A 57,671-nucleotide genomic window follows, 5' to 3' on the forward strand; every position below is an offset into this window, starting at 1 on the left:
ACCCCCCCCCCCCCCCCCCCCCCCCCCCCCCCCCCCCCCCCCCCCCCCACCCCCCCGCCCCCCCCCCCCCCCCCCCCCCCCCCCCCCCCCCTCGTCCCCTCCCCCCCCCCCCCCCCCCCCCCCGCCCCCGACCCGGTCACCCCCGTGTCAGGGACAGCAGGTCACGGGCGGGTCCCGTGGGCCGGTGGCCCGCGGGCCACACCGCCCGCAGGTCGCGACGCAGGCGCACCCCCTCCACCGGAATGCCGACCAGCCGGCGCGAGGACAGCTCCTCCGCGATGGCGAGCTCGCTCAGGACCGCGGGACCCGCCCCGCTCACCGCGGCGGCCTTCACCGCGGTGGTGGAGGCGAGTTCCAGGAGGGGCTGGGCGAGGCCGCCGTGGGCGGCGAGGGCCGCGTCGAGGACCTGGCGGGTGCCGGAGCCGCGTTCGCGCAGGACGAGCGGGGTCGCGGCGAGTTCGGCCGGGTCGAGCGGGGCCCGGCGGCGGGCCCAGGGGTGGGAGGGCGCGACGACGAGGACGAGCCGGTCGTGGGCGACGACGACGCCGTCGAGGCCGTCGGGTACGGCGAGGCCTTCGACGAAGCCGACGTCGGCGTCGCCCGCGAAGAGGCGTTCGGCCACGGCCGCCGAGTTGCCGGCCTGGAGCGACACGGCGGTGTCCGGGCGCTGCGTGCGGAGCGCGATCAGCCAGCCGGGCAGCAGGTACTCGGCGATCGTCATGGACGCGGCCACCCGGAGCCGGGAGTCACGGCGCCCGCGCAGCGCCTGCGCGCCGACGTCGAAGGCCTCCGCGGCCTCCACGATCCGCCGGGCCCAGTCCGTCACGAGCGCGCCCGCGTCGGTGAGCCGCGAGCCGCGCGGCGAGCGGTCGACCAGGGCCACCCCGAGCTGCCGCTCCATGGAGCGGATCCGGCTGCTCGCGGCGGGCTGGGTGATCCCCACCTCGCGCGCGGCCGCACCGAGACTTCCGTGCCGGGCGACGGCGAGCAGCAGTTCGAGCGCCCCCAGATCGGGCACCCGATGCGAGAGCGGCGCCCGGACGTCCCCACCGGCCTCACCCCGCGCACCCGGCGGGCCCTGCTCCCCCACCGGCCCGCGCGCGCCCGTGCCCCCGTTCGCCCCTGCCGGCCCCCGCGTCTCCCTGCTCATAAGGCCAGCTTATGACGTCATAGCCGCATGATCCCTGGTGGGGGCGGCGGAAGAGGACGACGGTGGAGGCATGGCAAGCCTCGCAACACCCCGCTCGGCCCCCCGCCCGGTCCTCGGCACCACCACCCCCGGTGCACGGCCGGCCGCTCCGGCCCGTTCCGTCCGTCACCTCGGACCCAACTGGTACGCCTCCGTCATGGGGACGGCGATCATCGCCAACGCGGGCGCCACGCTCCCGGTGGACGTCCCCGGGCTCCGTACCCTCTGCACGGCCGTGTGGGCGCTGTCCCTCGCGATGCTGATCGTCCTGCTCTCCGCCCGGGCCCTGCACTGGGCCCACCACCGCGACCAGGCCCGCGCCCACCTCCTGGACCCCGCGATGGCGCCCTTCTACGGCTGCCTGTCGATGGCCCTGCTCGCCGTCGGCGGCGGCACGATGATCGTGGGCCAGGACTGGATCGGCCTCCCCGCCGCCGTCGCGATCGACACCGTCCTCTTCACCGCCGGAACCGTGATCGGCCTGGCTGCCGCCGTGGCGATCCCGTACCTGATGGTCGTGCACCACAAGATCGAGAGCGCCTCGCCCGTGTGGCTGCTGCCGGTCGTCGCCCCCATGGTCTCCGCCGCCCTCGGCCCCCTGCTCGTGCCCCACCTGCCCGCCGGCCAGGCCCAGCAGACCCTGCTCGTCGCCTGCTACGCGATGTTCGGGATCAGCCTCCTCGCCACCCTGGTGATGCTGCCCCTGGTCTTCGGCCGGCTGGTGACCGGGGGTCCGCTGCCCCTCGCGCTGACCCCCACCCTGTTCCTGGTCCTCGGGCCCCTGGGCCAGTCGACGACCGCCGCGAACAAGTTCGCCGACGCGGCCCAGGGCGTGCTGTCCGACACGTACGCCCATGGCTTCTCCGCCTTCGCGGTCCTCTACGGCGTGCCCGTCATGGGCTTCGCCCTGATGTGGCTGGCGCTGGCCGGGGCGATGGTGCTGCGGGCGCGGCGGCGGGGCATGGGCTTCGCGATGACGTTCTGGGCGTTCACCTTCCCCGTCGGGACCTGCGTGACCGGAGCCGAGGGACTGGCGCAGCACACCGGGCTCGCCGCCTTCCGGTGGCTGGCGATCGGGCTGTACGTGTTCCTCGTCGCGGCCTGGCTGGTGGCCGGGTTCCACACGGCGCGCGGGCTGGTCAGCGGAGCGCTGCTCGCAGCGCCCGGGTCAGCGCCCGCGGGGCCTCGGCCAGTGACGGCCCGTACCAGGTGAGCAGGCGTCCGTCGACGAGCGCCGCGGCGGTCCCGGGGAAGGCCTCGGGGCCGTCGTCGCGGGTGAAGCGGTAGGGCTCGTCGGGCAGGACGACGAGGTCGGGGGCGGCGGCGCGGAGTTCGTCGAGCGGCAGCCGGGGATAGCGCTCGGGATGGTCGGCGTACAGGTTCCGGACACCGAGCCGGGCCAGCAGGTCACCGGCGAAGGTGTCCTGTCCCAGGACCATCCACGGGCGGCGCCAGATGGGCACGACGGCGGTGAGCGGCACGCCGCCCGGTCCGGGTCCCACCGGTGTGACGGCCTCCCAGGCGGCTTCGGCCTCGTCGAGCCAGCGGGGCCGCCGGGGCGCGCCGCAGGCGGCGAGGACCCGTTCCAGTTCCCGCAGACCCTGGTCGAGGGTGCGGATGGTGGTGACGAGGACGTCGACGCCGGCGGCCCGGAGCGCGGCGATGTCGGGTGCGCGGTTCTCCTCCTCGTTGGCGAGGACGAGGTCGGGGCGGAGTGCGGTGATCGCGGTGACGTCGGGGTTCTTGGTGCCGCCGACGCGGGCGACGGCGAGGCCCGCCGGGTGGGTGCACCAGTCCGTCGCGCCGACGAGGGAGCCGGGCAGGGTCACGGCGACCGCCTCGGTGAGCGACGGCACGAGGGAGACGACCCTCGGGAGTGCCCTCGTACCTGCGGTCACTCCTCCTCGGCCTCGACGTGCTCGGCGACGGCGACGACGAGCAGCCGGGTGCCGGGCTCGGTGGCCCGCCAGCGGTGCCGTACCCCGCCGGAGAGGTAGAGGGTGTCGCCGCGGCCGAGCCGGTAGGCGCGTCCCTCGGCCTCGACCTCGGCGGCGCCGTCGACGACGTAGAGCAGTTCGTCGTTGCGGTGCTGGAACTCGCGTCCGGCGTCCTGTTCGCCGGTGAACTCCAGGGCGTGCAGCTGGTGTCGGCCCCGGACGAGCTGCCGGATGCCGGCGGGCATGGCCGGGTCGGGGGCGCGCTCGCCGGACCGTACGACGTCGACGGTGCGGGAGGCCTCGGCTGCGGCGAGGAGTTCGCCGGCCGTCGTCTCCAGCGCCTCGGCGACGAGTTCGAGGGAGCGGCGGCTCGGGCGGGCCCGGTCGTTCTCGACCTGGCTGAGGAAGGGCACGGAGAGGCCGCTGCGGGCGGAGACGACGGCCAGGGTGAGCTGGAGCGCTCTCCGGCGCCTCTTGACGGCCGCGCCCACGCGGGGTGCTTCCTTCTCGTCCATGTCGGCTCCCTCCCTCGTACTGGTCGGTCTCTCGCACCGGTGTACCGGTCGGTTACCTGAACCTTACGCAGCTTTGGGGCAGGGTTTCTCGTCGTGTGCGAAAGGTGTGGTCGCCGAGCACACTCGGCGACCACACCTTTTCGGACAGCAGTCACGCACCGCCCGTCGGGCGGTCTCCGGCCGCTACCGCGGGGCGAGCTTCTCCGCGAGGCCGGGGGTGCGGTCCAGCCAGGTGCGGACCGCCTGCTGCTCCTTGCCCTTACCGGTCTCCTGGATGACCGCTTCGAGGTCCGTGAGCTGCTTCTCGGTCAGCTCGAAGTCCTTCAGCCAGGCGCCGACCTCCGGGTTCTCGGCGGCGAAGCCCTTGCGGGCGAGGGTGTGGACACCGTCCCCCTTACCCCAGGAGCCCTTCGGGTCGGCGAGCTTCCTCAGGTCGTGCGCGGAGTAGGCCCAGTGCGGCGACCAGAGGGTCACGACGACCGGTTCCTTGCGGTCGTACGCGCGCTTCAGCTCGGCGAGCATGCCCGGCGTGGAGCCGTCGACGACCTGGTACTCGCCGTCGAGGCCGTACTCCTTGAGGACCTTGTCCTTCAGGATGCCCATCATCCCGGCGCTCGGCTCGATGCCGACGATCCGGCCCTTGAACTGCCCCGCCTTGCCCTTGAGGTCGGCGAGCGAGTCGACGCCCTTCACGTACGAGGGGACGGAGAGCTCCAGGGAGGTGGGCCCGTACCAGGAGCCGAGGTCCTCCAGCTTGTTCTGGTACTTCTTCCAGTACTGCTCGTGCGTCACGGGCAGCCAGGCGTCGGTCTGGAAGTCGAGCTGCCCGCCGGCCAGGCCGGTGTAGAGGGCGCCCGCCTCCAGCTGCTTGGTCTCGACCTCGTAGCCGCGCCGCTCCAGGAGTTCCTTCCACAGGTACGTGGAGGCGATGCCCTCGTCCCACGGGATGTAGCCGATGCTGACCTTCTTGCCGTGGCCGCCGTTCGGCCCCGAAGCGCTCGCGCTGGTCGCGCCGGAGCCGCCGAGGAAGCCCGTGCCTCCTGCGACGAGGGCGAGGACGACGACGCCGACCAGAGCCGTGACGGGCTGCGGGCGGTGGGCCCACAGCTTGGCACCGGGCCGCTTGGCGCTCAGCGCGGCGCGCGCCTTGGCGGCGGCGCGGCGGCCCAGCGGGGAGACCTGCCGGCCCAGCGCGCCCGTCATCCGGTCCAGGTACATGGCGAGGACGACGATGGAGAGGCCGGCCTCGAAGCCGAGGCCGATGTCGACGTTGCCGATGGCCCGGTAGACCGCGCCGCCGAGCCCGCCGCCGCCGACCATGCCCGCGATGACGACCATCGAGAGGCCGAGCATGATGACCTGGTTGACGCCCGCCATGATCGTCGGCAGCGCGAGCGGCAGCTGGACCCGCAGCAGGGTGTTGCGCGGCGTGGTGCCGAACGCCTCGGCCGCCTCGACCAGTTCGCCGTCGACCTGCCGGATCCCGAGCTCGGTCATCCGGACGCCCGGAGGCAGGGCGAAGACGATGGTGGCGATGATGCCGGGGACGACACCGACGCCGAAGAAGATGATGCCGGGGATCAGATAGACCATCGCCGGCATGGTCTGCATGAAGTCGAGGACCGGCCGCAGCACCGCCGACACGGACTTCGAGCGGGCCGCCCAGATCCCGAGCGGTACGGCGATCAGCAGCGTGACGAGGGTCGACACCAGCACCAGCGACAGCGTCGCCATCGCCTCGTCCCACAGCTGCACCGAATCCACCACGGCGAACCCGGCGAAGGCCAGGACCGCGGCGGAAAGACCGCGCAACCACCAGGCGACGACGGCGAGGATGCCCGCGAAAAGCAGCGGCTGAGGTGCCGAGAGAACCGCGTCGATCCCGTCGTACAGCCCGGTGACACCCGAGCTGACCGCGTCGAACAGCCACGAGAGATGCACCTGGAGCCAGTCGACGGAGCCGTCGACCCACTCACCGAGGGGAAGCCTAGGCACCGGCGGTCACCTCCTCCTTCGCCAGCCCGCCCATGACTTCCAGCAGCCTGTCCCTCGGTACGACTCCGAGCACCGTGCCGTCCACGTCCTCCACGGTCACCGGATGCGGAGCCAAGGCCGCCACGGCACACAGCTCGGCCACGAGCGTGTCGGGCCCGACGGCCCGGCACGCGCAGTCCGCGGCACAGCCCTCCGCCGGGACGCCCTCCGTCATGACAGCGGAGGCGGTGAGCACCCGAGAGCGGTCGACGTCCTGTATGAAGGAGGCGACGTAGTCGTCCGCAGGACGGACGAGGATGTCCTCCGCCGTGCCGAGCTGCACGATCCGCCCGTCGCGCATGACAGCGATCCGGTCGCCGATCCGCATCGCCTCATTGAGGTCATGCGTGATGAAGACGATCGTCTTCTTCAGCCGCTGCTGAAGCACCAGCAGCTGATCCTGCATGTCCCGGCGGATCAGCGGGTCCAACGCGCTGAACGACTCGTCCATGAGCAACAGATCCGCGTCCGTCGCAAGCGCCCGAGCAAGCCCCACGCGCTGCTGCATCCCGCCGGACAGCTCATCCGGCCACGACTCCTCCCACCCCCCGAGCCCACACAGCTCCAGTGCCTCGGCCGCCCGCGCCTCCCGCTCGGCACGCGCGACCCCCTGCACCTCAAGCCCGTACGCCGCGTTCTCCAGCACATTCCGGTGCGGAAACAGCGCGAAGTGCTGGAACACCATGCTGATCTTGCGCGCACGAACGTCCCTCAGCTCGCGCGGAGAAAGCGCCGTGAGATCACGACCATCGAAGAGCACCCGGCCCGCCGTCGGTTCGAGCAGACCGTTCAACATGCGCAGCAGGGTCGACTTCCCCGAACCCGACAAACCCATCACCACGAAGATCTGCCCCGCCTCGACCGTGAACCCCGCGTCCACGACCGCCGCCGTCGCCCCCTCCCCCCGCAGTTCCTCCCGGTCAGCGCCATCCACCAACCTGCGGACCGCTTCCTCGGGTCGTCTTCCGAACACCTTGTACAGATGATCGGCCTGAAGCCTGGACACATACACCTCACGGGTAGCAACGAAAAACGGCCCCACCACCCCCGCGCGGCCCGGCCGTGGAGCGAGCGGGATCTGCCCGCACCCCGTCACACACACAAGATTCCTTCTCGAATCCCGCACCGGGTCCGCTCCGGCCCCCCGCCTGCCCGCCTTCACTGGGTGCAAACGCAAAGGTGACACGGGTCACTGGGGGGGGGTGGGGGTGGTTGGTGGTTGGGGGCTTCGGGGTGGGGGCTCTGGGGTGCTTGGGGGGCGCTTCGGGGCGGGGTGCGCTCTTGGGCTTCGAGGTCGCGAGGGGCTCGGGGGGGGGCGGGAGCCCGGGGGCTGGGGGTCTCGGGGGCGAGGTCCATGGGGCGGGGTCCGAGGTCCGGCCCGGGTCCGGGTCCGGGTCCGGGGCCGGGGCCGGGGCCGGGGCCGGGGCCGGGGCCGGGGTCCAGGGAAGGCCGGGGTTCCAGAGGTCTGGGGCACTCGGGCCCCGGGGGCACTGGAGCTCCGCGGCGCCGAGGCGCCGGATCTCCGGGGCACCGGGGCACCGGGGCACCGGGGCACCGAGACACCGGGGCACCGGGGCACCGAGGCACCGAGGCACCGAGCAGTCGATGGGGCACCGAACGGTCGGGGGCGGCTCCGGCCTGGGCCGGAGGGTCCGGTCTGTCGGTGACGGGGCTCTGTCGGTGACGGGGCTCTGTCGGTGTCGTGCGGCATGATCGGGCGGGTGACCCGACGTTTGATGCTCCTCGACACCGCCAGCCTGTACTTCCGCGCCTACTTCGGCGTCCCGGACTCGGTCCGCGCGCCGGACGGCACCCCGGTGAACGCCGTCCGCGGGCTGCTCGACTTCATCACCCGGCTCGTCCAGGACCACCGCCCCGACGACCTGGTGGCCTGCTGGGACGAGGACTGGCGGCCGCAGTGGCGGGTGGACCTCATCCCCTCGTACAAGGCCCACCGGGTGGCCGTCGAGACGGAGACCGGCCCGGACGAGGAGGAGATCCCGGACACCCTCTCCCCGCAGGTCCCGGTGATCGAGGAGGTGCTCGCCGCGCTGGGCATCGCCCGGGTCGGCGCCGCGGGATACGAGGCGGACGACGTCATCGGCACCCTGGCCAGGCGCGCCACCGGCCCGGTGGACATCGTCACCGGCGACCGCGACCTCTTCCAGCTGGTCGACGACGCCCGCGCGGTGCGCGTCCTGTACCCGCGGAAGGGCGTCGGGGACTGCGACCTGGTGGACGCCCAGCTCATCACCGACAAATACGGCGTACGCCCCGACCAGTACGCGGACTTCGCGGCGCTCCGCGGCGACGCGAGCGACGGGCTGCCCGGCGTCAAGGGCATCGGCGAGAAGACGGCCGCCCAGCTGATCACCGAGTACGGCGACCTCTCCGGCGTACGCGCCGCAGCCGAGGACCGTACGTCCAAGCTGACGCCCGCCAAGCGCCGGGGAATCGTCGAGGCCGCCGCCTACCTGAACGTGGCCCCCACCGTGGTCCGCGTCGCCGGAAACGTCCCCCTCCCCGACTTCGACCCGTCGCTGCCCTCGGCCCCCCGCGACCCGGCCGCCCTCGACGCCCTGGTGAAGCGCTGGAACCTCGGCGGGGCGGTGAGCCGACTGCTGCCGGTGCTTGAGCGGCGCTGAGGGGCATCCACCGGCGCCCGTGCGCCAAGGTGGGACGGGGGCCTGCGGTGCGTCACGCCGAGGTGCTAGCTTAGGCATACCTAAGTACGCAGAGTCAGGAGAGCCCCTCGTGGCAGAGCAGCCGGCCCGCAAGGCACCGAAGGCCACCGAAGCGCGTGTGGTGCGCACCGAGCGGATCACGCCGCACATGGTGCGACTGGTCCTGGGCGGCCCCGGCCTCGAAGCCTTCGAGGCCGGCGACTACACCGACCACTACGTCAAGCTGCTCTTCGCCCCGGAGGGCGTCGCCTACCCGGAGCCGTTCGACATGGAGCAGATCCGCGCGGAGTTCCCCCGGGAGCAGTGGCCCACGACCCGCACCTACACCGTGCGGGCCTGGGACGCCGTGCACCACGAACTCACCGTCGACTTCGTCGTCCACGGCGACGAGGGCCTCGCCGGCCCCTGGGCCGCGCGCGCCCAGCCCGGCGACACCGTGCGCTTCCTCGGCCCCGGCGGCGGCTACACGCCCGACCCGGCCGCCGACTGGCACCTCCTCGTGGGCGACGAGAGCGCACTCCCCGCCATCGCCGTCGCCCTGGAGCGCCTGCCCGCCGGCTCCCAGGTCCACGCCTTCATCGAAGTGCCGGACAGCACCGAAGAGCAGAAGTTCGCCACCGCGTCCGGCATCGACGTCACCTGGCTCCACCGCGGCGACCGCCCGGTCGGCGAATCCCTCGTCGAAGCCGTCCGCGCCCTCCCCTTCCCCCCCGGCGCCGTCCACGCCTTCGTCCACGGCGAAGCCGGCTTCGTCAAGGACCTCCGCCGCCACCTCCGCCTCGACCGCGACATCCCCCGCGACCGCCTCTCCATCTCCGGCTACTGGCGCCTCGGCAAGTCCGACGAAGCCTGGCGCGCCATCAAGCGCGAATGGAACGAACAGGTAGAACGCGAACAGGAAAACTGACACCTCCCACCAAGGGGCGGGCCGGACGCCACCACGGCGCCCACCCCGCCCCTTCACCATTCCCTGACGGGCTCCCCCAGCACCCCAGGGCACCTACCCCTGAAGGGGTTTCTCCCCTGGGGCCGGGAGGACCTCGGGGCTGGGAGGGCCGGAGGCCGGGACTGAGGCCAGGGGCCGGGCCAGGGGCCAGGCCAGGGGCCCGGAGAGGCCGGGAGCCCGGGCCCTCGGAGGCTGAGGCCGGTAGCCGGTGGCCAGCAGACAGGGCCAGGAGCCCCAGGGTCGGGGCCAGAGGCTCGAGGCCGGGAGCCGGGGCGCCCCCAGAGGCTGGGGCCGGAGGTCCCGAGGCTGGGCCGGGGCCGGCAGCCGCAGACAGGGCCAGAGGCTCCCCGGGGGGCAGGGCCGGAGCCGAGGGCCGGTGGCCGGGGCCAGTGGCCCGCGCCGGACCAGGGCCAAGGAACAAGGACCGGAGGCCGAGTCCGGGAGCCGGGGCCCGGCGGCCCGGCGGCCAGCGACAAGGTCAGAGGCTCCGCCGGGGGCCAGAGCCAAGGGCCAGGGGCCGGAAGCCGGGAGCCGGAGGCCGGGAGCCGGGGCCGGAGGGCCAAGGGCCGGAGGCCGGGAGGCCGGCGCCAAGAGCCGGGGCACGGAGGCTGAGAGCCGGGGCCAATGGCCGGAGGCCAGGAGCCGGGGCACGCAGGCACGGAAGCCCGGCGGCCGACGACAGGGTCAGAGCCTCCGCCGGGGTCAGGGCCACGAGCCAAGAGCCGGCGGCCGGAAGCCGGTGCCAAGAGCCGGGGCACGGAGGCCGGAAGCCGGGGCCCGAGGCCAGGCCCGAGGGCCGGAGGCCGGGAGGCCGGCGCCAAGAGCCGTGGCACGGAGGCCGGGAGCCGGGGCAGGGAGTTCCGGCGGCCGACAACAGGGTCAGAGGCTCCGCCGGGAGTCAGGGCCACGAGCCAAGGGCCGGAAGCCGGCACCAAGAGCCGGGGCACGGAGGCCGGAAGCCGGAGCCGGAGGCCGGGGCCAGGGGCCAGCGGCCAACAACAGGGCCGGAGGCCCCCCGGGGATCAGGACCAAGGCCAGAAGCCAAGGCCTGGGGCCGGGCCAGGGGCCAGGGCCGGGCCAGGGGCCAGGGCCGGGCCAGGGCCAGGGGCCGGGGCCGGGCCAGGGGCCGGGGCCAGCGGCCGGAGGCCCGGGGGCGTCAGGGCCAGCGGCCGGAGGTTAGGGCCGGGGGCCGCGGCCCCCGGACCGGGCCCCCTACCGGGCCTCGCCGAAGAGGCGGTCTGAGGCGTCGACCTGGGCCATGCGGCGGAGGGCGGAGAAGATGGCGTCGCCGAGGACGGTGCCGACGACGGTGCTTTCGACGAGTTGTTCGCGGGCGACGTGGCGGGCGACGTATTCGAGGTCGGCGCGGGCGACGAGTTGGGCGGCGTCGGCGTAGACGTCGAGGACTTCGGCGAAGGCGCCGTGGCCGACTTCTTCGAGGGCGGCGAGGGCTGTCGCGAGTGCCTCGGAGGCGAGGCTGTTGGCTCCGGTGTGCCAGCCGCGTTCGGCGAGCAGGGCCTGGACCTTGCGCCGTGCTTCGTCGAGGCCGTCGCCCGGTTCTCGGTCGTAGCGGGGGACCATGCGGCTGGCGGCTGTGCCGAGTACGTGGTGGACGGGGCGGTCGGGGTCGTCGACGGCCTCGATGACGCTTCGGATTCCGGCGACGGAGAGGCCGCCCACGTCGAGGAGGGCCCGGATCAGGCGGAGGCGCTGTACGTGCGTCTCGGCGTACGAGGCCTGGTTGGGGCTCGTCAACTCCCCGGCCGGGAGCAGACCTTCCCGTACGTAGAACTTGATCGTCGGTACGGACACCCCGGTCCTGCGGCTCAACTCTCCGATGCGCAACGCGTGTTCACCTTCCCGATCCTTCTCCGGCCTTGCCGACCGACGTACCCATCATAGATAGTGGCGCTATCAGATAGTGGCTAGTGCCACTATCCATAGCCCAACTATCCATGTAGTCACGGCTTTCCACGGGGGATCACATGTCCTTAACGCACCCGCTCGCCCGTCTGCACCGCCCGCTGGTCTGGTTCGCCGCCTCGATGGGGGTCCTCGCGGTCGTCTCCGCGGTCGGCCTGGTCGTGGACGACCGGATACTGGTCGGCGTCCCGATCTGGACCAAGCCGCTCAAGTTCTCGCTGTCGTTCATCGCGTACGGGCTGTCGCTCGCGTGGATGCTCTCACTGCTCGCGCCGCTGCCGCGGGCGCACCGGATCGGCTGGTGGGCCGGCACGGTGGTGGCCGTGGCCAGCGTGATCGAGATGGTGCTGATCACCCTTCAGGTGGTCCGCGGCACGCAGAGCCACTTCAACCAGGCGACTCCCTTCGACGCGGCCGTCTTCCAGGTCATGGGCGCCACGGTCGCCGTCCTCTGGCTCGGCGCGCTCACGATCGCGGTGCTCCTGCTCCGTGCCAGGATCCTCGACCGCGCCACCGCCTGGGCGGTCCGCCTCTCCTCGCTGATCGCCCTCGCGGGCGCCGCCGTTGGCTTCCTGATGGTCCGCCCGACGCCGGAGCAGCTCACGACCGACGAGCCCCCGATCAACGGCGCCCACAGCGTGGGCGTCCCCGACGGCGGTCCGTCCATGCCCCTGACCGGCTGGTCCACCACGGGCGGCGACCTCCGCGTCCCCCACTTCTTCGGCATGCACGCCCTCCAGCTCCTCCCCCTCCTCCTGCTCCTCCTCGCCGCCCTGGCCCCCCGCTTCACCCGCCTCGCCGACGACCGCGTCCGCCTCCGCCTCACCCTCACCGCCGCCGGCGCCTACACCGCGGTCTTCACCCTCCTCACCTGGCAGGCCCTCCGCGGCCAGGCCCTCCTCTCCCCCGACAGCGCCACCCTCACCACCCTCGCCGTCATCACCCTCCTCACCACCACAGCCACCGCCCTCTCCCTCCGCACCACCCCCACCTCTCCCACCTCCTCCACCCCGCCCCCGAAGCGCACCGAGGAGGTCTCGGCATGACCGGCTTCCTCTTCGAGCTGGCCTTTCTCCTGGCGGCGCCCGTCTGGCTGCTCATGATCTTCGCCCCGCACAGGCGGATCACCGAGCGCGTCGCCGCCTCCCCCCTCACCGTCCTTCCGTTGCTCGCCCTCTGGGCCGTACTCGCCGTCCCCGTCCTGCCCCAACTCTGGACCGCGGTCAGCAGCCCCGACATCGACACCTTCCGCGACCTGACCGCCCTCGCGAACGGCGCCGCCGCCCTCTGGGCCCAGGTCCTCGCCTGGGACCTGCTCCTCGGCCAGTGGATGTACCGGGAGTCCCGCCGACTGGCCGTCTCTCCGCTCCTCATGTCCCCCTTGCTCGTCCTGACCATCCTCCTGTCCCCCGTTGCCCTCCCCCTCTTCCTCGTCCTCCGGGCCGTGTACGGCCGCCGCGCCGGACGCCCCGGAGCGCTCTCCGCCACGGTTCCCGCATGACCTGATGCCGGGCCGCCCGGCTGACGGGCCACCCCGTCAGCCAGTGGCGCGCGTGCGGCCCGTGAGTTGGAAGAGGCGGGCGGTGTGGGTGTATGGGGGGAGGGCGGTGGTGGCCAGTTCGAGGCGTTCGAGGTGGGAGTAGTAGGTGGGGTCGGATTTGAGGGCGTCGTCGGTGAGGTAGTCGCAGAAGGTGCGGATGCCGTAGTGGTGGATGTCGTGGCAGCCGAGGGAGGTGAGGACGGGGGTGATCTCCTCGGCGGTGTGGAGGGTGAGGTCGGAGTCGAACATGTCGTTGCGGAGGCGGTCGGTGGTGAGGGCGGCGAGGGCGGCGGCGGGGTCGAGGCGGCGGACGGCGGTCACCAGGGGGGCGGAGTGGCGGTTGATCGCCATGACGGAGAAGAGGCCGCCGGGTTTGAGCGGGGTGAGGGCGGCGGCGAGGGTGCCGGGGACGTCGTCGACGTACTGGAGGAGGTTGTGGCAGAGCACGACGTCGAAGGCGCCGGCGGCGAGGTCCGCGGGCAGGGCGTGGACGTCGGCGCGGACGCAGGTGACCCGTTCGGTCAGGCCGCTGTCGGCGGCCCGGGTCTCGGCGGCGGCCAGCATGGCGGGGGCGAGGTCGACGATGGTGACGTGGTGGCCGCGGGCGGCGAGCCGGAGGGCGTCACCGCCGTCGCCGCCCGCGAGGTCGAGGACGCGGAGGGGCGGGCCGTCGTCGAGGTGGCGGAGCAGGTTGGTCTCGGCGAGCGTGTAGCGGAGGCGGCCCCACGGGGCCTCCTGCCATTCCTGCCAGGTGGCCATCGCGGTGTCGAACTTGTCGTGATCTTGTGCCATTCGGAGACGATAGCCAGGCGTCTCCGTCGCGTCAGCCCCGGGCCCGGACCGTGGCGTGGACCTCGCGGTCCGGCTGGAGGGTGAGGCTGGGGACGGGGCGTATCTCGTCGGCGGTGACGTCCAGGTGGTAGCGGCGGGCGAGGACGGCGAGGACGAGGACGGCTTCGACGAGGGCGAAGCGGGTGCCGAGGCAGACGCGGGGGCCGCCGCCGAAGGGGAACCAGGCGTACTCGGGTATCTGCTCGGCGGGTTCGCCGTCGTCCCCGGTGAGCCAGCGCTCGGGCCGGAAGGTGTCGGCGTCGCCGTACCAGCGGGGGTCGCGGTGGGTGGCCCACTGGCTGGACCAGACGCGGGTGCCGGCGGGGACGGGGGTGCCGCCGAGGGTGGCGCCTTCCTTGGCGATGCCGGTGATGAGCCAGATCGTGGGGTAGAGGCGGAGGGTCTCCTTGATGACCGCCTGGGTGTAGGGCAGGGCGGCGTAGTCGTCGTAGCCGGGTTCGTGGTCGGTGAGGACCCGGTCGAGTTCCTCGGTGAGGGCCTCGCGGACCCGGGGGTTGTGGGAGAGCAGGTACCAGGCCCAGACGAGGGTGGAGCTGGTGGTCTCGTGGCCGCCGATGTAGAGGGTGACGGTCTCGTCGCGGATCTCCTGGTCGGAGAGGCTGGCGCCGGTCTCGTCGCGGGCGGCGAGGAGGCGGCTGAGGAGGTCGGGGCGTTCGGTGTCGCCGTCGCGGTGGCGGGAGACGACCCGGGAGACCTCGGCGTCGATGACGGCGGTGGCGCGCTTGATGCGGGCGCGGCCGGGGGTGGGGATCCAGTCGGGGAGGATGGCGCCGATGCCGCTGAACTCGGCGCCGATCTCCTGCTGCGCGATGTCCATGGCCCGGCCGATGGACTCGGCGTCCGCGGCGGTGTCGACGCCGAAGATGGTGCGGACGGCGACGAGTTGGGTGAGGGCGGCCATCTCCTTCTTGATGTCGATGTGCTGTCCGTCGGCCCAGCGGTCGGCGAGGGCGACGGCGCACTCGGTCATCGTCGCGGCGTAGGAGCGGACCTGCTTGGGCCGGACGGAGGGCTGCACCAGGGAGCGCTTGCGCCGCCAGTCGGCGCCCTTGGCGACGACGACGCCGTTCCCGAGGAGGGTGCGGAAGGCGATGCCGAGGTCGGGCTGGTCGAAGGTGCGCTCGACCTCGGTGAGGAGTTCGCCGATGGTGTCGGGGTGGGCGATGAAGAGGGCGGGGCCGCGGCCGAAGCGCCAGCGGACGAAGTCCCCTCGGCTCCTGAGCTGTTCGAAGAAGGCGAGGGGGTCCCTGCCGAACGCGGGCAGGTTCCCGAGGAGCGGCACTCCCCGGGGGCCTTCGGCGATCGTCGCGGTCGGCTGCGTCGCGCGTGTCCCGGCGTCGGGACCGGCTTGCGTGGTCACGTACGTCCCCTCCCCAACTCACAGTCCTCGTGTACGAGTCCATGCAAGCGGAAGGGTCCGCCCGGGCGCCAGCCCTGTGGACGACGGCCTGTGGACAACTCGCCCCGAAGAGCGCCGGAGAGCCCCGAAGCACGCCGGAAAGCGCCAGAGAACGCCGGAGAAGGCCGAGGGGCCCGCCGCGCACCAGCGCCGCGGGCCCCTCACACGTACCGACGAACCGTCAGCCCACCGAGCTGTAGGCGACGACGCCGCGGAGCAGCGAGTCGACGGCCTTGCGGGCGTTCTTGGCGACCGTGCTGTTCTCCTTGGGGGCGGCGGCGGCGATCTGTCCGAGGACGTCGATGACCTGCTTGCACCAGCGGACGAAGTCGCCCGCGGGCATCTCGGCCTCGCGGAGGACCTCGTCGAGGCTCTTGTCGGAGGCCCACTGGTAGGCGGCCCAGGCGAAGCCGAGGTCGGGTTCGCGCTGGCCGACGCCCTCGGCCTGGTTGATCTTGAATTCCTCTTCGAGGGCGTCGAGGCGGCCCCAGATGCGGACCATCTCGCCGAGCGCCGCCTTGGCGTTGCCGGTGGGCAGCTTGGGCGCGACGGCGTCGTCGGCCTGGCGGGACTCGAAGACCAGCGCGGAGACGCAGGCGGCGAGTTCGGGCGGGGTGAGGCCCTCCCAGACGCGGTCGCGGAGGCATTCGCTGGCCAGCAGGTCGAGTTCGCCGTAGAGCCGGGCGAGCCGCTTGCCGTTGTCGGTGACGTCGTCGCCGCGCAGGTAGTCGAGCTCGGTGAGGAGCGCGACGATCCGGTCGAAGGTGCGGGCGATCGTGTTGGTCCGGCCTTCGATGCGCCGCTCCAGCTGCTGGGTGTCGCGCTGGAGGCGGTGGTAGCGCTCGGCCCAGCGGGCGTGGTCCTCGCGCTCGTCGCAGCCGTGGCAGGGGTGGGCACGGATCGCGGTGCGCAGCCGGGCGATCTCGCGGTCGTCGGCGGCGGCGGAACGCTGCCGGTGGTGGCGGTCCGGGTTGATGTGCCCGGCCTTGCTGCGCAGGGCGGAGGCGAGGTCGCGGCGGGACTGCGGGGAGCGGGGGTTGAAGGACTTGGGGATCCTCATGCGCTCGAGCGCCTCGACGGGGACGGGGAAGTCGATGGAGGCGAGCCTCTTGACCTGCCGCTCGGCGGTGAGGACGAGGGGGCGCGGGCCGTCGTGGTGCTCGAAGCCGCGGTGGCCGTTGGTGCGGCCGGCCGGGATGCCGGGGTCGAGGACGAGGGCGAGGCCGGCGAACTTGCCGGTGGGGACGTGGATGACGTCGCCGGGCTTGAGCTTCTCCAGGGAGCTCGCGGCCTGGGCGCGGCGCTGGGCGGCGCCCTGGCGGGCCAGTTCGGTCTCGCGGTCCTTGAGGTCGCGGCGGAGCAGCGCGTACTCCTCGAAGTCGCCGAGGTGGCAGGTCATGCCCTCGCGGTAGCCCTGGAGTCCCTCTTCGTTCTTCTGGACCTGGCGCGAGATGCCCACGACGGAGCGGTCGGCCTGGAACTGGGCGAAGGAGGTCTCGAGGAGCTCGCGGGAGCGGTGCCGGCCGAACTGGTCGACGAGGTTGACCGCCATGTTGTACGAGGGCCGGAAGCTGGAGCGCAGGGGGTACGTGCGCGTGCCGGCGAGTCCGGCGAGGTGGTCGGGGTCGAGGCCGCGCTGCCAGAGGACGACGGCGTGGCCCTCGACGTCGATGCCGCGGCGTCCGGCGCGGCCGGTGAGCTGGGTGTACTCGCCGGGGGTGATGTCGGCGTGCTGCTCGCCGTTCCACTTGACGAGCTTCTCGAGGACGACGGAGCGCGCGGGCATGTTGATGCCGAGGGCGAGGGTCTCGGTCGCGAAGACGGCCTTGACGAGGCCGCGGACGAAGAGCTCCTCGACGACCTCCTTGAAGGTGGGGAGCATGCCCGCGTGGTGGGCGGCGATGCCCCGCTCCAGGGCTTCGAGCCACTCGTAGTAGCCGAGGACGTGGAGGTCCTCGGCGGGGATGGCGGCGGTGCGCTCCTCGACGATCTCGCGGACCCGCAGCCGGCCCTCGTCGTTGTTGAGGCGGAGTCCGGCGTACAGGCACTGCTGGACGGCGGCCTCGCAGCCGGCGCGGCTGAAGATGAAGGTGATGGCGGGCAGGAGCCCCTCGGCGTCGAGGCGCTCGATGACCTCGGGGCGGCCGGGGGTCCAGATGCGGGAGCGCTGGCGGCGCTCGCGCTCGCGGTCGGCCTCGCGGACCATCTTGCCGCGGCGCCGGTCGCGCGGGTTGTAGGTCGTGTTCTCGGTGCGGGCGAGGCGCATGAGGTCGGGGTTGACCTCGCGGCGGGCGGAGCCGCGGCCGCCGTGGTCGGTCTCCTCCTCGAAGAGGTCGTACATCCGGCGTCCGGCGAGGACGTGCTGCCAGAGCGGCACGGGGCGGCTCTCGGAGACGATGACCTCGGTGTCGCCGCGGACCGTGTCGAGCCAGTCGCCGAACTCCTCGGCGTTGGAGACGGTCGCGGAGAGTGAGACGAGGGTGACGGATTCGGGGAGGTGGATGATCACTTCCTCCCAGACCGCGCCGCGGAAGCGGTCGGAGAGGTAGTGGACCTCGTCCATGACCACGTATCCGAGGCCGGAGAGGGCCTGGGATCCCGCGTACAGCATGTTGCGGAGGACTTCGGTGGTCATGACCACGATCGGCGCGTCGCCGTTGACGCTGTTGTCGCCGGTGAGGAGGCCGACCTTGTCGGGGCCGTACCGCTTGACCAGGTCGGCGTACTTCTGGTTCGACAGCGCCTTGATCGGGGTCGTGTAGAAGCACTTGCGGCCCTGGGTGAGGGCGAGGTGGACGGCGAACTCGCCGACGATGGTCTTGCCGGAGCCCGTGGGCGCGGCGACCAGTACCCCCTTGCCCCCTTCGAGGGCACGGCAGGCCTCGATCTGGAACGGGTCCAGGTCGAAGTCGTACAGCTCGCGGAAGGGGGCCAGCGCGGTGGCCTGCTCGGCGTTGCGCGCGAGGGCGGCCGCGTATGCCTGGGCTGGTGTGAGGTCCTCTGTCATCTTGTCGTCGAGCCTACCCGCCACCTGTGACAGTGACGCGATCTTTATCGAGGGGATACGGGTCCCCCCGGGAGGCGCGCCCGGGGACAACGGCGAGGTCCCCCCGGAAGAACTTCCGAGGGGACCGGGCGGTGACGGGATCAGGTGATGTCGTCGTAGCCGTTGAGCCGGTGCGCGCTCGATCCGCCGGGCTCGCCGGTGGCCTGCTCGGGCAGGGCGCGGGCGGCGGTGACGGGTTCGACGGCGCCCACGGCGGCCGGCGTGAGGTCGAGCGAGGAGGCCTCGTCGTCGTCGAGTTCGGCGTCCGGGTTGGAGCGCCTGCGCCGCCGGTCGTTGAGGAGCGAGAAGCCGACGGCCCCGAAGTACAGGATCGTGATCGGCCCGGCGAGGGCGATCATGCCGACGGGGTCGGTGGTCGGGGTGATGACGGCGCCGAAGATGAAGACGCCCATGATCACGCCGCGCCACCAGCCGGCCATGCGGCGTCCGGTGAGGACGCCGGTGAGGTTCAGCATCACCAGGACGAGGGGGAGCTCGAAGGCGAGGCCGAAGACGAGCACCATGCGCAGGGTGAAGTCGAGGACGTCGTTCAGCGACAGGATGTTCGCGGAGCCGCTGGGCGTGAGGCTGATGAGGACCTTCACGCTGACGGGGAGGATGAGGTACGCGAGGTACGCGCCCGCGGCGAAGAGCGGCACGGCCGCGCCGACGAAGGCGTACGTGTACTTCTTCTCGTTCTTGTGCAGCCCGGGCGCGACGAACGCCCACAGCTGGTAGAGCCAGACCGGGCTCGCGACGACGAGGCCCGCGGTCAGCGACAGCTGGATCGTCGTGCTGAAGGGGGCCATCAGCGTGTTGAAGGAGACGATCGCGCAGTTGCCGCCGTCACTGGTGACGCCCGGTGCGCAGGTGGGCACCGACTTCGTCAGGAACTGCATCAGCTCCTCGCTGTAGGCGAGGGCGACGATCGTCACCGCTGCGATGGCGAGGAGACCCTTCGCCAGTCGGTTGCGGAGTTCACGCAGGTGCTCCACGAGGGGCATCCGGCCCTCGGGATCCTTCTCCTGCTTGCGGGCAGACTTGGGCAACCCACGTCCTCATCTCGTGCGGCAGGCCGCCGCCCGGTGCGGCGGCCGCGGCGGACCGGGTCAGCGCTTGGTGGTGTCCGAGGGCTCGGCCACGGGACGCGAGCTGGTCACGTCGCCGGGGGCCGCCTGGATGGTGCGCGGCGCGGACTCCTGCGTCGCCGTGCCGGCCTGCGGCGGGTCGGCGGGGGCGCTCTGCTGGTCGTCCGACTTCATCGCCTTGGCCTCGCTCTTGAGGATGCGGGCCGACTTGCCCAGCGAGCGGGCCATGTCCGGGAGCTTCTTGGCGCCGAACAGAAGGATGATCACGACGAGGATCAGAATGATCTCGGTGGGGCCGAGCCTACCCATAGCTGTTTACCTTCTTCACCGAGGCGACATTGGAGTGCGTGCCCGGCGGGTCGGACGTGTGTCCGGCCACCGCGCTGCCAGCGATCGTAACCCGCAGGAGTAAACGCAGGGCAATGCCCTTGCATACTCCCGATTGCGTAGCCCGAGCCCGGTTGGAGACCCGTTCCTGCAGGGTACGGCACGCTGTCAACGCAGTGACTCGCCCGTTCTGGCCAAGTCGACGGCAGCGGTCTCCAGGTCCTCGGCCGCCCGGTTGATCCGCTCTGTGGTGTGCGCCACTTGGCGGCCGAGGCGCCGGACTTCGAGGAAGACCTTGACGGCGAGGACGCCGAGGACGGCGATGCCGAGGAAACCGAGGGCGATCGCGAGCATGGGCCAGAACATGTGCCGAGCCTACTCAGACGCTCGTGTGGAGCCGCAGGGTGCGCACCCCGCCGCCGGTGAGGAGTTCGACGATGCGCTCGCCCGCGGGCTTGCGGACCGCGCTCCCGCACTCGGGGCAGGTGAAGGAGTAGAAGGTGGTACGGCGGCTGCCGCCGATGGCCAGCCGCAGGGCGCCCGCGGCGAGTTCGAAGCGGGAGCGGCAGTCGGGGCAGGCCGCCTTGAAGAGGACCGGGGCCATCGTGGCCGTAAGACCGTGCGTCGCGGACACTTCCCTCATCTCTCTGACTGTGGGTACGTCGGTGACGGCGTCTCGGGCGCGAGAGCCGTCACACTCCCTCGTACGCGGCGAGCGCGGCGGCGGCCGCCGTCCTGGCGCTGTCGGCGAGGTCGGCCGGGGCGACGATCCGTCCGTCGCTGCCGAGCCGGAGCGCGAGCCGGCGCAGCGAGGCGGGGTCCGGGGTGCGCAGGGTGATCCGCAGTCCGCCGTCGGGCTGCTCGTCGGCCCGGTCGTGCGGGTAGTACTCGGCGACCCAGCGGCCGCCGGGCCCGACCTCGACCACGACCTCCGGGTCGTCGGCGGACGGCTGGACGAGCCCCTCGGAGAGGTCGCGCAGCTCCAGCTCGGGCGGGGCGGCGTGCTCGTCGAGGATGCGGATCTCGACCACGCGGTCGAGCCGGAAGGTGCGGCGCGCCTCGGAGAGCCGGCACCACGCCTCCATGTACGTGTGGCCGACGGCGAAGAGCCGGATGGGGTCGACCTCGCGCTCGGTGAGCTCGTCGCGCGCGGGCGAGTAGTAGCGCACCCAGAGGCGGCGGCGCTCGGAGATGGCCCGGTCGACCTCGGCGAAGACGCCGCCTTCGGACTCGAAGGTGACCGAGAGCCGGGAGCTGGCGCCGGCGGCCTCGCCGGCCGCGGCCTCCAGCTTCGCGGTGGCGCGCAGCAGGGCCTCGCGGTCGCTCTCGCGGAGTCCCGGCAGGGTGGCGACGGCGCGGGCGGCGACGAGGAGCGCGGTGGCCTCGTCGGCGGCGAGCCGCAGCGGGGCGGCGACGTCATCCGGGTTGTGCCACCAGATCCGGTCGCCGTCGGTGTCGATGTCGAGGAGGTCGCCGCCGCGGAAGCTGGTGCCGCACATGGGCAGCACGTCCAGGTCGGAGATCAGCTCGTCCTCGGTGATCCCGAAGGCGCGGGCGACGTCGGCGACGTGGGCGCCGGGGCGCTCGCGGAGGTAGGTGACGAGGGAGAGCATCCGCCTCGTCTGGTCGATCGCGTTGGCAGCCATGCGGTTCGTCTCCCCCTCAGCCCTTGGCCACGGCGCGCAGCCGCTCGATCACATCGGCCCGCAGATCCGCGGGTTCCCGTACGAGGACGTCCGGGCCGAACTCGACGAGCCAGGCGTCGAGACCGTGTCCGTACGGGATCTCCAGCTCGTCCCACCCGTCGGTGCCCTCCTGTACGGAGAGGGCTCGGGCGCGCAGCGGGTAGCCGCAGCCGGCGCGCAGCCGGATCCGGGCGGTGCGGGTCGCGGTCTCGCCGGCCCAGGTCTCGACGGTCTCGCGGACGGTGACGACGTCCGGCACGGGCGCGGTGAAGGCGCCGGCGCGGGAGCGGACCTTGCCGGTGATCCGGGAGAGGCGGAAGACGCGCTCGGCGCCGCGGTCGCGGTCCCAGCCGGCGAGGTACCAGTGGCCGCGCCAGCATTCGAGGGTCCAGGGTTCGACCTGGCGGGTCTCGGGGCGGGCGGCGTTGGCCTTGCGGTAGTCGAAGACGACGGGGCGGCGGTCGCGGCAGGCCAGCATGAGCGGCTCGAAGGCGGCCTCGTGGACCGGGATGCGCGGTTCGAGGGCGCTGGGCTGGTTCTCGTACGAGTCCTCGGCCTCGGGCATGCCGGCGGCGCGGAGCTTCTGGAGGGCGCCGCTGGCGGCGCCGGCGAGGCGGGCCTGCTGCCAGACCTTGGCGGCGAGGCCGAGCGCTGCGGCCTCCTCGGCGTCCAGGGTGATGGGCGGCAGCCGGTTGGAGTCGCGGCGGGCGAGGTAGCCGGTCTCGCCTTCGAGGTTCTCGACGGTCTCGATGACCAGGCCGAGCTCGCGCAGGTCGTCCTTGTCGCGCTCGAACATGCGGTTGAAGGCGTCGTCACCGGAGGCTTCGAGGTAGGCCTCGATGGAGCCGCGGAGTTCGCGCTTGCTCAGCGGTCGGCGCGTCCCGAGCAGGCACAGCGCGAGATTCATCAGCCGCTCGGACTTGGCAATCGCCATCGACGCCCTGCACCTCTTCCGCGGGTTCACTTCTCGGACGTCCGACCGTACCGCTCCGGAGTGTCGCGGCCAAAGCCGAGGGCCCCCGCCGTGGACGGCGGGGGCCCCTGAGGCGGCCCTGGGGCCGCGGTGGCGCCGGTGTCAGCGCTTCTTCACGCCCACGAGGTCGCAGACGAAGATCAGCGTCTCGCCCGGGGCGATGGCGCCGCCGGCACCACGGTCGCCGTAGGCGAGGTGCGCGGGGATGATCAGCTCGCGGCGGCCGCCGACCTTCATGCCCTGGACACCCTGGTCCCAGCCCTGGATGACCTGGCCGACGCCGAGCTGGAACTCGAGCGCGCTGCCGCGGTTCCAGGAGGCGTCGAACTCCTCGCCGGTGGAGAAGGCGACACCCACGTAGTGGACCTGGACGAAGTCCTTGGCGGCGGCTACCTCGCCGTCGCCCTCCCAGATGTCCCTGATCTCCAGGTCCTTCGGCGGCTCGCCACCCGGGAAGTCGATCTCGGGCTTCTCGATGCTCACTGAACTGCTCCTCATACTGATGTACTGCGCGATCGGGACAGTCTTACATCTTCGTCAGGATGTCCACGGCAAAGACCAGCGTGGAGTTCTTCGGGATGCCCTGCTTCTCCTCGTTCCCGAAGGCCTCGGACGGCGGGGCGACGATGAGGACGCGGCTACCGATCTTCTTGCCGACGAGACCGTCCTTGAGGCCCTTCAGCGTGAGCTGCGCGAGCGGGAAGTTCGCGGGCTTGCCGGTGGTGTAGGTCGAGTCGAAGACCTTGCCGTCCTTCCAGAGGGAGGCGACGTAGTTCACGACGACCGTGTCGGTGGCCTTGACGGCCTCGCCGCTGCCCTCGAGGACGTAGTTCGAGACGAGCTTGGTCGGCGGGTCGACCTTGGGGACCGTCAGCGAGGGGGCCTTGCCGTCGGTGTTGGTGCCGACCTTGGGCAGGTCCTTGTTGTCCTGGGCGACCGGGGTGCCGGTGGCGGACTTCGGGATCGTGACGGCCTTCAGGATGTCGACGACGAAGACAAGCGTGGCGTTGGGCTTGATGTCGCCCTGGCCCTGCGCGCCGTAGCCGAGCTCCGGCGGGATGCCGATCTCGATGCGGCTGCCGACCTTCTGGCCTTCGAGACCCTGGTCCCAGCCCTTGATGACCTGGCCGGCACCCAGCGTGAGGTCGAACGGCTGGCCGCGGTCGAAGCTGTTGTCGAAGGGGGTGGTGGAGTCCCAGGCCTGGCCCAGGTAGTTCACCTGGAGCGCGTCGCCCTTCTTCGTCACCGCGCCCTTGCCCTCGCTGATGACGTTGACCTTCAGTTCCTTGGGCGGGTCGCCCTCGCCCTTGGAGAGGGTCGGCTTCTCCCCGAACTTGGCGCCCGCGGTGATGGCGGGCAGTCCGTTCTTCATCGAGGCGGAATCGGAGCCCTTGTCGTCGCTGCCGCACGCCGCTGTGGAGAGCAGCAGCAGCGGGACGACGAGAAGGCCGGCAAGTCGGCGCACGTGTTCCTCAGATCTCAGACGGCACAGTAGTTGTGCCGACACTCTAGGGGACCCTCCTGTCACGGGGAGGGCCCCGCACGGGAAAGGTGCGGGGCCCTGGGGTGCGTACGACCTGGTCTTACATTCCGGCGATCAGCTTTTCGACCCGGTCGTCGACGGAGCGGAACGGGTCCTTGCACAACACGGTGCGCTGCGCCTGGTCGTTGAGCTTGAGGTGCACCCAGTCGACGGTGAAGTCCCTGCGCTGCTCCTGGGCACGGCGGATGAAGTCGCCGCGGAGCCGGGCCCGAGTGGTCTGCGGGGGCACCGACTTGCCCTCGAAGATCTTCAGGTCGTTGCAGATCCGCGCCGCCTGCCCGTTCTTCTGGAGCAGGTAGTAGAGCCCACGACGGCGGTGGATGTCGTGGTAGGCGAGGTCTATCTGAGCGACCCTCGGGTTCGACATGGTCATGTTGTGCTTGGCCCGGTAGCGCTCGATGAGCCGGTGCTTCATGACCCAGTCGATCTCGGTCTCGATGCGGTCGAGCTGCTCGCTCTCGATCGCGTCGAGCGTACGGCCCCACAGTTCGAGGACCTGGGCGACGGTGCCGGTGCGGATGCCGCGCCGGTCGACGAAGTCCACGGCCTTGTCGTAGTACTCGCGCTGGACCTCCAGGGCGGAGGCCTCGCGGCCGCTGGCGAGCCGGACCTTGCGCTGGCCGGTGATGTCGTGGCTGACCTCGCGGATCGCCCGGATGGGGTTCTCCAGGGTCAGGTCGCGCATCACGGTGCCGGCCTCGATCATGCGGAGCACCAGGTCGGTGGCGCCGACCTTGAGCAGCATGGTCGTCTCCGACATGTTGGAGTCGCCGACGATGACGTGGAGCCGGCGGTAGCGCTCGGCGTCGGCGTGCGGCTCGTCCCTGGTGTTGATGATGGGCCGCGAGCGGGTGGTCGCGGAGCTGACGCCCTCCCAGATGTGCTCGGCACGCTGGGAGACGCAGAAGACCGCGCCGCGCGGGGTCTGGAGGACCTTGCCCGCACCGCAGATGAGCTGCCGGGTGACGAGGAAGGGAATGAGGATGTCCGCGAGCCGGGAGAACTCTCCGTGGCGGGCGACGAGATAGTTCTCGTGGCAGCCGTAGGAGTTTCCGGCCGAGTCGGTGTTGTTCTTGAAGAGGTAGACGTCGCCGGCGATTCCCTCCTCGTGCAGGCGGCGTTCGGCGTCGACGAGAAGGCCTTCGAGAATGCGCTCGCCGGCCTTGTCGTGGGTGACCAGTTCGGTCACGTTGTCGCATTCCGGTGTGGCGTATTCCGGATGCGAACCCACGTCGAGGTACAGGCGGGCGCCGTTCCGCAGGAAGACATTGCTGCTGCGGCCCCATGACACGACACGGCGGAAGAGGTAGCGCGCCACTTCGTCAGGAGACAGTCGGCGCTGTCCCCTGAACGTGCACGTGACGCCGTACTCGTTCTCCAGCCCGAAAATGCGGCGGTCCATGTCTGAACATTACGCCTGACGGCCTGTGCTGAAACCGGGTTGGACGTTCCCGTTTCGATCATTTTCCGATCAGTGCGCGTTCTTTTCGGCGTGTACGGGGGCGGGGCCGCCCGCGGCGACGGCGTGTCGCGCGTCCGGTGCGGCCGGGGCGAGCGGGGCCCGCAGGACCCGGCCCGTGGCGAGGAGGACGAGGAAGGCGACCAGGCCGCCCGCGCCGGCGACGGCGAAACCGGTCGGGGTCCCGGCGAGTTCGACGGCGGGTCCGGCGACCGCGGAGCCCAGGGCCGCGCCGACGCCGAAGGTCGTGACGAGCCAGGAGAAGGCCTCGGTGACGGTGCCGGTCGGGGCGTGCCGGTCGACGACGATGAACGCGCAGGCGAGGGCGGGGGCCAGGAAGACGCCGGAGAGGACCGAGAGGCCGGTCATGGCGACGGGTCCGGGGGTGAGGGTGAGCGGGAGGTAGCAGACCGCGAGGAGCAGCACGAGGACCCGCAGGCGCTTCTCGGGCGCGCCGGCCCACGGGCGGGCGCCGTAGGCGACGCCGCCGAGGAGGGCGCCGAGGCCGAGCGCGGCCATCAGCCAGCCGTAGACGGACGGGTTGCCCCGGTCGTCGGCGTAGGCGACGGCGGCGACGGTGATGGAGCCGAGCGCGAGCCCGACGAAGAAGAAGGAGCCGAGCAGCGCGAGGAGTCCGGGCGAGCGCAGGGCGCCCAGCCAGTGCGCCTCGCGGGGCGCGGAGCGCCAGGCGCGGGAGGGCTGGGAGAGGACGACGCTGAGGGCGCCGAGGACGCCGAGGGCGTTGACGACGAGGAGCGCGGCGGCGGGCGACCAGAGGGCGACGAGCAGCGTGAGCAGCAGGGGCCCGACGGTGAACATGACCTCCTGGGCGACGGCGTCCAGGGCGTAGGCGCGGTGGACCCGGTCCTCGCGGCCGAGGACGCTGGGCCACAGGGCCCGCAGGCCGCCTTCCAGGGGCGGGGTGAAGAGTCCGGCGAGGACGACGGCCACGTAGGCGAGGGGGAGGTTCCCGATGCCGACGAGGGCGAGCAGGGCCATGCCGAGGGCGGAGAGGACCGCGGCGGGCAGCTGGACGCGGAGCTGGCCCTTGAGGTCGACGGCGCGGCCGAGGAGCGGCTGGCCGATGGCGGTGGCGACGCCGTAGGCGGCGATGAGGCCGCCGGCGAGCGTGTAGCTGCCGCCCTGGTCGCGGACGAAGAGGGTCACGGCGATGGGGCCGATGCCGTTGGGCAGGCGCCCCACGAGGGTGCCGGTGAGCAGCCGGGCCGCGTGCGGCGCCCGGAGTATGTCGAGATAGCCGCCGTGTGCCGTGGCCTCGGTGGCCATGTCGGTCTCCCCTCACCTCGGAACCCGGCCGAGGTTTTACGTATAACGTGCGAGGTCATACGTACCATGTCGGCAGCACGCGGGTCCACCCCGCGTCCAGGGACCGTCCGACGCGGAGGCTTGTGTGCAGACCCCGGAGCCGCTCGGCGGCACGCGCCCGACCAGCCGGGACGTCGCCCGGACCGCGGGGGTCTCGCAGGCCACCGTCTCCCTCGTGCTCGGCGACAAATGGCGCGGCCGGGTCTCCGAGCGCACCGCCGACACCGTGCGGGAGGCCGCCCGCGAGCTCGGCTACCGGCCCAACCTCGCCGCCCGCAACCTCCGCCTCGGCCACACCCGTACCGCGCTGCTCGTCGTCCCGGCGCTCACCAACGAGTTCTTCGCCCGGGTCTACACCGGCGCGGCGACCGTCGCGGCCCGGCACGGCTTCGGCGTCGTCCTGTACCCCTCCCCCGACGGCGTCGGGCCCGCCAGGGACCCCTTCGCCTCCGCCCGGGCGGCCCTCGACGGGGTCATCGCCTCCTCGATGGCCTCGGACGCCCTGACCGCCTTCCGGGGCACCGACCTGCCGCTCGTCATGCTCGACAGCGATCCCGCGGACCCCGGCGCCGCCGCCCATGTGAACCTCGACATCGCCGACGGCATGCGCCAGGTCACCGGCCACCTGCTCGCCCTCGGCCACCGGCGCTTCGTCCACCTCGCCTCGGCCGTGCCCTCCTGGACCTTCGACGTCCGGGCCGCCGCGCTCGCCGAGTCCCTCGCCGGCGTGTCCGTACGGACCGTCCGCGCGCCCCTGGACGTGCACGGCGCGATGGCCGCCACCGAGCACGCCCTCAGGGCGCCGGGTCCGCGCCCCACCGCCCTCGTCTGCGACGACGACATCCTCGCGGCCGGTGCCTGCAAGGCCCTGCGGCGCCTGGGGCTCCGGGTCCCGGAGGACGTCTCGGTCACCGGCTTCGACGACCTCGCGCTCGCGACCGCCGTCGAGCCCGAGCTGACCACCGTCTCGCTGCCCGCCGAGCGCATCGGCGAGCGCGGCATGGCGGCCCTCCTCGCCGTCCTCGCGGGCGAACCGCCGCGCCCGGACGACCTCCCCGTCACCCTGGCCGTCCGCGGCTCCTCCGGGCCCGCACCGGCCGTCTGAGGCCGTCACGGCCCTCCGTGGCCGTCACGTGCCGGAGGGGCCCCGGTCCTCGTGGACCGGGGCCCCTCCGGGCCGGAACCGCTGTTCCTCGGGAGCCCCTACTCCTCGGGAGCCTCGTCCGAGGGCTCGTCCGTCTTCGTCAGGGCCGCGTTGTCCGCCTCCAGGAGACGGGACAGCTGACGGCCGACGACCCGCTTGAACTTGCGCTGCTGCGGGCGCGTACGGTCCAGGACCGCCACCTCCAGACGCTCCGCGGGGATCTCCCGCTCGGTGCCGTTGGTGTCCCGCGAGAGGGCCTGTACGGCCAGCTTCAGGGCCTCGGCCAGGGACATGCCGTCCCGGTGCCGCTGGTCCAGGAAGGAGCTGATCTGCTCCGCGTTGCCGCCGACCGCGACCGAGCCGTGCTCGTCGACGATCGAGCCGTCGTGCGGCAGCCGGTAGATCTGGTCGCCCTCCGGATCGGTGCCGACCTCGGCGACGACGAGCTCCACCTCGTAGGGCTTCTCCCCCGCGCTGGAGAAGATCGTGCCGAGCGTCTGGGCGTAGACGTTGGCCAGGCCGCGCGCGGTGACGTCGTCCCGGTCGTAGGTGTAGCCCCGCAGGTCGGCGTAGCGCACACCGCCGATGCGGAGGTTCTCGTACTCGTTGTACTTGCCGGCGGCGGCGAAGCCGATCCGGTCGTAGATCTCGCTGAACTTGTGGAGTGCGCGCGACGGGTTCTCGCCGACGAAGACGATGCCGTCGGTGTACTGGAGGACGACGAGGCTGCGGCCCCGGGCGATGCCCTTGCGGGCGTACTCGGCCCGGTCGGCCATGGCCTGCTGGGGTGAGACATAGAACGGCGTGGACACCGGCTACCGTCCCTTTCTTCCGGTCTGAAGGGCTTCTGCGGGCGACGAACGGTCAGAGCAGGGCGGCGCGCGGCCCGTCGGGCTGCTCGAGTCGCCGCTCGGTGACCGATCGGGCCAGCGCGGAGGACTCGGCCTCGCTGAGCCTGCGGAAGCCCTCGTCGGTGATGACGGTGACGATCGGGAAGATCCTGCGCGCCATGTCGGGCCCGCCGGTCGCCGAGTCGTCGTCCGCCGCGTCGTACAGCGCCTGCACGACCAGGGTGGTGGCCTGCTCCTCGGTCAGGTCGGCGCGGTACAGCTTCTTCATCGAACCGCGCGCGAAGATCGAGCCGGAGCCCGTGGCGGCGAAGCCGTGCTCCTCGGAGCGGCCGCCGGTCACGTCGTACGAGAAGATCCGGCCCTTCTCCTTGCCCTCGTCCCAGCCCGCGAAGAGCGGCACGACGGCCAGTCCCTGCATCGCCATGCCGAGGTTGCCGCGGATCATGGTGGAGAGACGGTTCGCCTTGCCCTCCAGGGAGAGCGTCGCGCCCTCCACCTTCTCGAAGTGCTCCAGCTCCAGCTGGAACAGCTTGACCATCTCCACGGCGAGGCCGGCGGTGCCGGCGATGCCGACCGCGGAGTACTCGTCCGCGGGGAACACCTTCTCGATGTCCCGCTGCGCGATCATGTTGCCCATGGTGGCCCGCCGGTCACCGGCGAGGACGACCCCGCCGGGGAAGGTGGCCGCCACGATGGTCGTGCCGTGCGGGGCCTCGACGACGCCCTCCGGGAGCTTCCGGTTGCCCGGGAGCAGCGCCGGCGAGTGATCCGCCAGGAAGTCCATGAAGGAGGACGAGCCCGGCGTCAGGAAGGCCGCCGGCAGACGCCCGGTGCTACGAGGGTTGGCTTCCACGCGATTCCTTCCGGGTGGGAGAGTCGGCCCGCCGTGCGAAGCGCGGGGCGATCTTGGTTGCTGTGCACGGACCATACCCGTGCCACCGCCTGTCATCCGTCCCCGGGCCCACGGCTTTCGCCGGGGCTCCGGGGACGGAAGGTCTACAGGCGCGCGAAGCGGCTACTGGCCGCCCTTTTGCACGAAGCTCCGGACGAAGTCCTCGGCGTTCTCCTCCAGGACGTCGTCGATCTCGTCCAGGACGGAGTCCACGTCCTCGCTCAGCTTCTCCTGGCGTTCCTGGAGGTCGGAGCTCGCCTCCGTGGTGGTCTCCTCGACCTCCTCAGTGGAACGCGTCGCCTTCTGCTGTCCGCCGCCGGTGTCCTTGGTCGCCATATCCCTCACCCCGCTCGATTCGGCCCGCTCGGTCGAGTCCGTACAAGATCAGACCCTATAGGGCGGGTCCGACTTCGGCCCCGCAGTTTCCACAACGTCCGGGCACTGATTCCATGATTCCCAGTGCCGGGGTATTTCAGGCCCCTGTCGGGGCCCCGGTTCAGCCGCCGGAAAGCACGCGGACGAGTTCCTCCGCCGTGCGGCAGCGGTCCAACAGCGATTTCACGTGGGCTTTCGTGCCGCGCAGCGGTTCCATGGTGGGGACGCGCTGGAGCGAATCCCGGCCCGGCAGGTCGAAGATCACCGAGTCCCAGGAGGCCGCGGCGACGTCGTCCGCGTACTGCTCGAGGCACCGGCCACGGAAGTAGGCCCTGGTGTCCTCCGGCGGCGCCGTCTCGGCCCGCAGCACCTCTGCGTCGTCCAGGAGCCGCTTCATGCGCCCGCGGGCCACCAGACGGTTGTAGAGGCCCTTCTCGGGGCGCACGTCCGCGTACTGGAGGTCCACCAGGTGCAGCCGGGGCGCGTCCCAGTCCAGGCCGTCGCGGCGCCGGTAGCCCTCCATGAGCTCCCGCTTGGCGATCCAGTCGAGCTCGCCCGACAGGCTCATGGGGTCGTTCTCGAGCCGGTTGAGGGTGTCCTCCCAGCGCGTGAGGACGTCCATGGTCTGCTCGTCCGCGTCGGCGCCGTAGCGTTCCTCCACGTACTTCCTGGCCAGCTCGAAGTACTCCATCTGGAGCTGTACGGCGGTGAGTGTCCGGCCGCTGCGGAGCGTCACCAGGTACCGCAGGTCCGGGTCGTGCGAGACGTGGTGGAGGGTCCGTACCGGCTGGTCGACGGCGAGGTCGACGGTGATGAACCCGTCCTCGATCATCGACAGGACGAGCGCGGTGGTGCCCAGCTTGAGGTAGGTCGAGATCTCCGACAGGTTCGCGTCGCCGATGATCACGTGGAGCCGGCGGTAGCGCTCGGCGTCGGCGTGCGGCTCGTCCCTGGTGTTGATGATGGGCCGCTTGAGGGTGGTCTCCAGGCCGACCTCGACCTCGAAGTAGTCGGCGCGCTGGCTGATCTGGAAGCCGTTCTCCCGGCCGTCCTGCCCGATGCCGACCCGGCCCGCGCCGGTCACGACCTGGCGGGAGACGAAGAAGGGGGTCAGGTGGCGCACGATGTCCGAGAAGGGGGTCTCCCGCTTCATCAGGTAGTTCTCGTGCGTGCCGTAGGAGGCGCCCTTGTTGTCGGTGTTGTTCTTGTAGAGGTGGATGGGCTGGGCCCCGGGCAGCTGGGCGGCGCGCACGGCCGCCTCGGCCATGATCCGCTCGCCGGCCTTGTCCCAGAGGACGGCGTCCCGCGGATTGGTGACCTCGGGCGAGCTGTACTCGGGGTGGGCGTGGTCGACGTAGAGCCGCGCACCGTTGGTGAGGATCACATTGGCCAGGCCGATGTCCTCGTCGGTGAGCTGGCTGGAGTCGGCGACCTCGCGGGCGAGGTCGAAGCCGCGGGCGTCCCGCAGCGGGTTCTCCTCCTCGAAGTCCCAGCGGGCACGGCGCGCCCGGTGCATCGCCGCCGCGTAGGCGTTGACGATCTGGGACGAGGTGAGCATGGCATTGGCGTTCGGGTGTCCCGGGACGGAGATCCCGTATTCCGTCTCGATGCCCATTACTCGCCGTACGGTCATGCGGCCCTCCTTGCCCGGCGTCGCTCACAGTGCGCGACTCGGCGTTACCGAAGAGCCTAGAGCGGCTCCGCGCTGCTGGGGAGATCACTTGCGGTATTTCCCGGGCTGCCGGGAGAAATGCCGATGGAATGCGACGGCTGCGGATGCCCCGTTTCCGGACATCCGCAGCCGGTTCGCGTTCTTACAGGTACTGACCGGTGTTGGCCACCGTGTCGATGGAGCGTCCGGTGTCCGCGCCCTGCTTTCCGGTGACGAGGGTGCGGATGAACACGATCCGCTCGCCCTTCTTTCCGGAGATGCGGGCCCAGTCGTCCGGGTTGGTGGTGTTGGGCAGGTCCTCGTTCTCCTTGAACTCGTCCACGCAGGCCTGGAGGAGGTGGGAGACCCGGATGCCCTTCTGGTTGTGGTCGAGGAAGGCCTTGATGGCCATCTTCTTGGCCCGGTCGACGATGTTCTGGATCATCGCTCCGGAGTTGAAGTCCTTGAAGTAGAGGACTTCCTTGTCGCCGTTCGCGTACGTGACTTCGAGGAAGCGGTTCTCCTCGGACTCCGCGTACATCTGCTCGACGACGGACTGGATCATTCCGTGGGCGGCGGCGGCCTTGGAGCCGCTGTGCTCGGAAATGTCGTCCGAGTGCAGCGGGAGGTTCGCCGTCAGGTACTTCGCGAAGATGTCCTTCGCCGCCTCCGCGTCCGGACGCTCGATCTTGATCTTGACGTCGAGCCGGCCGGGCCGCAGGATCGCGGGGTCGATCATGTCCTCGCGGTTGGAGGCGCCGATGACGATGACGTTCTCCAGGCCCTCCACACCGTCGATCTCGGCGAGCAGCTGCGGGACGATGGTGTTCTCCACGTCCGAGCTGACACCGGATCCGCGGGTGCGGAAGAGGGATTCCATCTCATCGAAGAAGACGATGACGGGGGTGCCCTCGCTCGCCTTCTCCCGGGCACGCTGGAAGACGAGGCGGATGTGCCGCTCGGTCTCGCCGACGTACTTGTTGAGGAGCTCGGGGCCCTTGATGTTGAGGAAGTAGGACTTCCCCGCGGGCTGGCCGGTCACCTCGGCGACCTTCTTGGCCAGGGAGTTGGCCACGGCCTTCGCGATCAGCGTCTTGCCGCAGCCCGGCGGGCCGTAGAGCAGGATGCCCTTGGGCGGCCGCAGTTCGTGCTCCTTGAAGAGGTCCGGGTAGAGGTACGGGAGCTCGACCGCGTCGCGGATCAGCTCGATCTGGTTGCCCAGACCGCCGATCTTGTCGTAGTCGACGTCCGGGACCTCTTCCAGAACGAGCTCTTCGACCTCGCTCTTGGGGACGACCTCGTAGACGTAGCCGGAGCGGGAGTCGAGCAGCAGGGCGTCGCCGGCGCGGATGGTGACGTCCAGCAGAGGCTCGGCGAGCCTCACCACCCGCTCCTCGTCGGTGTGCCCGACCACCAGGGCGCGCTCGCCGTCCTCGAGGATCTCCTTGAGGGTGACGATGTCCCCGGCGCGCTCGAACTCCATGGCCTCGACCACGTTGAGCGCCTCGTTGAGCATGACTTCCTGGCCGCGCTTGAGCTCTTCGAGCTCGATGCTGGGGCTGACGTTCACCCGGAGCTTGCGGCCCCCGGTGAAGATGTCGCAGGTGCCGTCCTCGTTGGCCTGCAGGAAGACTCCGAAGCCGGCCGGCGGCTGCGCGAGCCGGTCGACCTCCTCCTTGAGGGCCACGATCTGGTCGCGGGCTTCACGGAGCGTGTTCGCGAGTCGTTCGTTCTGTGCGGACACGCCGGCCAGGCTGGTCTGCAGCTCGACGATCCGCTCTTCGAGAATCCTCGTGTGTCGCGGAGAGTCGGCGAGCTTGCGGCGCAGGACGGCGATTTCCTGCTCGAGATAGGCAACCTGTCCGGCGGGGTCCTCAGACCCTCGCCCGGGCCGGATGCCGCGGTTGATGTCGTCGTCGTGGGCTGCCACGGTCCTCACCTCCTCCAGGGGGAGCTGGACGCTTCCTGACCCTACCTGCGTGGGTGATGATTGAAACCCCTAGATCAAAAAGACTCCGGGGTGTGTCCGATCTTCACCCTTGCGCTTCCCCTCTCGCCAGGGGAATACCCACCCTTCACCGCTTGAAAGCGGGCGGTTGTATCGTCGTCTTTGGCCAACACCCGTCAGGGGTGGCCCGACTTACCGCGCAAAGCAGAAACGGCAGGAGATATGACCGTGCAGCACGAGGCCCCGGCGACGGGCGCCGAGGAGGCGCTGGAAGTCTGGATCGACCAGGACCTGTGCACCGGGGACGGGATCTGCGCGCAGTACGCGCCGGAGGTCTTCGAGCTCGACATCGACGGGCTCGCTTATGTGAAGAGCGCCGACGACGAACTGCTCCAGGACGTGGGCGCGACCACCCCGGTGCCGCTGACGCTGCTCCAGGACGTGGTGGACTCCGCCAAGGAGTGCCCGGGCGACTGCATCCACGTCCGCAGGGTCGCGGACCGGGTCGAGGTGTACGGGCCCGACGCGGAGTGACGGGTCAGGCGCCGAGCGCGGCGGCCCGGCTGTCGCGCACGAAGGCGCCGCCCTCCCAGCGCCAGCTGACCTGCTCCTTCTCGTCGGGGCAGCAGCGGGGCACGTCGAGCGTCGAGTAGCCGAGCAGCGTGGCGTGCACGGCTCCGTCGCGTACGGCGAGCTCGCCGACGTTCCGGTGCAGCGCGGGGTCGACGAGCGTGGCCACCACGCGCGCGGGGGCGCCCTTCTCCTTGCCGCGGGTGAGCACGTACACGCCGTGCGGCGGGTTTCCCGAGCCGGCTTCGCAGTGCACGACCGCAACGGTCTCGGGGTTTCCGTCCCCGTCGAGGTCGCCGGTGACCCGCTTCGCGACCGTACGGGGTGCTCCCCCGCACTCCAGGGGGTAGTCCGCTCCGGCGGCCTCGGGAGCGGGCGCGGGACGCGCGGGCCGCGGTGCCGCGGTGGCGTCGGCCGGGCCGGGCTGGAGCAGGCCCGCGAGGGCGACGACGGCGGCCGTCGCGGTGGCGGTGATCAACCAGTGGGCCGGCGTGGCCTGGGTGTGCGCGAGGTCCGCGAGTTCCGGGGCGGCGGAGTGCTGCACGCGAGACGTCTCCTGACGGGGTGGTGCCACGGGGTGTCCCGGCATCGTGCCACACGTCACAGGGCGAAGGAACAGGCGGGGTCGGCAGCGTGCGGCCGCTCCCCGGCGGGACTCACGCGCCCGCGTGGATCCGGCCACCGGGAGGACTCACGTGCCCACGTGGGTCCGGCTACCGGGGGGACTCGCGCCCTCGCGTGGATCCGGCCACCGGGGGTCTCCCGGCGTGAACATGAGGACGCCGCCGTCGAGTTCCCTGCCGGGGCGGGGAACTCGACGGCGGCGCTGAGTGGATGTCGGGACGTCAGCCCTTGTTGGGGCCTTCGTAGTCCTCGCCGTAGGCGCCCTTGGCGGGGCGGCGGCGACGCATCGGGGGCTCGACCCCGTCCGCGAGACGGCGGGCGGTGACGAGGAAGCCGGTGTGGCCGATCATGCGGTGATCGGGGCGGACGGCGAGGCCCTCGACGTGCCAGTTGCGGATCATGGACTCCCACGGCTGCGGCTCGGCGTAGCAGCCGAACTCGCGGATGGACTCCACGGTGCGCGCGAGCTGGGTGGTGGTCGCCACGTAGCAGCAGAGGATGCCGCCGGGGACGAGCGCCTTGGAGACGGCCTCCAGGCACTCCCAGGGGGCGAGCATGTCCAGGATGACGCGGTCGACGTCGGTGTCGGACAGGTTGTCCTGGAGGTCGCCCACGGTCAGCTGCCACGCGGGGTGCGGGCCGCCGAAGTAGCGCTCGACGTTGCCCTTCGCGATCTCCGCGAAGTCCTCACGGCGCTCGTAGGAGTGCAGCATGCCGCTGTCGCCGATGGCGCGGAGCAGGAAGCTGCTGAGCGAGCCGGAGCCCACACCCGCCTCGACGACGCGCGCGCCGGGGAAGATGTCGGCGAAGGCGAGGATCTGACCCGCGTCCTTCGGGTAGACCACGGCTGCGCCGCGGGGCATGGACAGGACGTAGTCGGGGAGCAGGGGGCGCAGCGCGAGGTAGGCGACGTTTCCGGTGGTACGGACAACGCTGCCCTCGGGGGCGCCGATCAGTTCGTCGTGCGGGAAGGAACCCTTGTGGGTGTGGAAGTTCTTTCCCTCTTCGAGCGTGAACGTGTAGTGACGGCCCTTGGGGTCGGTCAGCTGAACCTGGTCCCCGACCTTGAAGGGCCCGCGTCGGCGGGCGGCACCGGTCGGTTCGGACATGTGAACAGCCTATCAAGGGCTTCCTCGCCTCCGGTCCGCTCCAGGCGGCGCCGACAGTCGACCGTGCTCGGCCGCTCGTTCCTCACGGCCTCCGCGCGCTCTCCCTTTCGGCGCCGCCGCGGCCCTGCGGCTCGGAAGCCGTGTACCGGGGTTACGAGGACGGTCGTGCCATGGCCTTGACGAAGGCGCGCTCGACGTCGGTGGTGGCGAGGACGCCGTAGATCTCGCCGGTGTCCTCGACGACGAGGTACTCGGTGGCGGGGCTGGCGCGGAGGTGGTCGAGGAGGGGCTGGCCGGTGAGCTCGGCGGGGACCCGCATGCCGTCGGCGATGTCCTGGGCGAGGGTGCTGACGGGGACCCAGGGGCGGCGGTGCTGGGGGACGGCGGCGATGGCGGTCTCGCGGACGATGCCGGTGGGTTCGCCGTTGCCGTCGACGACGACGAGGGCGCGGGCGCCGGCCTCGTTGGCGCGGCGGAGGGCCTCGGAGAGGGGGGTGGTGGCCTCGACGGGGATGGCGCGGCGGGTGAGGACGCGGGCGCGGAGCTCGGGGAGGTGCTCGCGGAGCCGGGCCATGCGGAGGCTGTTGCCGGCGCCGGTCCAGATGATCGCGGCGAGGATCGCGGCGAGCAGGGCGTCGGTGACGGTGGTGAAGCCGCTGATGTCGTCGGTGGCGGTGCCGAAGAGGCCGGTGCGGGTGAGCAGGGGCAGGCCGACGAGGACCAGGACGGCGAGGGCGCGGCCGACCCAGGCGGCGGCGACGGTGCCGCTCATGGGCTTGCCGGTGATCTTCCAGACGACGGCGCGCAGCATGCGGCCGCCGTCGAGCGGGAGGCCGGGGAGCAGGTTGAAGGCGGCGACGATCAGGTTGGAGATCATCAGTCCGGCGAGCAGGACGCCGGGGACGGTGCCGGGCTCGACGGCGTACAGGGAGAGGTAGAACACGCCGGAGAGGACGAGGGAGAGGAGCGGGCCGACGAACGCGAGGACGAATTCGCGGCCGGGGGTCTCGGTCTCCTTCTCGATCTCGGAGACGCCGCCGAAGAACTGGAGCTGGATGCGGCGCACCGGGAGCTTGAAGCGGAGCGCGGCGATGGTGTGGGCCAGTTCGTGGACGAGCACGGAGGCGTAGAAGGCGACGGCGAAGAAGAGGGAGACGAGGTAGCGGGCCGCGCCGAGTTCGGGCAGGACGCGCTCGATCTGGTCGCCGAAGACCCAGGTGATGAGGGCGGCGACGAGGAACCAGCTGGGGGCGACGTAGACGGGCACGCCGAAGGGGCGGCCCATGAGGATCCCGCCGCCGGGCTCCTCGGTCCGCTGCGGCTTGGGCTCGTCCTGGTTCACGGGTTCCTTTCGTCGCGTGGTGTGACCCGCGTCGGTGCGTCACGGTTCGATCATGCAGTGCGACGGGGTCCCGGGTCGATGGTATTCCGCGCGATGTCGGTGGCGGGTCGTAGGGTCTTCGTCATGAGTACGAGCGAGCAGGTGCCGGCGGAGCCCCGGGCGCCCATGTCGTTGTCGCCTTCGCGGGCGAGCGATTTCATGCAGTGTCCGCTGCTGTACCGGTTCCGGGTGATCGACCGGCTGCCGGAGAAGCCGAGTCCGGCGGCGACCCGGGGCACGCTGGTGCACGCGGTGCTCGAGCGGCTCTTCGACGATCCGGCGGCGGACCGGACGGCGCCGCGGGCGAAGGCGATGGTGCCGGGCCAGTGGGACCGGCTGCTCGAATCGAAGCCGGAGCTGGCCGAGCTGTTCGCGGAGGATCCCGGTGGGGAGCGGCTCGCGGGGTGGCTCGGCGAGGCGGAGCGGCTGGTGGAGCGGTGGTTCACGCTGGAGGACCCCTCGCGTCTGGAGCCGGCCGAGCGTGAGCTGTTCGTGGAGACGGAGCTGGATTCGGGGCTGCGGCTGCGCGGGGTGATCGACCGGATCGACGTGGCGCCCTCGGGTGACGTGCGGATCGTGGACTACAAGACGGGGAAGGCGCCCCGGCCCGAGTACCGGGACGGCGCGCTGTTCCAGATGACGTTCTACGCGCTGGTGGTCTGGCGGCTGCGCCGGGTGCTGCCGCGCCGGCTCCAGCTGGTGTACCTGGGCAGCGGGGACGTGCTGACGTACGACCCGGTGGAAGCGGATCTGCTGCGGGTGGAGCGGAAGCTCCTGGCGCTGTGGGACGCGATCCGTCTGGCGACGGAGACGGGTGACTGGCGGCCGCGTCCGACGAAGCTGTGCGGCTGGTGCGACCACCAGGCGGTCTGTCCGGAGTTCGGGGGGACTCCCCCGGTCTATCCGCTGAAGATCGTTTCCGCGCGCCCGCCGGAGTCGGGCGAATCGGGTCAGGGCAGAATGGACCCGGCCCAGCCCGCCCCGTGAAGGAGCCCTTGTGACGATTCGCGTCCTCTTGGTCGACGATCAGCCGCTGCTGCGCACCGGTTTCCGGATGATTCTGGAGGCGGAGCAGGACATCGCGGTGGTGGGTGAGGCCGGGGACGGTCTCCAGGCGCAGGAGCAGGTGCGCGCGCTCCAGCCGGACGTGGTGCTGATGGACATCCGGATGCCGCGGATGGACGGGGTGGAGGCGACCCGGCAGATCACCGGCCCGGGCCGGGACGGTCCGGCGAAGGTGCTGGTGCTGACCACCTTCGACCTCGACGAGTACGTGGTGGAGGCGCTGCGGGCCGGTGCCAGCGGTTTCCTCCTGAAGGACGCCCCGGCGAACGAGCTGGTGCAGGCGATCCGGGTGGTAGCGGCGGGCGAGGCGATGCTGGCGCCGTCGATCACGCGCCGGCTCCTCGACAAGTACTCGGCGCATCTGCCGACGGGCGAGGAGCGGATGCCGGACACGCTGAGCACCCTGACCGAGCGTGAGGTCGAGGTGCTGAAGCTGGTGTCGCGGGGCCTGTCGAACGCGGAGATCGCGGCGGACCTGTTCGTCAGCGAGACGACGGTCAAGACGCATGTGGGCCATGTGCTGACGAAGCTGGGGCTGCGCGACCGGGTGCAGGCCGCGGTGTACGCGTACGAGAGCGGTCTGGTGCGCCCCGGCGGCACCTCGTAGCCCGACGGCGGTCCAGGGGTACGGGGAGGGCCCGGCGCGCGTGGTGCGTGCCGGGCCCTTCCCGTGTCCCGTGCGGCGGGGGCCTCAGCCCTTCCGGATCTCCCAGAAGCGGAAGACGGTGGACGCGTCGAGGGTCCATTCCAGGCCGGTGATGTCGTCGCGGGAGACGGCGTACTGCTTGCCCTGCCAGAGCGGGAGGATGGGGAGTTCCTCGGCGACGAGGTCCTGGAGCTCCCCGTACTCCTTGCTGGTGGCGGCGCGGTCGGTGATGGCGGCGGTCTCCGGGAGGAGGCGGCCGGTGATGGCGGTGTTCTCGTAGTGGTTGCCGAGGACGTTGCCCTCGCCGAAGAACGGGGAGGTGAAGTTGTCGGCGTCCGGGTAGTCGGGGACCCAGCCCTTGACGTAGACGCCGTACTTGCCGGCCGCGATGTCCTTCTCGTACTGGTCGTAGGCGACGGACTTGACGTCGGCGTCGAAGAGGCCGCTTTCGTTGAGCTGGCCGGCGATGGCCTTCAGCTCCTGGTCGGTGGCGGGGCCGTAGCGGCTCGGGGTGGACCAGAGGGTGAGCTTGACCTTCTCGGTGATCCCGGCGGAGCGCAGGGCCTTCTTGGCCTTGGCCGCGTCGGGGGTGCCGTAGGTGTCGTAGAAGGCGGTGTTGTGGCCGGCGATGCCGGTCGGGACGATCGAGTAGAGCGGGGTGGCCGTCGACTTGTAGACGTGCTCGACGAGGGCCTCGCGGTTGACCAGGTGGGCGATGGCCTTGCGGACGCCGAGCTTGCCGACGACCGGGTCCTTCATGTTGAAGACGAGGTGCTGGACCTCGGCGCTGCTGCCCTGGATGACCTCGATGCCCTTGTCGTCCGTGGTGTCGGAGGCTTCGAGGGCGGCGATGTCGTCGGCGGAGAGGCCTCGGTAGGCCACGTCGACGTCGCCGTCGCCGAGGGCCTTGGCGAGGGCCGCGCGGTCACCCTGGTACAGCTTGAGGGTGATCCGGTTGTTCTTGGGCCGGGCGAGGCCGTGGTAGCCGGAGTTGCCGGAGAAGACGGCCTCGCTGTCGCTGAGGGAGTCCAGCTTGTAGGGGCCGGAGCCGACGGCCTTGCCGTCGGTGCGCAGCGCGTCGGCGGGGTACTCGGTGTGGTCGACGATGGAGCCGGCGCCGGAGGCGATCTTCTGGGGGAAGGTCGCGTCGGGGACCTTGAGGTGGAAGACGACGGTCCGCGCGTCCGGGGTCTCGATCTTGTCGATGGTGGAGAGCAGCGGCGCCGGGCCGGAGGGGTCGTCGATCTTGAGGGCCCGCTCGAAGGAGTACTTGACGTCCTCCGAGGTGAGCTTGTTGCCGTTCGAGAAGGTGAGGCCGTCCCGCAGGGTGCAGGTGTAGATCTTGCTCCCACCGGAGAAGCCGCACTTGTCGGCGGCCTCGGGCTCGGGCGCGAAGCCGCCCTTGGGGAAGGCGAGCAGGGACTGGAAGACGTTGTTGAACAGCAGCCAGGAGCCGGGGTCGTAACCGGCGGCCGGATCGGTGGCCAGGATCTCGTCGGACATGCCGACCCGCACGCCCGCGCCGGCGCCGTCGGAGCCGCCGCCCTGCTCGGTGCCGCAGCCGCTGAGGAGCGCGGCGGACAGGCCCGCGGCGAGCGGGGCCGTCAGCCACTTGTTGTGTGCCTTCACAGAACGTGCCTCTTGATCTCTATGTCAGACCGGCCGCGCGCGGGTGCGCGGCCGGTACCACCGATCCGGACAAGGGGTTAGACGGTGCCGCGGCCCAGTTCCCAGAGCAGCAGGTCGGAGGAGGTGTTGAGGGCGTACTCGACCCCGTTGAGGTCGTCGCGCGCGGCGACGTACTGCTTGCCCTGCCACAGCGGCAGGACGGGCACGTCCTCGGCGACGATCTTCTGGATCTGCGCGTAGACCGGGCTCGCCGCGTTGCGGTCGGCCAGCCGGCGCGAGCGCGGGATGAGCTGGTCGCGGACGACCTTGTTCACGTAGGGGGTGTTGAGGAAGTTGTCGCTGTCGAGGAAGGGCGCGACGTAGTTGTCGGGGTCCGGGTAGTCCGGGAACCAGCCCAGGCCGTAGACGGCGTAGTCGCCGCGCTTCTGGGCGGTGCGGAACTCGGACCACTCGGCGCCCTTGACGGTGGCGTCGAAGAGTTCCGAGGCGACGAGCTGCTTCTTGATCGCCTCGAACTCCTGGGCGGTCTCGGCGCCGTAGTGGTCGGTGGTGTAGTTCAGGGTCACCTTGACCGGCGTCTTGACGCCCGCGTCCTTGAGGATCTTGGCCGCGCGGGTGGCGTCGGGCTCGCCGTACTCGTCGAAGAAGGGGGTGGCGTGGCCGGTGATGCTGGAGGGGATCAGCGAGTAGAGCGGCTCGGCGGTGGGGCCGTAGACGAGGTTGACCAGGGCGCCGCGGTCGACGACGGACGCCATGGCCTGGCGGACGGCCTTCTCCTCGACGGAGGGGGCCTCGGTGTTGAAGCCGAGGTAGCGGATCTCGAGGCCGGGGACCTCGGTGACCTCGATGCCCTGCTTGGGCGTCTCGGTGAGGTCCTTGATCTGCTTCTGCGACAGGGAGCGGGCCATCATGTCGATGTCGTCGCTCTCGAGGGCGTCTCCCATGGCGCCGGCGTCGGCGTAGGGGCGCAGTTCGACCTTGTCGTTGCGCAGGGTGATGTCGCCCTTGTAGGACGGGTTCTTGGTGAAGACGAAGCGGGTGGCCTTGTCGCCCTCGCGCTCGACCTTCAGGGTGTACGGCCCCGAGCCGTCGACGTCGAAGCCGTCGCGGAGCTTGTCGGCGGCGTACTTGTCCTTGCTGAGGATGCCGGCGACGGGGGTGGAGAGCTTGTACGGGAAGGTGGCGTCGGGGCTCTTGAGGTGGAAGACGATGCCGTCGGTGCCCTGGGTCTCGACGGTGTCGACGTTCGCGAGGAGCGCGGCCGTTCCGTTGTCCGACTTGATCTTCAGGACGCGCTCGATGGAGTACTTGACGTCCTCGGCGGTGACGGGGGTGCCGTCGGCGAAGGTGAGGCCGGAGCGGAGCTTGCAGCGGTAGCTCTCGCTGGCCTTGTCGGTGAATCCGCAGCTCTGGGCGGCCTCGGGGACGGGCTCGCCGCCGCCGCGGGGGGTGTGCATCAGGGTCTGGACGGTCTGCCGGAGGATGTTCCAGGCGCCGGTGTCGTAGGCGAAGGCCGGGTCGAGCGGCGCGGGGGCGTCCTCGGTGGCGATGAACTGGTCCGTGGTGCCGACGACGATGCCCGCGGCGCCGTCCTCCGTTCCTCCGCAGGCGGCGAGCAGAGGGGCGAGCAGTCCGGCCACGGCCGGCAGCACCAGGGTCTTGCGGTTCATCAGGGACGATCTCCTCATCCGGCACTGGGGTACAGCGGTCAGTGGGAACTCCGCCGCCGGCCGCCCGGTCGGGGCGGGAGCGATCGGGCCGGGTGTTGCGATCGGTCCTGTGCTCACGGCTGCTTGGGTGTGCGCCGGTGCACGCGGTTATACGGCGAAGTACTCGCGAAAGATTAGTGGGCGGCGCCGCTATTGCCGGACCGCGGAGGGCCGGGGCCGCTGCCTCACCGTGTTCATGAATGCGGGGTTCCCGATAGTCATGCGGTGGTACGACGGGGACGCGCGGGAGCGAACCGGGACACATGAGGGCAACAGAACACCCCTATTTCGGACGCGGAACGCGAACAGGCCACCCGCCGGTGGGCACTCTGCGTGACGAACGTCACGGGAATGCCGTCCCGGTGAATGGCCTGGCCGAATCCCGGCGGGAATGCGGATTCCCGCCGGGGAAAGCTCAGATAAAGCTCAGATTCCGGAGATGAGGGTACGCAGGAAAGGCACGTCGACCTCTTCGAGGGAGCGCACGACCACCCGGCCGGGAGACTCCGCGATCGGGGCGACCGAGGGCACCGCGACGACCCGGCAGCCGGCGGCCTCGGCGGCCGCCACACCGGTCGCCGTGTCCTCGATGACGGCGCACAGCGCCGGGTCGGCCCCGACCCCGCGGGCGGCCGTCAGATAGGGCTCGGGGTGCGGCTTGGTGCGGATCACCTCGTCGCCCGCGACGGTCAGCGTGAAGCGGTCGCGGCCGAGCGAGGCGAGGACCCGGTCGATGATCCGCCGGTGCGAGGCGGAGACCAGGGCGGTCGGGATGGAGTGCCGTGCCAGCTCGGCGAGCAGCCGCTCGGCGCCCGGCATGAGCGGGACGCCGTGGTCGATGCGCTGCTCGAACTTCTCGTTGAGCAGCACGGTGAGCTCTTCGAGGGTGATGTCGGCGCCGGTGGACTCGATGAGGTAGCCCGCGCTGCGGGTCATCGGGCCGCCGACGACGATGTCCCGCCAGGCCTCGTCGAGCCGGTGTCCGAGGTCGGCGAAGACCTCGACCTCCGCGTCCCACCAGAAGCCCTCCGTGTCGACGAGGGTCCCGTCCATGTCGAGGAAGACCGCCTGCAGGGCGGAGCTGCCGTTCGTACGGAACAGGGACGCGGGGACCGTACTGGTCATCCGGCACACCTCCATGGAGGGACGAGAAGGCCGGCCCCCCTCCCCGGTACGGGGAGGAAGACCGGCCTGCACTGGACCGACAAGTGTACGTCCCGATCATCGCGGGTGCGTGGATTTACCCCACGCGTCCGCGCGGACGGTCACCGTGCGTTGAAGTACTTCGCCTCCGGGTGGTGGATGACGATGGCGTCGGTGGACTGTTCGGGGTGGAGCTGGAACTCCTCCGAGAGGTGGACGCCGATCCGCTCCGGCTGGAGCAGGTCCGCGATCTTCGCGCGGTCCTCCAGGTCGGGGCAGGCGCCGTAGCCCAGGGAGAAGCGGGCGCCGCGGTACTTGAGGTCGAACATGTCCTGGACGTTCGCCGGGTCCTCGCCGGCGAAGCCGAGCTCGGCGCGGACGCGGGCGTGCCAGTACTCGGCGAGGGCCTCGGCGAGCTGGACGGAGAGGCCGTGCAGCTCCAGGTAGTCGCGGTAGGAGTCGGACTCGAAGAGCTTGGCCGTGGCCTCGCCGATCTTCGAGCCGACGGTCACGACCTGGAGGCCGACGACGTCGGTCTCGCCGGACTCCTCCGGGCGGAAGAAGTCCGCGAGGCAGAGGCGGCGGCCGCGGCGCTGGCGGGGGAAGGTGAAGCGGGTCCGCTCGTTGCCGGCCTCGTCCAGGATGATCAGGTCGTCGCCCTTGGAGACGCAGGGGAAGTAGCCGTGGACGACGGCCGCCTCCAGGAGGTTCTCGGTGTGGAGGCGCTCCAGCCAGCCGCGCAGCCGCGGCCGGCCCTCGGTCTCGACCAGTTCCTCGTACGCCGGGCCGTCACCGGCGCGGTTCTGCTTGAGGCCCCACTGGCCCTTGAAGAGGGCGCCCTCGTCGAGCCAGGAGGCGTACTCCTTGAGCGGGATGCCCTTGACGACCCGGGTGCCCCAGAAGGGCGGGGCCGGCACCGGGTTGTCGGTGGCCACGTCGGAGCGGCCGCCGGGCTCCGGCTCGTCGACCTGGAGGGCGGTCGCCGTGTTCTTGGGGACCCTGCGCTGCTTGAGCTCGGGGAGCGCGGCTCCCGGGACGCCCCGCTTGACGGAGATGAGGGCGTCCATGAGGCGCAGGCCCTCGAAGGCGTCGCGGGCGTAGCGGACCTCGCCCTGGTAGATCTCGTGCAGGTCCTGTTCGACGTAGGCCCTGGTGAGGGCGGCGCCGCCGAGGATCACCGGGTACTTGGCGGCCAGCTCGCGCTGGTTCAGCTCCTCCAGGTTCTCCTTCATGATCACGGTGGACTTCACGAGGAGGCCGGACATGCCGATGACGTCGGCGGAGTGCTGTTCGGCGGCTTCCAGGATGGCGGAGACCGGCTGCTTGATGCCGATGTTGACGACGTTGTAGCCGTTGTTGGAGAGGATGATGTCGACGAGGTTCTTGCCGATGTCGTGGACGTCGCCGCGGACGGTGGCGAGGACGATCGTGCCCTTGCCGTCGGCGTCCGACTTCTCCATGTGCGGCTCCAGGTGGGCCACCGCGGTCTTCATGACCTCGGCGGACTGGAGCACGAACGGCAGCTGCATCTGGCCGGAGCCGAAGAGCTCGCCGACCACCTTCATGCCGTCGAGCAGGGTCTCGTTGACGATGTCGAGGGCGGGCCGGGAGGTGAGGGCCTCGTCGAGGTCGGCTTCGAGGCCGTTCTTCTCGCCGTCGATGATCCGGCGCTTGAGGCGCTCGTCGAGCGGCAGGGCGAGGAGTTCCTCGGTCTTGCCGGCCTTCAGCGACTTGGTGTTGACGCCCTCGAACAGCGCCATCAGCTTCTGCAGCGGGTCGTAGCCCTCGGCACGGCGGTCGTAGATCAGGTCGAGGGCGGTGGTGACCTGCTCCTCGTCGAAGCGGGCGATCGGCAGGATCTTGGAGGCGTGGACGATCGCCGAGTCGAGGCCCGCCTTGACGCACTCGTCGAGGAAGACCGAGTTCAGCAGGATGCGGGCGGCCGGGTTGAGGCCGAAGGAGATGTTGGAGAGGCCCAGGGTCGTCTGGACGTCCGGGTGGCGGCGCTTCAGTTCGCGGATCGACTCGATCGTGGCGACGCCGTCCTTGCGGGACTCCTCCTGACCGGTGCAGATGGTGAAGGTCAGGGTGTCGATCAGGATGTCCGACTCGCGGATGCCCCAGTTGCCGGTGAGGTCCTCGATGAGGCGCTCGGCGATGGCGACCTTGTGCTCGACGGTGCGGGCCTGGCCCTCCTCGTCGATGGTGAGGGCGATCAGCGCGGCGCCGTGCTCCTGGGCGAGGCGCGTCACCTTGGCGAAGCGGGAGTCGGGGCCGTCGCCGTCCTCGTAGTTGACCGAGTTGATGACGGCCCGGCCGCCGAGCTTCTCCAGACCGGCGCGCAGCACGTCGACCTCGGTGGAGTCGAGCACGATCGGCAGGGTGGAGGCGGTGGCGAAGCGGCCGGCCAGCTCCTTCATGTCGGCGACGCCGTCCCGGCCGACGTAGTCGACGCACAGGTCGAGCATGTGCGCGCCTTCGCGGATCTGGTCGCGGGCCATCTCGACGCAGTCGTCCCAGCGGGCTTCGAGCATCGCCTCGCGGAACTTCTTGGAGCCGTTCGCGTTGGTGCGCTCGCCGATCGCCATGTACGCGGTGTCCTGGCGGAAGGGCACGGTCTGGTAGAGCGAGGCGGCGCCGGGCTCGGGCTGCGGGGAGCGCTCGGGGGGCGTGACGCCCTGGACCCGCTCGACGACCTGGCGCAGGTGCTCGGGCGTGGAGCCGCAGCAGCCGCCGACGAGCGAGAGGCCGTAGTCGCGGACGAAGTTCTCCTGCGCGTCGGCCATCTCGGAGGGCGTCAGCGGGAAGTAGGCGCCGTCCTTGGTGAGGATCGGCAGGCCGGCGTTCGGCATGCACATCAGGGGCGTGCGCGAGTGGCGGGCGAGGTAGCGGAGGTGCTCGTTCATCTCGGCCGGGCCGGTCGAGCAGTTGAGGCCGATCATGTCGATGCCGAGCGGCTCGAGGGCCGTCAGCGCGGCGCCGATCTCGGAGCCGAGCAGCATGACGCCGGTGGTCTCGAAGGCGAGGGAACAGATGAGGGGCACGTCGACGCCCAGGGCCTCCATGGCCCGGCGCGCGCCGACCAGGCTCGACTTGGTCTGGAGGAGGTCCTGGGTCGTCTCCACGATCAGGGCGTCGGCGCCGCCGGCGAGGAGGCCCTCGGCGTTCTGCTGGTAGCCGTCCCGCAGGATGTCGTACGTGGTGTGGCCGAGCGAGGGCAGCTTGGTGCCGGGGCCGATGGAGCCGAGGACCCAGCGCTGCCGGCCGTCCTTGGCGCCGAACTCGTCGGCGACCTCGCGGGCGAGCCGGGCGCCGGCCTCGGAGAGCTCGAAGATGCGGTCGGCGATCTCGTACTCGCCGGCGGCGGAGTGGTTGGAGCCGAAGGTGTTCGTCTCGACGCAGTCGACGCCGGCCTCGAAGTACTCCTCGTGGACCGAGCGGACGATGTCGGGGCGCGTGACGTTCAGGATCTCGTTGCAGCCTTCGAGGTTCTGGAAGTCCTCGAGGGTGGGGTCCTGGGCCTGGAGCATGGTGCCCATGGCTCCGTCGGCGACGACGACCCGGGTCGCGAGCGCCTCGCGAAGGGCGGCGACACGGGTCCTGCTGTCAGCGGAAGGGGTCGGCGACGAGGCCATGGATGAGCTCCCTGGGATGCGACGGCTGTCGGCTTTGCGCCCTCGGCGGAGGGTGCACGTGGCCAGCGTAACCGCGCCCGGCCCGGGGTGGACACGGCGTCCCACGGGCCGGACGGCATCCTGTGTGCGGGGACTCCCGGTCCGGCCCGTTCTTGTCCGACACTGTCAGGTGTAACGCAAGGTCGGCATCGACCGATAGTGTTCAGCATTGTCGAACAGCGTTGTGGACAGCGTGAGAGGGATAAGGGGCCGGGCGATGGCGAAGAACATCCAGTCGCTTGAACGGGCGGCGGCCATGCTGCGACTGCTCGCGGGCGGCGAGCGCCGGCTCGGCCTGTCCGACATCGCGTCCTCACTGGGCCTCGCCAAGGGAACGGCCCACGGCATCCTGCGCACCCTCCAGGCGGAGGGCTTCGTCGAGCAGGAGGCGGCCTCGGGCCGCTATCAGCTGGGCGCGGAGCTGCTGCGGCTCGGCAACAGCTATCTGGACGTCCACGAGCTGCGGGCGCGCGCCCTGGTCTGGACGGACGACCTGGCGCGGTCCAGCGGCGAGAGCGTGCACCTGGGGGTGCTGCACCAGCGGGGCGTGCTGATCGTGCACCACGTCTTCCGGCCGGACGACAGCCGTCAGGTCCTGGAGGTGGGGGCCATGCAGCCGCTGCACTCCACGGCGCTCGGCAAGGTCCTCTCGGCGTACGACCCGGTGGCCCACAGCGAGGTCCTGGAGGTCGAGAGGGAGGCGTTCACGCCCCGGACGACCACGGAGACCGGGGAGTTCGAGGAGTTGCTCGACCTGGTGCGGGCCCGCGGCTGGGCGGCGGACGCCGAGGAGACCTGGGAGGGCGTGGCGTCGGTGGCCGCGCCGATCCACGACCGGCGGCGGATGCCGGTGGGCGCGGTGGCCGTGACGGGCGCCGTGGAGCGGCTCTGCCCGGGCGGCGAGCTGCGCCCCGAGCTGGTGGCGGCGGTGCGGGACTGCGCCCGCGCGGTCTCGCGCGACCTGGGCGCCGGCCGCTTCTGACACGCCGCGGGGGTACGCCTCCGCGCGCGCCCCGCAGACGCCCCACAGACGAACGAACCCGTCGGTAACGATCGCGTTATCGGCGGGTTTTTCACGTCCCGGACCCTTGACGTGCTGTTAACCCGGGGGCAAAACTTCCGTTCATCGGTCGGCATTGTCGAACACCTAACGGCAATACACGCTAGAGTGTGGCACTGCCAAGGGCCGGTAACGCCCTCAGCACGAGGGCGCGGACCACCGGAGGGACCCGGGGTTCGCCTTCCCCTGGACGAAGGACAAAGGAGTCGCGGGTGTCCAGCTCCGACATCTTCCTCGGCGAGACCATCGGTACCGCCGTACTCATTCTGCTCGGCGGCGGTGTGTGCGCCGCCGTGACGCTCAAGGGCTCCAAGGCCCGCAACGCGGGCTGGCTCGCGATCACCTTCGGGTGGGGCTTCGCCGTCATGACGGCCGTCTACATGACCGCTTCCCTCTCGGGCGCCCATCTGAACCCCGCCGTCACGGTCGGAATCGCGATCAAGGACGGGGAGTGGGACAACGTCCCCGTCTACATCGCGGGCCAGATGCTCGGCGCGATGATCGGCGCGGCGCTGGTCTGGGTGGCCTACTACGGCCAGTTCCAGGCGCACCTCGCCGACCCCGAGGCCTCGGGCAAGAAGCCGGTCGAGGGCCCCGGCCCGGTGCTCGGCATCTTCTCCACCGGCCCCGAGATCCGGAACACCTGGCAGAACCTGGCCACCGAGATCATCGGCACCGTCGTGCTCGTCCTGGCCGTGCTCACCCAGGGCCTGAACGACAGCGGCAAGGGCCTCGGCGTCATAGGCGCCCTGATCACCGCGTTCGTCGTGGTCTCCATCGGCCTCTCGCTCGGCGGCCCGACCGGCTACGCGATCAACCCGGCCCGTGACCTCGGCCCGCGCATCGTGCACGCCCTGCTGCCGCTGCCGCACAAGGGCGGCTCCGACTGGAGCTACGCCTGGATCCCGGTCGTCGGACCGCTGGTCGGCGGAGCCATCGCCGCGGGTATCTACAACATCGCGTTCGCCTGAGCCGTCCTTCTTCCAGACCTCCCTTGGAGCACACCGTGACCGACGCACACACCTCCGGCCCGTTCATCGCGGCCATCGACCAGGGCACCACCTCCTCGCGCTGCATCGTCTTCGACAAGGACGGCCGGATCGTCTCCGTCGACCAGAAGGAACACGAGCAGATCTTCCCGAAGCCGGGCTGGGTCGAGCACGACGCCGCCGAGATCTGGACCAACGTCCAGGAGGTCGTCGCCGGCGCCCTGACGAAGGGCGGCATCGCCGCCGCGGACGTCAAGGCCATCGGCATCACCAACCAGCGCGAGACCACCCTGCTCTGGGACAAGAACACCGGTGAGCCTGTCCACAACGCCCTCGTCTGGCAGGACACCCGCACCGACGCCCTCTGCAAGGAGCTCGGCCGCAACGTCGGCCAGGACCGCTTCCGCCGCGAGACGGGCCTGCCGCTCGCCTCGTACTTCTCCGGTCCGAAGGTCCGCTGGCTGCTCGACAACGTCGAGGGGCTCCGCGAGCGCGCCGAGCGCGGCGAGATCCTCTTCGGCACCATGGACTCCTGGGTCATCTGGAACCTGACCGGCGGCGTCGACGGCGGCGTGCACGTCACGGACGTCACCAACGCCTCGCGCACCATGCTGATGAACCTGCACACCATGGAGTGGGACGACAAGATCCTCCAGTCCATGGAGATCCCGGCGGCCGTGCTGCCCGAGATCCGTTCCTCCGCCGAGGTCTACGGTCAGGTCAAGGGCGGCGTCCTGGACGGCATCCCGGTCGCCTCGGCGCTCGGCGACCAGCAGGCGGCCCTCTTCGGCCAGACCTGTTTCGCCGAGGGCGAGGCCAAGTCCACCTACGGCACCGGCACCTTCATGCTGATGAACACCGGTGACAAGATCATCAACTCCTACAGCGGGCTGCTGACCACGGTCGGCTACCAGATCGGCGACGCCAAGCCGGTCTACGCCCTGGAGGGCTCGATCGCCGTCACCGGTTCGCTGGTGCAGTGGATGCGCGACCAGATGGGCCTCATCAAGTCCGCCGCCGAGATCGAGACCCTCGCGTCCTCGGTCGAGGACAACGGCGGCGCGTACTTCGTACCGGCCTTCTCCGGCCTCTTCGCCCCGTACTGGCGCTCCGACGCCCGCGGTGTGATCGCCGGCCTCACCCGGTACGTCACCAAGGCGCACATCGCCCGCGCCGTCCTGGAGGCCACCGCCTGGCAGACCCGCGAGATCACCGACGCCATGACGAAGGACTCCGGCGTCGAGCTGACCGCGCTCAAGGTCGACGGCGGCATGACCTCCAACAACCTGCTGATGCAGACCCTCTCGGACTTCCTGGACGCGCCCGTCGTGCGTCCGATGGTCGCCGAGACCACCTGCCTCGGCGCCGCCTACGCCGCCGGCCTGGCCGTCGGCTTCTGGCCGGACACCGACGCGCTGCGCGCCAACTGGCGCCGCGCCGCGGAATGGACCCCTCGCATGGACGCCGACAAGCGTGACCGCGAGTACAAGAGCTGGCTCAAGGCCGTAGAACGTTCCATGGGCTGGCTCGACGACGCACCCGAGGAGTAGATCGACATGACCACCCTGCAGAGCGTCCCTGCCCTTGGGACGCACCCGGCGTCCGGCTCCCTGCCGAGCCGCGCCGAGACCCGGGACCAGCTTTCCAAGGCGACGTACGACCTCCTGGTGATCGGCGGTGGCATCCTGGGCATCTCCACCGCCTGGCACGCCGCGCAGTCGGGCCTGCGGGTGGCCCTGGTGGACGCCGGCGACTTCGCCGGCGCCACCTCCTCCGCCTCCTCCAAGCTCCTCCACGGCGGTCTGCGCTACCTGCAGACCGGCGCGGTGAAGCTGGTGGCGGAGAACCACTTCGAGCGGCGTGCGGTCTCCCGTCAGGTGGCACCGCACCTCGCCAACCCCCTCACCTTCTACCTGCCCGTCTACAAGGGCGGCCCGCACGGCGCGGCCAAGCTCGGCGCCGGAGTCTTCGCGTACTCGGCCCTCTCGGCCTTCGGCGACGGCGTCGGCCACCTGCTCTCCCCCGCCAAGGCCGCGCAGGACGTCCCCGAGCTGCGTACGGACAACCTGAAGGCCGTCGCCGTCTACGGCGACGACCAGATGAACGACGCCCGCATGGCCCTGATGACGGTCCGCGCCGCGGTCGACGCCGGCGCCACCGTCCTCAACCACGCCGAGGTCACCGGTCTGCGGTTCACCCGCGGCCGGGTCACCGGTGCCGAGCTCAAGGACCGCACCAGCGGCGACGAGTTCGGCGTCACCGCCCGCCTCGTGCTCAACGCGACCGGCCCCTGGGTCGACCACCTGCGCAAGATGGAGGACCCGAACGCGGCCCCCTCCATCCGCCTCTCCAAGGGCGCCCACCTGGTCCTCAAGCGGACCTCGCCGTGGAAGGCCGCGCTGGCCACCCCGATCGACAAGTACCGGATCACCTTCGCCCTCCCCTGGGAGGACATGCTGCTCCTCGGCACCACCGACGAGGAGTACGAGGGCGACCCCGGCCAGGTCGAGGTCACCGAGAAGGACACCGCCCAGATCCTGGACGAGGCCGCCTTCTCCATCCGCGACCAGCAGCTGTCGCGCGACCTCATCACCTACTCCTTCGCCGGTCTGCGGGTCCTCCCCGGCGGTCCCGGCGACACCTCCAAGGCCAAGCGCGAGACGGTCGTGACCGAGGGCCGCGGCGGCATGCTGTCGGTGGCCGGCGGCAAGTGGACGACCTTCCGCCACATCGGCCGCACGGTCATGAAGAAGCTGGAGCAGCTCCCGGGCCACCCGCTCGGCGAGGACTACGAGCCGGTGTCCGCGCTGCCGAAGCGGCTGCCGCTGCCCGGCATAGCCAACCCGAACGCGGTCGCGCACCGGCTGCTCGTCGACGGCCCGGCACCCGGTCCCCGGATGGCCGCCGACACCGCCAAGCACCTGGCGACGCACTACGGCTCGCTCTCCTTCGAGATCGCCCGGATGGCGAACGAGAACCCGGAGCTGGCCCGCCGGATCCACCCGGACGCCCCGGAGATCTGGGCGCAGGTCGCCTACGCCCGCGACCACGAGTGGGCCGAGACGGCGGACGACGTGCTGCGCCGCCGTACGACGCTGACGATCCGGGGCCTGGCGACGGACGAGGTCCGCGCCGGCGTCGAGTCGATGCTGCGGAAGTAACGTCCGTACGCCCGGGGGCGGTTCCTCTTCGAGGGGCCGCCCCTCCGGCGTACCCGGGCGCGGCGGCGGGCCGGCCGTGTGCGGAGGGGAGTTCCTGGGTAGTCGATCAAGGCCGCACGCGTTTTCGGAGCTGTCCGGGGGCTGCGGGCGGGCCGCCGGAAACCCGTAAGGTTGGTCCGTACGACAGGAACTTCGAAAAGGAGGCGCTGGGTGATCGAGCTCGAGGGGGTACCCGAGCTGATCGACCCGGTCATGGTGGCCGCGTTCGAAGGCTGGAACGACGCCGGCGACGCCGCCTCCACCGCGGTCGCCCATCTGGACCGGGAATGGAAGGGCGAGGTCTTCGCGGCGCTCGACGCCGAGGACTACTACGACTTCCAGGTCAACCGGCCGACGGTCTTCCTGGACAACGGCGTCCGGAAGATCACCTGGCCGACGACCCGGCTCTCCGTGGTCCGGGTCGGCGGCGACAAGCCCCGCGACCTGGTGCTCGTGCGCGGGATCGAGCCCTCGATGCGCTGGCGCTCCTTCTGCAACGAGCTGCTCGGCTTCGCCCATGAGCTGGGCGTGGAGATGGTGGTGATCCTGGGCGCGCTGCTCGGCGACACCCCGCACACCCGGCCCGTCCCGGTCAGCGGGGTCACCTCCGACCCCGATCTGGCGCGGACGATGGACCTGGAGGAGACCCGCTACGAGGGCCCGACCGGGATCGTCGGCATCCTCCAGGAGGCGTGCACCCACGCGGGCGTGCCGGCCGTGAGCCTGTGGGCGGCGGTGCCGCACTACGTGTCGCAGCCGCCGAACCCGAAGGCGACCCTGGCGCTCCTCAACCGTCTGGAGGACCTCATCGGTCTGCGCATCCCGCTGGGCGAGCTGCCCGAGGACGCGCGGGCCTGGCAGCTGGGCGTGGACCAGCTGGCGGCGGAGGACAGCGAGGTCGCCGAGTACGTGCAGACCCTGGAGGAGGCGCGGGACACGGCCGAGCTGCCGGAGGCCTCCGGCGAGGCGATCGCCCGCGAGTTCGAGCGCTATCTGCGGCGCCGCGAGCCCGGCACAGGACCTGGCCCCGGCATGGCGACGGACGGCGGCGACTCCCCGTTCCTGCGGGAGGCCGGCGGCCGCACCCGACCGCCGAAGCCGGAACAGCCGGGACCCGAGGCGGTTCCGGGCGCGGATCAGCCGGAGCGGGAAGGTGACCGGCCGGCCCCGGACGCGGAGGCGGAGGGTCCGGGCGGCGAGCCCGAACCGCCCGCCGAGGGCGCGGGCGGCGACGCCGAGGAGTGACCCGGTACGGGAGGGGTGGCGCGGCCGCCCCTCCCGTTCGGCTTTCCGGGCTCAGACCTTCGGCACGGAGACCGCGTCGTACGCGGCGGTGGTGGGGTCAGGGTCCAGGCCGAACCGGGCGTTGGGCAGATAGATCCGGTCGCCCCAGGCCGCCGCGGTGGTGGGGACGCGGAAGCGGTCGGCATCGGTGATCAGGGCGATGGCGGTGCCGCGCGAGCCGGTCGCGTCGAGCCGGACGACGTCGATCCGGTTGGTCGCCTGCTGGACGACGTACAGGTCGCGGCCGAGGAGCAGCAGGCCGTCGCCGTTCGGGATCCGCAGGCCGCCGAGGTCGACGGCGCGGGCGGTGCCGGTGCGCGGGTCGACCCGCATCAGCGTGCCGCCGTCGCGGAAGACGTTGATCACGAGCAGGGCCCGGCCGTCGGGGGTGCGGGCGATGCCGTTGGCGGTGAAGTCGGGGCCCTGGACCCAGTCGCCACCGAGCGGGACAGGGGTCACCTCGTGGCCGGGTTCGCCGGTGCGGTCGAGGTCGAGACGGTAGAGCTGCGGCTGGTAGGAGTCGGTGAACCAGGCGGCGCCGGGGGTGAGGACGACGTCGTTGACCATGGTGGTGTCGGCGCCGATGCCGGTGAACTGGCGTCGGACCGCACCCGAGCGTGCGTCGACGACGCGGATCTCCCGGCTCCAGCCGCCGGAGAGGAAGAGCCGGCGCTCCGCCCGGTCGATCTTGAGTCCGACGGTGACGTGTCCGTCGCCGCCCTGGTGGACGATCCGGCCCTCGCCGGTGGCGAGCGAGGCCCGGTAGACGGCCCCGTTGCCGAGGGAGCCGAAGTAGGCGTACGGGCTGTGGCCGATGGCGATGCCCTCGGGCTGGAAGCCGGTCGGCAGCGGGAACCCGGTGGGCCAGTGCCCGCCGGGAGCCGCCGCCCGCGCCTGGCCCGCGGTGAGCGGGCCGGTGAGAGCCGCCGCGCCGATGGCGGCGGCGGCTCCCAGGAATCCTCTGCGTGCGAGGGGATGCTCCACTGAGTGCCCTTTCGTACAAACGGTCTACTGGCACTCACAGCTCATCACAACACACGCTTCACTCAAGGGACTTGGCCGGATCTCGCGCCTGCGGGGCGAGGATCAGCCACAGTCGAGGCGGGCCGCCGCCCAGTCCCCGTGGTCGCCGCTCTTGGACCCGTTGGTGTCGGTGATCCGCAGCCGGAGGTGGCGCGCCCCGGTCACGTCGACGTTCACGGGCAGGGTCGCGGAGGCCCCCGTCAGCCGGGGCGAGGTCCACAGGACCCGGCCGTCGGCCTCGACGGAGAAGGCCACGTCGCCGTAGCCGGCGATCTCGTCGTCGATGCCGACGTCGGCGGTGAGGGCGGTGCAGCGGCCGCCGAGGTAGACCTCGATGTCGGAGTCGGCGTGGGCGCCGATGCCCTTCTCGTAGGTCTTTCCGGCCAGGGTGAGCGGCTTGCCGTCACCGGCGGCGGACTCGCCGTTGGAGCGGTCGCGTTCGGCCGGTCCCCAGCCGTTGGTGGCGCGCAGCCAGGGCAGGTCGCTCGCCCAGGCATCGGCGGTCGGCGCCGGGGGCATCACCCCGAGCGCGAACCGCTGGACGGCCGTGCGGTCGGTGCCCGCGGCGCGGTGGCGGGCGGTCGCCGAGAGGGTGACCTCGCCGGGCTTCGCGCCGGCCGCCGGGGTGACGGCCACCTCCACGCGGCGGGTGGTGCCGGCCGGGACGCGGGCGATCGGAGCCGCCTGGGTGACCTGCCAGCCGGCCGGGGCGTCGACGGAGACCCGTACGTCGGTGGCGTCCCGGGTGCCCGCGGTGACGTCCACGGCGACGGTGCCGGGCGTGCCGGCGCCGAGCTCCTGGCCGGTGGGCACGGCGAGGACGGCGGCGGCGCCGGGGACGGCCCCGCCGACGGCGCTGGTGTCGGTCAGGCGCAGTTCGAAGCCGCGGCCGGTGGACTGGGCGGTGGTCTTGACCCGTACCACTCCCCCGCGCTCGTCGCGGTCGTACCACCAGCCCTCGGCGGCCGCGTCGAGGGCGGCGCGGGAGGTGAGGCCGGGCAGCTTGCGCCCGTCGAGCTTCACCGTGCCGGGCGCGTCGCCGGTGTGGACCGTGAAGGCGTACGGCCGGGCCGCCGGCTTGCCGGTGTACGTGCCGGTGCTGGCGCCGACGCGGATCGAGACGTCGCCGGGGCCGGCCTGCGGGGCGCTGACCTCGGCGCGCTGGGTGGCGTACTTCCCGGCGCGGTGCTCGCGGGTGACGCCGTCGTCCTCGTACAGCTCGAAGGAGGAGCTGCCCTTGGGGTAGACGTCCCAGGCGAGCGGGTCGCCGGGGGCGCGGTCCTGGTACGAGCGGATGTCGCCGGGCCACATCGGGACGGCCGCCCCGGCCCGTACGAAGAGGGGCAGGGTGTCGAGCGGGGCGCTGTAGTCGTCGACGGTGACGGGGCCCTGGTAGGTGCGCCCGCTCCAGTAGTCGATCCAGGTGCCCGCGGGCAGGTAGATCCCGTCGCGTTCGACGGCGTCCTGGTAGACGGGGGCGACCAGGAAGTCCTCGCCGCTGAGGAACTCGTACTTCGCCGCGTCGCTCGCGGCCTTCGGGTCGTCCGGGTACTCGAGGGCCAGCGGCCGGGCGAGGCCGACGCCGGTCCTGGTGGCCCGGTGGGCGTGGCTGTAGATGTACGGGAGCAGGGCCTCGTGGAGCTTGAGGGAGGCGCGGTTGATGCCGGTGTACGGCTCCCCGTAGCGGAAGGGCTGCTTGTCGTTGGCGGCCCAGCCGTCCATGGTCATGGTGACGGGCAGGAAGGTCTTCCACTGGAGGTCGCGGGTGTAGGTCTTGGCGCTGCCGCCGAAGATGCCGTCGACGTCACCGGTGGTGTAGGCGAGGCCGGACATGGACGCGCCCGCGTAGGTGGGTATCTGCCAGCGGATGTACTCCCAGCTGCCGGACTGGTCGCCGGACCACTGGACGCCGCAGCGCTGGGCGCCGGACCAGCTCTCGGGGGCCCAGGTGAAGCCGCGGGCGTCGCTGTTGGCCTCGATGCCGGCGTGGGCGTCCTTGCAGCCGTCGAGGGCGAACTTGTAGCCGTCGCCGACCCAGGCGACGTCCAGCTTGGCGACCCGCTGGCCGGCCTTGACCTGGTCGGCGAGCTTGTCGATGCCGTCCTCGGTCCACAGGCCGAGCTTCATCTTGCGGTCGGCGAGGCCGGCGGAGGTCTCGGCGAGGTTCTCGTAGCCGCAGCCGTAGCCGTCGTTGACGAGCATCCAGCCGTTGGGCATGTCGTTGGCGACGTAGCCGTCGGCGATCTTCAGGGCGTCGAGGGTGTGGCGCTCGCCCCGGTTGGCGTTGTGGAGGTAGCAGTCGGAGTCGCCGATCTCCAGGCCGTACACGGGCGGCAGGAAGGGCTTGCCGGTGAGCCGGGTGTACTGGCCGATGACGTCCTTGGCGGCGTCGCCTCCGGTGCCGGTGAAGTAGTAGGCGTCGAAGCGCCGTTCCTTGGCAGTGGTGGTGACGGGCTCGGTGAAGGCGTACGTGTTGGGGGCGTAGGTGTTGCGGTAGACGCCGTAGCCGGCGGAGGAGAGGTAGAACGGGACGGAGTTGGGGTGGCCGCCGTCGTTCCAGTTGTAGTCGACGCCGACCTCGACGGTCTTGCCGCGGTGGGAGGTGTTGCCGCGGCCGTTCTGCATGCCGGCGCCGTAGAACTGCTCGTCGGCGCGGCGGGCGAGGGTCTGGACGGTGTGGTCCTGGTTCCAGGTGAGGCCCTGGGTCTCGGACCAGAGGACGGTCCCGTCGGCGCGGACGGCCGCGAAGCGGAGCGGTGCCTTGTAGGCCCGCAGGGTCACCTCGGCGGTGCCGAGTTCGTAGCGGTCGCCGAGGTCGCGCCAGCTGGTGGCCGGCGCGGGGCCCTGCGGCAGGGTGATGTCGGTGCCGGTGGGGTCGGTGAACTTGCCGTCGGGGGCGAGTTCGATGCGGAAGGTGTCGGCGGTGACGAAGGACACGCGTGCCTCGGCCTGGCCGGCGGTCAGCCGGTAGACGGGGCCGTCGGCGGCGAAGCCGGTGACGTCGCCGACGGTGGTGTCGGACGGTGCGGCCGTGGCGGTGGCACCGGGTCCCGCGAGGGTGGCGACGAACCCGAGGAGTGCACCGACGACTGCAGCTCTCATGCGTATTGATGATTGCATGGGGCCTATTTAGCGCAGATTCGAGCATCGCGACAGGACAAAAAGGAACCGCCTCCGGACTTCCTCAAGAAGTCCGAAGACGGTTCCCCGCAAGCGAGTTGTGCGGTACGACCCCTAG

The 57,671-nt window shown here is 71.4% G+C and carries 48 protein-coding genes (1 of these 48 cut by a window edge); 14 read left to right on the forward strand and 34 right to left on the reverse strand.

The features are described from left to right. Positions 1–136: 136 nt before the first annotated feature. Entirely contained in the window at positions 137–1,150 is a 1,014-nt protein-coding gene (locus ACZ7G1_RS23790) for a LysR substrate-binding domain-containing protein (RefSeq protein ID WP_470875748.1), read from the reverse strand. 70 nt (positions 1,151–1,220) lie between these two features. Between ACZ7G1_RS23790 and ACZ7G1_RS23795 the strand changes: the two genes are divergently transcribed. Further along, on the forward strand, positions 1,221–2,402 hold the full coding sequence (locus tag ACZ7G1_RS23795; RefSeq protein ID WP_470875746.1) for a TDT family transporter: 1,182 nt from the start codon (positions 1,221–1,223) through the stop codon (positions 2,400–2,402). On the opposite strand, the gene ACZ7G1_RS23800 is transcribed toward ACZ7G1_RS23795, so the two are convergent. The 4 genes from ACZ7G1_RS23800 to ACZ7G1_RS23815 form a co-directional block, all read right to left on the reverse strand. Next, positions 2,329–3,087, reverse strand: a complete 759-nt coding sequence (locus tag ACZ7G1_RS23800; protein WP_470875744.1) for a helical backbone metal receptor — start codon at positions 3,085–3,087, stop codon at positions 2,329–2,331. The genes ACZ7G1_RS23795 and ACZ7G1_RS23800 overlap by 74 nt on opposite strands. Further along, a complete protein-coding gene (locus ACZ7G1_RS23805) occupies positions 3,084–3,641 on the reverse strand; it encodes a helix-turn-helix domain-containing protein (RefSeq protein ID WP_470875742.1) in 558 nt (185 codons plus the stop codon). The genes ACZ7G1_RS23800 and ACZ7G1_RS23805 overlap by 4 nt, the downstream gene beginning before the upstream one ends. 183 nt (positions 3,642–3,824) lie before the next feature. Further along, on the reverse strand, positions 3,825–5,636 hold the full coding sequence (locus tag ACZ7G1_RS23810) for an ABC transporter permease/substrate binding protein (RefSeq protein ID WP_470875740.1): 1,812 nt from the start codon (positions 5,634–5,636) through the stop codon (positions 3,825–3,827). Then, positions 5,629–6,681, reverse strand: a complete 1,053-nt coding sequence (locus tag ACZ7G1_RS23815) for a quaternary amine ABC transporter ATP-binding protein (protein ID WP_470875738.1) — start codon at positions 6,679–6,681, stop codon at positions 5,629–5,631. Before ACZ7G1_RS23815 ends, ACZ7G1_RS23810 begins: the two co-directional genes overlap by 8 nt. A gap of 703 nt (positions 6,682–7,384) precedes the next feature. Between ACZ7G1_RS23815 and ACZ7G1_RS23820 the strand changes: the two genes are divergently transcribed. Both ACZ7G1_RS23820 and ACZ7G1_RS23825 read left to right on the forward strand, forming a co-directional pair. Beyond that, complete coding sequence (locus tag ACZ7G1_RS23820; protein WP_470875736.1) at positions 7,385–8,320, forward strand: 5'-3' exonuclease; 936 nt, start codon at positions 7,385–7,387, stop codon at positions 8,318–8,320. Positions 8,321–8,429: 109 nt separating this feature from the next. After that, on the forward strand, positions 8,430–9,266 hold the full coding sequence (locus ACZ7G1_RS23825) for a siderophore-interacting protein (protein WP_470875734.1): 837 nt from the start codon (positions 8,430–8,432) through the stop codon (positions 9,264–9,266). A gap of 1,251 nt (positions 9,267–10,517) precedes the next feature. On the opposite strand, the gene ACZ7G1_RS23830 is transcribed toward ACZ7G1_RS23825, so the two are convergent. Continuing rightward, positions 10,518–11,150 (reverse strand): MerR family transcriptional regulator, encoded by a 633-nt coding sequence (locus tag ACZ7G1_RS23830; protein WP_470875732.1) that lies wholly within the window; start codon positions 11,148–11,150, stop codon positions 10,518–10,520. 140 nt (positions 11,151–11,290) lie between these two features. Between ACZ7G1_RS23830 and ACZ7G1_RS23835 the strand changes: the two genes are divergently transcribed. Together ACZ7G1_RS23835 and ACZ7G1_RS23840 are read left to right on the forward strand one after the other, a co-directional pair. Beyond that, positions 11,291–12,274: a hypothetical protein gene (locus tag ACZ7G1_RS23835; RefSeq protein ID WP_470875730.1), complete on the forward strand. Its 984-nt coding sequence runs from the start codon at positions 11,291–11,293 to the stop codon at positions 12,272–12,274. Next, positions 12,271–12,729, forward strand: coding sequence for an ABA4-like family protein (locus ACZ7G1_RS23840; RefSeq protein WP_470875728.1), 459 nt, complete (start codon positions 12,271–12,273; stop codon positions 12,727–12,729). The genes ACZ7G1_RS23835 and ACZ7G1_RS23840 overlap by 4 nt, the downstream gene beginning before the upstream one ends. A gap of 36 nt (positions 12,730–12,765) precedes the next feature. Here the strand turns inward: ACZ7G1_RS23840 and ACZ7G1_RS23845 are convergent, their stop codons facing one another. From ACZ7G1_RS23845 to ACZ7G1_RS23905, 13 genes are all read right to left on the reverse strand, one after another. Further along, on the reverse strand, positions 12,766–13,560 hold the full coding sequence (locus tag ACZ7G1_RS23845; RefSeq protein ID WP_470875726.1) for a class I SAM-dependent methyltransferase: 795 nt from the start codon (positions 13,558–13,560) through the stop codon (positions 12,766–12,768). Positions 13,561–13,591: 31 nt separating this feature from the next. After that, complete coding sequence (locus ACZ7G1_RS23850) at positions 13,592–14,980, reverse strand: cytochrome P450 (RefSeq protein WP_470875724.1); 1,389 nt, start codon at positions 14,978–14,980, stop codon at positions 13,592–13,594. Between the two features lie 220 nt (positions 14,981–15,200). Next, positions 15,201–18,026: a DEAD/DEAH box helicase gene (locus ACZ7G1_RS23855; protein WP_470875722.1), complete on the reverse strand. Its 2,826-nt coding sequence runs from the start codon at positions 18,024–18,026 to the stop codon at positions 15,201–15,203. A gap of 140 nt (positions 18,027–18,166) precedes the next feature. After that, entirely contained in the window at positions 18,167–19,069 is a 903-nt protein-coding gene (gene tatC, locus ACZ7G1_RS23860) for a twin-arginine translocase subunit TatC (RefSeq protein ID WP_470875848.1), read from the reverse strand. 105 nt (positions 19,070–19,174) lie between these two features. Further along, positions 19,175–19,462: a Sec-independent protein translocase subunit TatA gene (tatA, locus tag ACZ7G1_RS23865; RefSeq protein WP_470875720.1), complete on the reverse strand. Its 288-nt coding sequence runs from the start codon at positions 19,460–19,462 to the stop codon at positions 19,175–19,177. Between the two features lie 186 nt (positions 19,463–19,648). Beyond that, positions 19,649–19,846 carry a hypothetical protein gene (locus tag ACZ7G1_RS23870; protein ID WP_470875718.1) on the reverse strand — a complete coding sequence of 66 codons (198 nt, stop codon included), beginning with the start codon at positions 19,844–19,846 and terminating at the stop codon, positions 19,649–19,651. A 13-nt stretch (positions 19,847–19,859) separates the two neighbouring features. Then, positions 19,860–20,123 carry a hypothetical protein gene (locus ACZ7G1_RS23875; protein ID WP_470875716.1) on the reverse strand — a complete coding sequence of 88 codons (264 nt, stop codon included), beginning with the start codon at positions 20,121–20,123 and terminating at the stop codon, positions 19,860–19,862. A 49-nt stretch (positions 20,124–20,172) separates the two neighbouring features. Then, positions 20,173–21,126 carry a helix-turn-helix transcriptional regulator gene (locus tag ACZ7G1_RS23880; protein ID WP_470875714.1) on the reverse strand — a complete coding sequence of 318 codons (954 nt, stop codon included), beginning with the start codon at positions 21,124–21,126 and terminating at the stop codon, positions 20,173–20,175. Between the two features lie 16 nt (positions 21,127–21,142). Further along, positions 21,143–22,099, reverse strand: coding sequence for a helix-turn-helix transcriptional regulator (locus ACZ7G1_RS23885; RefSeq protein WP_470875712.1), 957 nt, complete (start codon positions 22,097–22,099; stop codon positions 21,143–21,145). Between the two features lie 141 nt (positions 22,100–22,240). Then, entirely contained in the window at positions 22,241–22,621 is a 381-nt protein-coding gene (locus ACZ7G1_RS23890; protein WP_470875710.1) for an FKBP-type peptidyl-prolyl cis-trans isomerase, read from the reverse strand. Positions 22,622–22,664: 43 nt separating this feature from the next. Next, positions 22,665–23,603 (reverse strand): FKBP-type peptidyl-prolyl cis-trans isomerase, encoded by a 939-nt coding sequence (locus tag ACZ7G1_RS23895; protein ID WP_470875708.1) that lies wholly within the window; start codon positions 23,601–23,603, stop codon positions 22,665–22,667. Between the two features lie 118 nt (positions 23,604–23,721). Continuing rightward, entirely contained in the window at positions 23,722–25,083 is a 1,362-nt protein-coding gene (gene pafA / locus ACZ7G1_RS23900; protein ID WP_470875706.1) for a Pup--protein ligase, read from the reverse strand. Positions 25,084–25,152: 69 nt separating this feature from the next. Continuing rightward, positions 25,153–26,427, reverse strand: coding sequence for an MFS transporter (locus ACZ7G1_RS23905; RefSeq protein ID WP_470875704.1), 1,275 nt, complete (start codon positions 26,425–26,427; stop codon positions 25,153–25,155). Between the two features lie 124 nt (positions 26,428–26,551). On the opposite strand from ACZ7G1_RS23905, the gene ACZ7G1_RS23910 reads away from it, so the two are divergent. Further along, positions 26,552–27,571, forward strand: a complete 1,020-nt coding sequence (locus ACZ7G1_RS23910) for a LacI family DNA-binding transcriptional regulator (RefSeq protein WP_470875702.1) — start codon at positions 26,552–26,554, stop codon at positions 27,569–27,571. A 98-nt stretch (positions 27,572–27,669) separates the two neighbouring features. On the opposite strand, the gene prcA is transcribed toward ACZ7G1_RS23910, so the two are convergent. From prcA to arc, 5 genes are all read right to left on the reverse strand, one after another. Beyond that, positions 27,670–28,422 (reverse strand): proteasome subunit alpha, encoded by a 753-nt coding sequence (gene prcA, locus ACZ7G1_RS23915; protein WP_470875700.1) that lies wholly within the window; start codon positions 28,420–28,422, stop codon positions 27,670–27,672. A 52-nt stretch (positions 28,423–28,474) separates the two neighbouring features. After that, positions 28,475–29,314 carry a proteasome subunit beta gene (prcB, locus tag ACZ7G1_RS23920; RefSeq protein WP_470875698.1) on the reverse strand — a complete coding sequence of 280 codons (840 nt, stop codon included), beginning with the start codon at positions 29,312–29,314 and terminating at the stop codon, positions 28,475–28,477. 162 nt (positions 29,315–29,476) lie between these two features. Continuing rightward, entirely contained in the window at positions 29,477–29,689 is a 213-nt protein-coding gene (locus ACZ7G1_RS23925; RefSeq protein ID WP_053194491.1) for a ubiquitin-like protein Pup, read from the reverse strand. 160 nt (positions 29,690–29,849) lie between these two features. Further along, positions 29,850–31,361: a depupylase/deamidase Dop gene (dop, locus tag ACZ7G1_RS23930; protein ID WP_470875695.1), complete on the reverse strand. Its 1,512-nt coding sequence runs from the start codon at positions 31,359–31,361 to the stop codon at positions 29,850–29,852. Between the two features lie 181 nt (positions 31,362–31,542). Continuing rightward, positions 31,543–33,309 (reverse strand): proteasome ATPase, encoded by a 1,767-nt coding sequence (gene arc / locus ACZ7G1_RS23935; RefSeq protein WP_017241687.1) that lies wholly within the window; start codon positions 33,307–33,309, stop codon positions 31,543–31,545. Between the two features lie 240 nt (positions 33,310–33,549). Here arc and ACZ7G1_RS23940 point away from each other — a divergent pair, with 240 nt between their 5' ends. Next, complete coding sequence (locus ACZ7G1_RS23940) at positions 33,550–33,861, forward strand: ferredoxin (RefSeq protein WP_402464293.1); 312 nt, start codon at positions 33,550–33,552, stop codon at positions 33,859–33,861. Positions 33,862–33,865: 4 nt separating this feature from the next. On the opposite strand, the gene ACZ7G1_RS23945 is transcribed toward ACZ7G1_RS23940, so the two are convergent. The 3 genes from ACZ7G1_RS23945 to ACZ7G1_RS23955 form a co-directional block, all read right to left on the reverse strand. Beyond that, positions 33,866–34,441: a hypothetical protein gene (locus ACZ7G1_RS23945; protein WP_470875694.1), complete on the reverse strand. Its 576-nt coding sequence runs from the start codon at positions 34,439–34,441 to the stop codon at positions 33,866–33,868. A 301-nt stretch (positions 34,442–34,742) separates the two neighbouring features. Beyond that, positions 34,743–35,630 (reverse strand): tRNA (adenine-N1)-methyltransferase, encoded by an 888-nt coding sequence (locus ACZ7G1_RS23950; RefSeq protein ID WP_015032448.1) that lies wholly within the window; start codon positions 35,628–35,630, stop codon positions 34,743–34,745. A gap of 151 nt (positions 35,631–35,781) precedes the next feature. After that, the gene (locus ACZ7G1_RS23955; RefSeq protein WP_470875846.1) at positions 35,782–36,915 is read right to left on the reverse strand and encodes a site-2 protease family protein; all 1,134 of its coding nucleotides are present in this window, start codon (positions 36,913–36,915) and stop codon (positions 35,782–35,784) included. A gap of 180 nt (positions 36,916–37,095) precedes the next feature. Between ACZ7G1_RS23955 and ACZ7G1_RS23960 the strand changes: the two genes are divergently transcribed. Together ACZ7G1_RS23960 and ACZ7G1_RS23965 are read left to right on the forward strand one after the other, a co-directional pair. After that, positions 37,096–37,998, forward strand: a complete 903-nt coding sequence (locus tag ACZ7G1_RS23960) for a RecB family exonuclease (protein WP_470875692.1) — start codon at positions 37,096–37,098, stop codon at positions 37,996–37,998. A gap of 10 nt (positions 37,999–38,008) precedes the next feature. Further along, positions 38,009–38,683 carry a response regulator gene (locus ACZ7G1_RS23965; protein WP_470875690.1) on the forward strand — a complete coding sequence of 225 codons (675 nt, stop codon included), beginning with the start codon at positions 38,009–38,011 and terminating at the stop codon, positions 38,681–38,683. An 84-nt stretch (positions 38,684–38,767) separates the two neighbouring features. Here ACZ7G1_RS23965 and ACZ7G1_RS23970 read toward each other — a convergent pair whose 3' ends face one another. From ACZ7G1_RS23970 to metH, 4 genes are all read right to left on the reverse strand, one after another. Then, positions 38,768–40,351 (reverse strand): ABC transporter substrate-binding protein, encoded by a 1,584-nt coding sequence (locus ACZ7G1_RS23970; RefSeq protein WP_470875688.1) that lies wholly within the window; start codon positions 40,349–40,351, stop codon positions 38,768–38,770. Positions 40,352–40,428: 77 nt separating this feature from the next. After that, positions 40,429–42,021 carry an ABC transporter substrate-binding protein gene (locus ACZ7G1_RS23975; protein ID WP_470875686.1) on the reverse strand — a complete coding sequence of 531 codons (1,593 nt, stop codon included), beginning with the start codon at positions 42,019–42,021 and terminating at the stop codon, positions 40,429–40,431. 465 nt (positions 42,022–42,486) lie between these two features. Next, positions 42,487–43,185, reverse strand: coding sequence for an HAD family hydrolase (locus ACZ7G1_RS23980; RefSeq protein WP_470875685.1), 699 nt, complete (start codon positions 43,183–43,185; stop codon positions 42,487–42,489). A 140-nt stretch (positions 43,186–43,325) separates the two neighbouring features. Next, entirely contained in the window at positions 43,326–46,838 is a 3,513-nt protein-coding gene (gene metH, locus ACZ7G1_RS23985; RefSeq protein WP_470875683.1) for a methionine synthase, read from the reverse strand. Between the two features lie 256 nt (positions 46,839–47,094). Here metH and ACZ7G1_RS23990 point away from each other — a divergent pair, with 256 nt between their 5' ends. The 5 genes from ACZ7G1_RS23990 (at position 47,095) to ACZ7G1_RS24010 (ending at position 53,371) form a co-directional block, all read left to right on the forward strand. Next, positions 47,095–47,859 (forward strand): IclR family transcriptional regulator, encoded by a 765-nt coding sequence (locus ACZ7G1_RS23990; protein ID WP_470875682.1) that lies wholly within the window; start codon positions 47,095–47,097, stop codon positions 47,857–47,859. Positions 47,860–48,149: 290 nt separating this feature from the next. Then, positions 48,150–48,908: an MIP/aquaporin family protein gene (locus ACZ7G1_RS23995; protein ID WP_470875681.1), complete on the forward strand. Its 759-nt coding sequence runs from the start codon at positions 48,150–48,152 to the stop codon at positions 48,906–48,908. A gap of 35 nt (positions 48,909–48,943) precedes the next feature. Further along, complete coding sequence (gene glpK / locus ACZ7G1_RS24000) at positions 48,944–50,476, forward strand: glycerol kinase GlpK (RefSeq protein WP_470875679.1); 1,533 nt, start codon at positions 48,944–48,946, stop codon at positions 50,474–50,476. Between the two features lie 6 nt (positions 50,477–50,482). Beyond that, positions 50,483–52,087, forward strand: a complete 1,605-nt coding sequence (locus ACZ7G1_RS24005) for a glycerol-3-phosphate dehydrogenase/oxidase (protein ID WP_470875678.1) — start codon at positions 50,483–50,485, stop codon at positions 52,085–52,087. A gap of 210 nt (positions 52,088–52,297) precedes the next feature. Next, positions 52,298–53,371: a PAC2 family protein gene (locus ACZ7G1_RS24010; protein WP_470875677.1), complete on the forward strand. Its 1,074-nt coding sequence runs from the start codon at positions 52,298–52,300 to the stop codon at positions 53,369–53,371. A gap of 51 nt (positions 53,372–53,422) precedes the next feature. Here the strand turns inward: ACZ7G1_RS24010 and ACZ7G1_RS24015 are convergent, their stop codons facing one another. The 3 genes from ACZ7G1_RS24015 to mshC form a co-directional block, all read right to left on the reverse strand. After that, positions 53,423–54,394 carry an SMP-30/gluconolactonase/LRE family protein gene (locus ACZ7G1_RS24015; protein WP_470875675.1) on the reverse strand — a complete coding sequence of 324 codons (972 nt, stop codon included), beginning with the start codon at positions 54,392–54,394 and terminating at the stop codon, positions 53,423–53,425. A gap of 102 nt (positions 54,395–54,496) precedes the next feature. Further along, positions 54,497–57,553, reverse strand: a complete 3,057-nt coding sequence (locus tag ACZ7G1_RS24020) for an NPCBM/NEW2 domain-containing protein (RefSeq protein WP_470875673.1) — start codon at positions 57,551–57,553, stop codon at positions 54,497–54,499. 114 nt (positions 57,554–57,667) lie between these two features. Next, on the reverse strand, positions 57,668–57,671 hold the end of the coding sequence (gene mshC, locus ACZ7G1_RS24025) for a cysteine--1-D-myo-inosityl 2-amino-2-deoxy-alpha-D-glucopyranoside ligase (RefSeq protein WP_470875671.1). Its footprint extends 1,226 nt past the window's final position; only the last 4 of its 1,230 coding nucleotides appear in the window; its start codon lies beyond the right edge, outside the window — the gene reads right to left on this strand; it ends in the stop codon at positions 57,668–57,670.

The organism is Streptomyces sp. NPDC037273, from assembly GCF_055603625.1.

Coding starts and splice junctions, on each gene's coding strand:
- ACZ7G1_RS23790 (WP_470875748.1), bottom strand. CDS start 1,150: ATGAGCAGGGAGACGCGGGGGCCGGCAGGGGCGAACGGGGGCACGGGC.
- ACZ7G1_RS23795 (WP_470875746.1), top strand. CDS start 1,221: ATGGCAAGCCTCGCAACACCCCGCTCGGCCCCCCGCCCGGTCCTCGGC.
- ACZ7G1_RS23805 (WP_470875742.1), bottom strand. CDS start 3,641: ATGGACGAGAAGGAAGCACCCCGCGTGGGCGCGGCCGTCAAGAGGCGC.
- ACZ7G1_RS23820 (WP_470875736.1), top strand. CDS start 7,385: ATGATCGGGCGGGTGACCCGACGTTTGATGCTCCTCGACACCGCCAGC.
- ACZ7G1_RS23835 (WP_470875730.1), top strand. CDS start 11,291: ATGTCCTTAACGCACCCGCTCGCCCGTCTGCACCGCCCGCTGGTCTGG.
- ACZ7G1_RS23840 (WP_470875728.1), top strand. CDS start 12,271: ATGACCGGCTTCCTCTTCGAGCTGGCCTTTCTCCTGGCGGCGCCCGTC.
- ACZ7G1_RS23845 (WP_470875726.1), bottom strand. CDS start 13,560: ATGGCACAAGATCACGACAAGTTCGACACCGCGATGGCCACCTGGCAG.
- ACZ7G1_RS23855 (WP_470875722.1), bottom strand. CDS start 18,026: ATGACAGAGGACCTCACACCAGCCCAGGCATACGCGGCCGCCCTCGCG.
- tatC (WP_470875848.1), bottom strand. CDS start 19,069: ATGCCCCTCGTGGAGCACCTGCGTGAACTCCGCAACCGACTGGCGAAG.
- tatA (WP_470875720.1), bottom strand. CDS start 19,462: ATGGGTAGGCTCGGCCCCACCGAGATCATTCTGATCCTCGTCGTGATC.
- ACZ7G1_RS23870 (WP_470875718.1), bottom strand. CDS start 19,846: ATGTTCTGGCCCATGCTCGCGATCGCCCTCGGTTTCCTCGGCATCGCC.
- ACZ7G1_RS23875 (WP_470875716.1), bottom strand. CDS start 20,123: ATGAGGGAAGTGTCCGCGACGCACGGTCTTACGGCCACGATGGCCCCG.
- ACZ7G1_RS23880 (WP_470875714.1), bottom strand. CDS start 21,126: ATGGCTGCCAACGCGATCGACCAGACGAGGCGGATGCTCTCCCTCGTC.
- ACZ7G1_RS23885 (WP_470875712.1), bottom strand. CDS start 22,099: ATGGCGATTGCCAAGTCCGAGCGGCTGATGAATCTCGCGCTGTGCCTG.
- pafA (WP_470875706.1), bottom strand. CDS start 25,083: ATGGACCGCCGCATTTTCGGGCTGGAGAACGAGTACGGCGTCACGTGC.
- ACZ7G1_RS23905 (WP_470875704.1), bottom strand. CDS start 26,427: ATGGCCACCGAGGCCACGGCACACGGCGGCTATCTCGACATACTCCGG.
- ACZ7G1_RS23925 (WP_053194491.1), bottom strand. CDS start 29,689: ATGGCGACCAAGGACACCGGCGGCGGACAGCAGAAGGCGACGCGTTCC.
- dop (WP_470875695.1), bottom strand. CDS start 31,361: ATGACCGTACGGCGAGTAATGGGCATCGAGACGGAATACGGGATCTCC.
- ACZ7G1_RS23940 (WP_402464293.1), top strand. CDS start 33,550: ATGACCGTGCAGCACGAGGCCCCGGCGACGGGCGCCGAGGAGGCGCTG.
- ACZ7G1_RS23950 (WP_015032448.1), bottom strand. CDS start 35,630: ATGTCCGAACCGACCGGTGCCGCCCGCCGACGCGGGCCCTTCAAGGTC.
- ACZ7G1_RS23955 (WP_470875846.1), bottom strand. CDS start 36,915: ATGGGCCGCCCCTTCGGCGTGCCCGTCTACGTCGCCCCCAGCTGGTTC.
- ACZ7G1_RS23960 (WP_470875692.1), top strand. CDS start 37,096: ATGAGTACGAGCGAGCAGGTGCCGGCGGAGCCCCGGGCGCCCATGTCG.
- ACZ7G1_RS23975 (WP_470875686.1), bottom strand. CDS start 42,021: ATGAACCGCAAGACCCTGGTGCTGCCGGCCGTGGCCGGACTGCTCGCC.
- ACZ7G1_RS23980 (WP_470875685.1), bottom strand. CDS start 43,185: ATGACCAGTACGGTCCCCGCGTCCCTGTTCCGTACGAACGGCAGCTCC.
- metH (WP_470875683.1), bottom strand. CDS start 46,838: ATGGCCTCGTCGCCGACCCCTTCCGCTGACAGCAGGACCCGTGTCGCC.
- ACZ7G1_RS23990 (WP_470875682.1), top strand. CDS start 47,095: ATGGCGAAGAACATCCAGTCGCTTGAACGGGCGGCGGCCATGCTGCGA.
- ACZ7G1_RS24005 (WP_470875678.1), top strand. CDS start 50,483: ATGACCACCCTGCAGAGCGTCCCTGCCCTTGGGACGCACCCGGCGTCC.
- ACZ7G1_RS24020 (WP_470875673.1), bottom strand. CDS start 57,553: ATGCAATCATCAATACGCATGAGAGCTGCAGTCGTCGGTGCACTCCTC.